We start from the raw sequence: 56599 nt of genomic DNA, 5'->3' as shown, positions 1-56599 counted from the left end.
CCACGACGACGGCCACCACGGCCGCGGTGGTGCCGACCTCCGCCTTGCCGGTCACGGCGTCCCAGACGACGGGCAGCGTGTACACGGCGACGAGACCGCCGCCCAGGAAGCCGATCACCGACAGGATGCCGACGACGAAGCCCTGGCGGTACCCCACCACCGCGAACCACACGGCCGCGACCAGCAACAGGATGTCCAGCACGTTCACGTACGACACCCTGTCATGCGTGCCAGTCGAGCGGGACCTGCTTCCCGCGGTCCCAGGGGCGCTCCCAGCCCGCGTAGTGCAACAGGCGGTCGATCACTCCGGCGGTGAAACCCCACACCAGCGCCGATTCGACCAGGAATGCCGGACCTCTGTGGCCTCTGGGGTGGACGGCGGTGGCGCGGTTGGCGGGGTCCGTGAGATCCGCCACGGGCACCGTGAAGACCCGCGCCGTCTCGTTCGGGTCGACCACGCCGACCGGGCTGGGCTCGCGCCACCAGCCGAGCACGGGCGTGACGACGAAGCTGCTGACCGGGATGTACAGCCTCGGCAGCACGCCGAAGAGCTGCACGCCGGACGGGTCGAGCCCGGTCTCCTCCTCCGCCTCGCGCAGCGCGGCCCGCAACGGCCCCTCGCCCTGCGGATCGCCGTCCCCCGGGTCCAGGGCGCCGCCCGGGAAGGACGGCTGGCCGGCATGCGAGCGCAGCGAGCCCGCGCGCTCCATGAGCAGCAGCTCCGGGCCGCGCTCGCCCGCGCCGAACAGGATCAGCACGGCCGACTGGCGTCCCGAGCCGTTCTCCGGCGGCAGGAAGCTGCTCAGCTGGCGCGGCTGGATCGTCTCGGCGGCGCGCACGACGGGCTCCAGCCAGTCCGGCAGCCCTTCCCTGCTGAGCGTCAACGGACCGTCCTGTGTGTCGCTTGCCCTCGTCATCGCCACCCCCGTCGCTCTGCCCTCTCCAACGCCCGGGGCCCCCGGGATCGTTCCGTCACGCGGCACCCAGGGGCGGGGCGGGTTTGCCGCCCGCGTCGAGGTAGGCCTGCGGGGGCTTGAGCCGCTGCCCGGGGAAGCCGCCCTTCTCGTACTTCAGGAGTTTCCGGGCCTTCTCCGGGTCGGTCTCGCCCTCGCCGTAGGCCGGGCAGAGCGGGGCGATGGGGCAGGCGCCGCAGGCGGGCTTGCGGGCGTGGCAGATGCGGCGGCCGTGCCAGATCACGTGGTGGGACAGGTCGGTCCAGTCGCTCTTCGGGAAGAGCGCGCCGACGGCGGCCTCGATCCTGTCGGGGTCGGTCTCCTCGGTCCACTGCCAGCGCCGGACCAGCCGCTGGAAGTGGGTGTCCACGGTGATCCCGGGCCGCCCGAAGGCGTTGCCGAGGACGACGAAGGCGGTCTTGCGGCCGACGCCGGGCAGTGTGACCAGGTCCTCCAGCTTTCCGGGCACCTCGCCGCCGAAGTTCTCGACGAGCGCCTTGGAGAGCCCTATGACCGACTTGGTCTTGGCCCGGAAGAAGCCGCAGGGGCGCAGGATCTCCTCGACCTCCTCCGGGTTGGCCGCGGCGAGGTCCTCGGGGGTCGGGTACCTGGCGAAGAGCGCCGGGGTGGTCTGGTTGACGCGCAGGTCGGTGGTCTGGGCCGACAGCACGGTGGCGACCACCAGCTGGAAGGCGTTCTCGAAGTCCAGCTCGGGGTGGGCGTACGGGTACACCTCCGCCAGCTCGCGGTTGATGCGGCGGGCGCGGCGGACCAGCGCGGTGGGCGACTCGCCGGACGGCGGCCTGACGGCGATCTTCTTGACGGGCGCGGCGTTCTTGGCGGACGCGGGCTGCTTGGCGGGCGCGGACTGTTTGGCGGGCGCGGTCTTCCTGGCCGGCGCGGCCTTCTTGGCGGGCTTTTCGACGGGCGCGGCCTTCTTCACGACGGCGGGTACCTTTTTGGCCGATTTGCCTTTTTTATTACTTCCTCCGGGGCTCTGTTCGCCCACAGCGGAATCACGACGTGCAACCACCCGCCCAGCCCCCTTGTCCTGTGCTCTCACCGGCGTTTTGGACACCCGGCCAGCCTAAAGCCCGGCACCGACATCCGCCCCGGACCCCGCGCAGCGGCCCCCGATCGGACCCCTGACGCTTACCCCGGGACACCTGTGCGGCATCCTTGTGACAGATCACACTGTTTGGACCGTCCGGCAAAATGGGGAACACGGTCCCCTGGCACACCGGGGGAAAGATCCCCTGAGCAGGTCGACAAGGGAGAGAACTCGTGGACGACGTTCTGCGGCGCAACCCGCTCTTCGCGGCGCTCGACGACGAGCAGGCCGCGGAGCTTCGCGCCTCCATGAGTGAGGTGACCCTCGCGCGCGGTGACTCACTGTTCCACGAGGGCGACCCCGGGGACCGGCTGTACGTCGTCACCGAGGGCAAGGTCAAGCTGCACCGCACCTCCCCCGACGGCCGCGAGAACATGCTCGCCGTCGTCGGCCCCGGCGAGCTGATCGGCGAGCTGTCGCTGTTCGACCCGGGCCCCCGCACGGCCACCGCGACCGCGCTGACCGAGGTGAAGCTGCTCGGCCTCGGCCACGGCGACCTCCAGCCCTGGCTGAACGCCCGCCCCGAGGTGGCCGGCGCCCTGCTGCGGGCCGTCGCCCGCCGCCTGCGCAAGACCAACGACGCCATGTCCGACCTGGTCTTCTCGGACGTCCCCGGCCGCGTGGCACGCGCCCTGCTGGACCTCTCCCGCCGCTTCGGCGTGCAGTCCGAGGAGGGCATCCACGTCGTCCACGACCTCACCCAGGAGGAGCTGGCCCAGCTGGTCGGCGCCTCCCGCGAGACCGTGAACAAGGCGCTGGCGGACTTCGCCCAGCGCGGGTGGCTCCGCCTGGAGGCGCGGGCCGTGATCCTGCTCGACGTGGAACGGCTCGCGAAGCGTTCACGCTGACGCCGGTCCCGCCGTACGACCCGGGGGCCCGCTTCCGGGGAGACCGTTTCCCGGAAGCCGCCCTCCGACGTCAGAGCCGCCGGCCCGCCCGCCCGCTCGCCCCGCGTCGAAAGTCGGCTGCCCCGGGCCGTCGCGGGCGGCACAGTGGGCCCATGACCGCGCTTCCCGCCCTTAGGGGCCTCGACGACCAGGGCCGGCTGGCCCGCGAGGGCTCCCTCGCGCGCGTGCAGCCCGCCTTCCGACCGGTCGTGGCCGCCGTCCGCGACCGGCTGCCGGACGTCTTCGGCGCGCGCCTGCACAGCGCCTACCTCTACGGGTCGATCCCGCGCGGCACCGCGCGCGTGGGGCGCAGCGACCTGGACCTGCTGGTCGCCCTGCGCGAGGAACCGGCCGACGCCGACCGGGCGGCCGTACGGGCCCTCGGTGAGGCGCTCGACCAGGAGTTCCCGCAGATCGACGGCGTCGGCACACTGCTCTACGGCCGGGAGCGGCTGCTGAGCGACCCGGAGCGGTACGACCTGGGCTGGTTCGTCGCCTGCCTGTGCACGCCGCTGCTAGGCGACGACCTGGCCGCCCACCTGCCCCGCTACCGCCCCGACTCCCTGCTGGCCCGCGAGACCAACGGCGACCTCGCGCGGTGGCTGCCGCACTGGCGGGAGCGGATCGCGGGGGCGCAGGACACCGAGGAGGGCCGCCGGCCGCTCGTCCGGTTCATGTCCCGCCACCTCGTCCGCACCGCCTTCACGCTCGTCATGCCCCGCTGGCGGGGCTGGACCAGCGACCTGCGGGAGATGGCCGAGGTGTTCGGCGCCTACTACCCGGAGCGGGCCGCGACGCTGCGCGGGGCGGCCGAGTACGGCTACGAGCCCGTCGGCGACCCGGAGGTGCTGCGGTCGTACGTCGACGAGCTGGGCCCCTGGCTCGCCGCCGAGTACGCGCGCGTGCACGACGTCAAGGCACCCCGCCCGGCCTAGATCAGCCCGTGCTCGCTCAGGTAGTCCATCTGCGCGCGGACCGACAGTTCCGCCGCCGGCCACAGCGAGCGGTCCACGTCGGCGTACACGTGAGCGACGACCTGGGCCGCCGTGCGATAGCCGTTCTCGACCGCGGTCTCCACCTGGGCGAGCCGGTGGGCGCGGTGGGCGAGGTAGAACTCGACGGCGCCCTGCGCGTCGTCCAGGACCGGCCCGTGGCCGGGCAGGACGGTGTGCACGCCGTCGTCCACCGTCAGGGACCTGAGCCGTCGCAGCGTGTCCAGGTAGTCGCCGAGCCGGCCGTCGGGGTGTGCCACGACCGTCGTACCGCGCCCGAGGACGGTGTCGCCGGTCAGCACCGCCCGGTCGGCCGGGAGGTGGAAGGACAGCGAGTCCGCGGTGTGCCCGGGCGTCGGTACGACCCTCAGCTCCAGGCCGCCGACGCTGATCACGTCCCCGGCGGCCAGGCCCTCGTCGCCGAGACGCAGCGCCGGATCGAGGGCACGCACGCGCGTGGCGGTCAGCTCGGCGAACCGGGCGGCGCCCTCGGCGTGGTCGGGGTGGCCGTGGGTGAGCAGGGTCAGGGCTATGCGCTTGCCGGCCTTCTCCGCCGTGTCCACGACGTTGCGCAGATGGCCGTCGTCCAGCGGGCCGGGGTCGATCACCACGGCCAGCTCGGAGTCGGGCTCGGCGACGATCCAGGTGTTGGTGCCGTCCAGGGTCATCGCGGAGGCGTTCGGCGCGAGGACGTTGACCGCGCGCGCGGTGGCCGGGCCCGAGGAGACACCGCCCCGGGGCTGGCCCGGCAGAGCGCTTGCGTCGGTCATACGAGGCCTCCACCGGTGGTCTCAGCGGGCGTCGGGGCGGGCCTGGGGGCTTTCGCAGCGGACGTGCGGGCCTCCGGGGCCTTCGGAGCGGACGCGGGGGCCGGCTCGGAAGGCCCCGGAGCGGGCGTAGAGGCCGGCTGCGAGGCCTCCGGAGCGGGCGTGGGGGCCGGCTCCGGGGCGGTCGGGACGTGCTTGGTGAACTCGTCGTGCCCCGGCCAGGACAGGACGAGCTCGCCGTCCTCGAGGCGGGCCCGGGCCAGCACCGGGGTCATGTCGCGTGCGGGCGCGCCGGCCAGCGCCTCGGCGGCACTGCCGTAGGGCACCAGCTGGCGCAGCGTGGCGATGGTGGGCGGCATCATCAGCAGCTCGCCCTCGTCGTACCCGGCGGCGGCCTCCTCGGGGCGGATCCACACCGCGCGGTCGGCCTCCGTGGAGGCGTTCCGGGTGCGCTGCCCCTCGGGGAGGGCGGCCACGAAGAACCAGGTGTCGTAGCGGCGGGCCTCGAACTCCGGGGTGATCCAGCGGGTCCAGGCGCCCAGCAGGTCCGAGCGCAGGACCAGGCCGCGTCGGTCGAGGAACTCGGCGAAGGACAGCTCGCGCGCGACCAGGTCGGCGCGGTCGGCCTCCCAGTCGTCGCCGGTGGTGTCGCCGACGACCGAGTCCGGGTCGGGCCCGGCGAGCAGGACGCCGGCCTCCTCGTAGGTCTCCCGGACGGCGGCGCAGGCGATCGCCTGGGCGCCCGCCTCGTCGACGCCGAGCCGCTCGGCCCACCACGCGCGCGGGGGGCCGGCCCAGCGGATCCGGCGGTCGTCGTCACGCGGGTCGACACCACCCCCGGGATACGCGTACGCGCCTCCGGCGAAGGCCATGGAGGCGCGTCTGCGCAGCATGTGGACGACCGGTCCGGCCGGGGTGTCCTTCAGCAGCAGCACCGTGGCCGCGCGCCTGGGGGTCACCGGGGTGAGGGTGCCTGCCGCGAGCGCGCGGATGCGGTCGGGCCACTCCGGGGGATACCACTGACCGTTCGCCATGGCCGGAGGCTATCCCCTGTAGGGCGAATGTTCGAGAGGTGCCCGAGGTCAGCGGGTCAGCGGCGGGTCAGTGAGCGAGTTCCACCTGGATCTCGACCTCGACCGGCGCGTCCAGCGGCAGCACCGCGACGCCGACCGCACTGCGGGCGTGCACGCCCTTGTCGCCCAGGACCTCGCCGAGCAGTTCGCTGGCACCGTTGACGACACCCGGCTGCCCGGTGAAGTCGGCGGCCGAGGCGACGAACCCGACGACCTTCACCACGCGCGCGATGCGGTCCAGGTCACCGGCGACGGACTTCACGGCGGCCAGGGCGTTCAGCGCGCAGGTGCGGGCCAGCTCCTTGGCCTCCTCCGGCGTGACCTCGGCGCCCACCTTGCCGGTGACCGGCAGCCGGCCCTCCACCATCGGCAGCTGGCCGGAGGTGTAGACGTACGCGCCGGACCGCACGGCCGGCTGGTACGCGGCCAGCGGCGGTACGACGTCCGGCAGGCTCAGGCCCAGTTCGGCCAGCTTGTTCTCGACCGCGCTCACGCCGCCTTCTCCTGCTTCTCGCGCTTGAGGTAGGCCACGAGCGACTCCGGGTTCGGACCCGGGACGACCTGCACGAGCTCGTAGCCCTGATCGCCCCAGCTGTCCAGGATCTGCTTGGTGGCGTGGATGAGCAGCGGCACGGTCTGGTATTCCCACTTCTTGGTCATGGGGGCGACTGTAGCCGCTGCGGCACGGGGGGCCGGCGGCCCACCACGGACCCCGTTATCCACAGCCTCCCGCGTGAGTGTCGGCAGGACTGGTTAGTCTCGAAGGTGTGAGCAGGCTCCAGGTCGTCAGCGGCAAGGGCGGGACCGGAAAGACGACGGTCGCCGCCGCACTCGCGCTGGCCCTCGCGACCGAGGGGAAGCGGACGCTTCTCGTGGAGGTCGAGGGCCGGCAGGGCATCGCGCAGCTCTTCGAGACGGAAGCGCTTCCCTACGAGGAGCGGAAGATCGCGGTCGCTCCGGGCGGAGGCGAGGTGTACGCCCTCGCGATCGACCCCGAACTGGCCCTTCTGGACTATCTCCAGATGTTCTACAAGCTCGGCGGTGCGGGCAGGGCCCTGAAGAAGCTCGGCGCGATCGACTTCGCCACCACCGTCGCCCCCGGGCTCAGAGACGTCCTGCTGACCGGCAAGGCGTGCGAGGCCGTGCGCCGCAAGGACAGGTCCGGACGGTTCGTATACGACTACGTCGTCATGGACGCCCCGCCGACCGGCCGCATCACCCGCTTCCTGAACGTCAACGACGAGGTGGCGGGCCTCGCGAAGATCGGCCCGATACACAATCAGGCGCAGGCCGTGATGCGGGTGCTGAAGTCGCCGGAGACGGCGGTGCACCTGGTGACGCTGCTGGAGGAGATGCCGGTCCAGGAGACCGCCGACGGCATCGCCGAACTCCGCGCGGCCCGGCTGCCGGTGGGCCGGGTCATCGTGAACATGGTCCGGCCGGAGGTGTTGGACGCGGCGGACCTGGAACTCGTACGGACCGTGGACCGTTCATCGGTTGCACAGGCGCTCTCGGCGGCCGGTCTGGGCGGGGCCCGGCGCGGTGGGAACGCCGAGAAGCTGGTGGACCCGCTGCTGACCCAGGCCGCGGAGTACGCCGAGCGGTACACGCTGGAGCAGGAGCAGCGCGCGGTCCTGGGCGAACTGGGCCTGCCGCTGCACGAACTGCCGCTGCTCGCCGAGGGCATGGACCTCGCGGGCCTGTACGAACTCGCCACCGAGCTGCGGAAGCAGGGGTTGTCATGAGTGCGGACCCGGCCGAGGCATCCGAGACGGCGGCGGGGCCCGAGCAGGGCCGCCGCCTCTCCCCCGCGCGCGTGCTGGACGTGGACCCGCTGCTGGACGACCCGAGGACGCGGATCGTGGTGTGCTGCGGCGCCGGCGGGGTCGGCAAGACGACGACCGCGGCGGCCCTCGGGCTCAGGGCGGCCGAGCGGGGCCGCAAGGTGGTCGTGCTGACCATCGACCCGGCCAGGCGGCTGGCCCAGTCGATGGGCATCGACTCCCTGGACAACGTGCCCCGCCGGGTGAAGGGCACCGAGGGCGACGGCGAGCTGCACGCCATGATGCTCGACATGAAGCGCACCTTCGACGAGGTCGTGGAGGCGCACGCGGACCCCGAGCGGGCCGCCGCGATCCTGGCGAACCCGTTCTACCAGTCGCTCTCGGCCGGCTTCGCGGGCACGCAGGAGTACATGGCGATGGAGAAGCTGGGCCAGCTGCGGGCCAGGGACGAGTGGGACCTGATCGTGGTCGACACCCCGCCCTCCCGCTCCGCGCTGGACTTCCTGGACGCGCCCAAGCGGCTCGGCTCCTTCCTGGACGGCCGGCTCATCCGCCTGCTGACCGCTCCGGCGAAGCTCGGCGGCCGCGCGGGGATGGCGTTCCTCAACGTCGGCATGTCGATGATGACCGGCACACTGGGCAAGCTGCTGGGTGGTCAGCTGCTGAAGGACGTCCAGACGTTCGTGGCAGCGATGGACACCACATTCGGCGGTTTCCGCACACGCGCGGACGCCACCTACAAGCTGCTCCAGGCGCCCGGTACGGCGTTCCTCGTGGTGGCGGCGCCGGAGCGGGACGCGCTGCGCGAGGCGGCGTACTTCGTGCAGCGGCTGGCCGCGGAGGACATGCCGCTGATGGGTCTGGTGCTCAACCGGGTCCACGGCAGCGGCGCCGGCCGGCTGTCGGCCGAGCGGGCGCTCGCCGCCGCGGAAAATCTTGAGGACCCCCGCATTGTCGATCAGGGGGGCGGGAAAGCTGGACTTCGTAACTCTCCCGACACGTACGGCAGTTCACAATCTCCCGCACCCGAGGCCGCAGTCACCGCTTCCGAGGAAGGCTCCCCCGCCGACACGGAACGCTCCGTCGACCAGCTCACCGCGGGTCTGCTCAGGCTGCACGCCGACCGCATGCAGCTGCTCTCACGCGAGCAGCGCACGCGGGACCGTTTCACCGCCCGCCACCCCGAGGTGGCGGTGGTCGAGGTACCCGCACTGCCCGGCGACGTCCACGACCTCGCGGGCCTGCGCGACATCGGGCACCGGCTGGCGGCCGGGGGGCCGGAGGAGCCGTAGACCGCGGGCGGCGGCGAGTGGGACGGTGTGGTGAGCACTGCGGCTGCGAGCGGCCGGTCGCCGGCGCCCCGCGCGGTACACGCGGGCGGCAGGCGACGAGGGCCGGGGGTGCGGCATGTGGCACGTGGTGGAGGTGACTCCGCACACTGTGGCCGACGCAGACGCGTGGCATACGCATACACACACCGCACGCGTACGTGTACGAGGGGGGCGCGGCTTCCGTACGCAGTGGCCGCCGCTTTCGTGGGCAGGTGCCCGAGGAGGGTGTCCTCAGCTCACCGCCGCGTAGTGCTCGTACACCTCGTCGCTGTCGAGGGGCACGATCCCGGCGCCCCGCTCGTACTCCGAGCGGGCGGTTTCCAGCAGTCTGCGCCACGAGGTGACGGTGGGCCGACGGCGCAGCAGCGCGCGGCGCTCCCGCTCCGTCATGCCTCCCCACACGCCGAACTCGACGCGGTTGTCCAGCGCGTCCGCCAGGCACTCGGTGCGTACCGGACATCCGGTGCACACCGCCTTGGCTCTGTTCTGCGCTGCTCCCTGAACGAACAGTTCATCCGGATCGGTAGTGCGGCAGGCAGCCTGCGCACTCCAGTCGGTTACCCAGCCCATACCGGCGCCGTCCTCTCCCGAATCGAGGCTCCCCCACGGCGGCAGCGGCATATTCACCGCCGCCAGTTGAGGACGTTACGGAAGGTGGGGACAGCGCAACACCCCCTGCGGGCCCAATCTTGAATGGCCCGAACGGACTATGGGTAAGCGGCAGATCACCCGCGGGAGTGAGCTGGCGACATGCGTGATCATCCCGGCGAAACGGGACAGTCGTGGTACGTCGCACCGGGGCGTCAGGGCGACACACGCGGCGGAATCGGGCTCTTCCCGGGGGCGGCGGGACGCTCTCGTGCTCCCCGAGGATCTCCGGCTGCGTCCGGAACGATTCGGGGTCGCCGGACGTATGGCTAGTGACCGCACTGCTGTGACAGTTGAGAGCAGCTTAGGCCAAGGCCTGGGCGCGTGTCCGGCGAATGGGAACGCAGACGCCCCGCTTTGCCGTGCCGTGACGCGGTCGCTCCTTAGGAACGCTCAACAGTACGGATTAGGCTGCCCCCATGCCAAAGAAGCGCTCGGGCGGCGGTCTGTCGCCCATGCAGCAGGCCGCCAAGTTCCTCGGTGTCAGTGTGCTCGCCGGAGCCGTGATGGCCGGCATCGCGCTGCCCGCGGCCGGCGCGCTGGGCCTCGCGGCCAAGGGGTCGGTCAAGAGTTTCGACGAGATCCCGGCCAACCTGAAGAGCCCCCAGCTGAGCCAGCGCACCACGATCCTGGACGACCAGGGCAAACAGATCGCGACCGTCTACTCCCGCGACCGTACGGTGGTCGACCTCAAGGACATCTCGCCGTACATGCAGAAGGCGATCGTCGCGATCGAGGACTCGCGCTTCTACAAGCACGGTGCCGTCGACCTCAAGGGCGTCCTGCGCGCCCTGAACAAGAACGCGCGGGAGGGCGGCGTCGCCCAGGGCGCCTCCACGCTCACCCAGCAGCTGGTGAAGAACTACTTCATCGAGGAGGCCGGCGACGACCCGACCAAGGTCGCCGAGGCCACCCAGCAGACCCTGGGCCGCAAGATCCGCGAGCTGAAGTACGCGATCCAGATCGAGGACAAGCTCGGCAAGAAGAAGATCCTCGAGAACTACCTGAACATCACCTTCTTCGGCGAGCAGGCCTACGGTGTCGAGGCCGCCTCCCAGCGGTACTTCTCCAAGCACGCCAAGGACCTGAACCTGCAGGAATCGGCGCTGCTGGCCGGCATCGTCCAGTCCCCGAGCCGGTACGACCCGGTGAACGACGAGGCGGAGGCCACCAAGCGGCGCAACACCGTCCTGCAGCGCATGGCGGAGCTGGGCGACATCTCCCGCAAGGAGGCCGACCAGGCCCAGGAGAAGCCGCTCGGCCTGCACACCAGCCGCCCCAAGAACGGCTGCATCACCGCGGTGAAGGGCGCCGGCTTCTTCTGTGACTACGTCCGCCAGGTCGTCCTCACCGACCCGGTCTTCGGCAAGACCAGGGAGCAGCGGGCCAAGCTCTGGAACCAGGGCGGCCTGACGATCCGTACGACGCTCGACCCGCAGGCCCAGAAGTCCGCGCAGGCGTCCATCAAGGACCACGTCTACAAGAGCGACGCCGTGGCCACCGCCGCGACCATCGTCGAGCCCGGCACCGGCAAGATCCTCGCGATGGGCCAGTCCCGCCCGTACGGCGTCAACATCAAGAACGACGAGACGACGATCAACCTGTCCGTCAACTCGGACATGGGCGGCGGCGCCGGGTACCAGCCCGGTTCCACGTTCAAGCCGATCGTCGCCGCGGCGGCCGTGGAAGGCGGCAAACCCCCGACACAGGAGTACTCGTCGCCGTACGAGATGCCGTACCCGAGCCCGGTGTCCGCGTGCGACGGCAAGATGTGGCGCGACGACCCGAACAAGCCGTCCAAGCTGACCAACGAGAACGAGTCGGAGCACGGCCCGTACGGCATGAAGGAGGCGACCGCGAAGTCGGTCAACACCTACTACGTGCAGCTGATCAGCGACATCGGCATCTGCCCGGTGGTCGGCATGGCCAAGAAGATGGGCGTGCAGCGCGCGGACGGCCACGCGATCCAGCAGGCACCGTCCATCGCGCTCGGCACCCAGGAGGTCTCGCCGCTGACCATGGCGAACGCGTACGCCACCTTCGCCGCGCGCGGGATGTACTGCACGCCGGTCGCCATCGAGTCGATCACCCAGAAGGTCGGCAGCGACCAGAAGTCCCTCCAGGTGCCGAAGTCGACCTGCTCGCGGGCGATGTCGGAGAAGACCGCGGACACGGTCAGCACGCTCCTCAAGGGCGTGGTCGAGGACGGCACGGGCCAGGAGGCCGGCCTCGGCAGCCGCCCGAGCGCGGGCAAAACGGGTACGACGGACGAGCGCTTCGCGGCCTGGTTCGTCGGCTACACCCCGAACATGGCGGGCGCGGTGTGGGTCGGCGACCCGCAGCACAAGCGCAAGATGACCAACATCACCATCGGCGGCGTCCCGCACGACAAGGTCTACGGCGGTGAGGTCCCGGGCCCGATCTGGCGGGACATGATGAGCGGCGCCCTGGAGGGCAAGGCGGTGGAGGACTTCCACCTGGTCGATATCCCCGACGCCACCCACGAGGGTGATGATCAGGGAAAAGGACGAGGGGGGAGGGACGACGGCAACAACGGGGGCACGACGGGACACCTGATCGGCGGACTGATCGGCGGCCCGGCGGACGGGGGCACGCCGGGCACGGCCGCCACGGGTGACACCACCGCCGGCGCCCCCGGCGGCACCTTCCCGACGCCGACGTTCTCCCTCCCCGGGAACGTCATCCAGGGCCAGGGAAACGGCGGGGCCAACGGGAACGCGAACGGTAACGGGGGCGGGGCCGGGAACGGGGGCGGCTGGGGGTAGCGCGTCAGCGGTACGACGGCGGGGCCGCACCCTCTGCTGGGGGTGCGGCCCCGCGGTCGTGGCTGTGGCCGTGGTCGTGCTCGTGGTCGCAGGGGTCGGCTCGGCGGCCGTGGTCGTGGTCGTGGTCCCAGGGGTCGGCTCGGCGGGGAGCCGAACACCCCGGAGGGAGCCCCCCTCAGCCCCTTGTCCCCTCGACCCCTCAGTCCCCTCAGCCCTGAAGGAGCTTCTTCACCGCGGCGGCGACGCGGCCGCCCTCGGCCTGACCGGCCACCTTCGGGTTCACGATCTTCATGACGGCGCCCATGGCCCGCGGTCCCTCGGCGCCGGCCGCCTTGGCCTCCGCCACGGCCTGGGCGACGATCGCGGTCAGCTCCTCGTCGGACATCTGCTTGGGCAGGTACCCGGCGAGTACCTCGCCCTCCGCCTTCTCGCGCTCGGCCTGCTCGGCCCGGCCGCCCTGCGCGAAGGCCTCGGCCGCCTCGCGACGCTTCTTCGCCTCACGGGTGATCACCTTGAGGATCTCGTCGTCGGACAGCTCCCGCTTCTCCTTGCCCGCGACCTCCTCCTTGGTGATCGCGGTGAGCGTCAGCCGGAGCGTCGAGGAGCGGAGCTCGTCGCGCTCCTTGATCGCGGCGTTGAGGTCGTCCTGCAGCTTCGACTTGAGCGTGGTGGTCATGGCCCGATTGTCGCAGGTACACGGCCGCTCACGCCCGCGCATTTAACCGGGTGGCCGGTCCCTGCGTACCCAACGGGTCTGACACGATGGGCACATGCGCGCGCGATACGGAATCCCCCTTGGAATCGTGGCGGCCGGCGCCGCCGGCCTGGTGTATGCGGCGGGCTTCGAGGTCCGTTCGTTCCGGCTCCGACGGGTCACCGTCCCCGTCCTGCCCCCGGGCATGCGCCCGCTGCGTGTGCTGCAGGTCTCCGACATCCACATGGTGAGCGGCCAGCGCAAGAAGCAGCGCTGGCTGCAGTCGCTGGCCGGGCTGCGCCCCGACTTCGTGATCAACACGGGCGACAACCTGTCGGACCCCGAGGGCGTCCCCGAGGTCCTGGACGCGCTCGGCCCGCTGATGGAGTTCCCGGGCGCGTACGTTTTCGGCTCCAACGACTACTACGGCCCCAGGCTGCGCAACCCGGCCCGCTACCTGCTGGAGAAGACGAACGGCCGGCACGGTCTGAACGGCAACCCGCCGGTGGTCGGCGCGATCCACAACCCGTGGGAGGACCTGCGGGACGGCTTCGACGCGGCGGGCTGGCTGAACCTGACGAACACCCGGGGTGTCCTGAAGATCGAGGGCGCCTCGATCGAGCTGACCGGCGTGGACGACCCGCACATCAAGCGCGACCGCTACGCCCGGGTGGCCGGCGGACCGTCCGGCACGTACGACTTCTCGCTCGGCGTGGTCCACGCGCCGTACCTGCGGGTACTGGACGCGTTCACGGCGGACGCCTACCCCCTGGTCCTGGCCGGCCACACCCACGGCGGCCAGCTGTGCATCCCCTTCTACGGCGCCCTGGTCACCAACTGCGACCTGGACACCGACCGCGTGAAGGGCCTCTCCACCCACACGGCGGAGGGCCACACCTCCTACCTCCACGTCTCGGCGGGCTGCGGCACCAGCCGCTACACCCCGATCCGCTTCGCCTGCCCACCGGAGGCGACGCTGCTGACGCTGGTGGGGCGGGAGTAACGGACGCCTGGGGCGAAACTGGGCGGGTTTGCGGGGAGAGCCGGGGTGGCGCCGGGGGACCGGAATCGCCCCGGAGGGATCGGGAAGGGCCCGAACCCGGAGGTACCGGGAAGGGACTGCGCAGGTCACCCACCTGGACGCGTCCGCCTGGCCGCACCCCTCCCCCGCTCCTAGCGTGAGGGCATGACCGCCCCGATACCCAGGGACATCCCGGAGCTGCCCGCGATCCCGGGTCCGCCCCTGCTGCTGCCCGCCCCGGTCCCGGCCACGGCGGTGGTGGCGCCGGTCCGCCGCCCCCTGGCCGCCGGGTTCCGCCTCCTGACCGCCGTGGCGGCGGCGGCCGGCGTCGCCCTGGAACTCCTGCTGGGCCCTCCGCCCCGCGTCCTGAGCTACTTCAGCGTCCAGACCGGCGCCCTGCTTGCGGTGGTCATGTTCCTCTCGGCGAGACGTGCCTCGCAGGCCCGCCGCCCGCTCCCGTCGACGCTGACAGGCGCCACACTCCTGTACGCCCTGACCAGCGCCCTCGTCTACCACCTGCTCCTCGGCCACACGTCGCCCCCGTTCACGATGACGGGCGCGACGACGGCACCGGCACGCTGGCACGCCCAGTGGGCGGCCCTCCAGATCCTCCACACGCTGGTCCCGACGGCGGCCCTGCTGGACTGGCTCCTGCTCACCCCCGCGACCCGCCTGCACCTCCGCCAGACGGCGGCCTGGCTCCTCTACCCCCTGGCGTACCTGATCTTCTCCCTCACCAGGGCCGCCTTCCTCCCACCCACCAGCCCGTCCCGCTACCTCTATCCCTTCCTGGACGTGGCGACCCACGGCTACCGCGCCACCCTGGCCAACGCCCTCCTGCTGGGCCTCGCGATCTACACCCTGGCCGCCCTCCTGGTAGCCCTCGACCACACCCGCCCGACCCCGGTCCGCCGCCGCGCCTGAACCGGATTTCGTCCACGGCCCCCAGTGGGCTAAAGTAAACGACGTCGCCGCGACAAGCAGCGACATCGGGGTGTAGCGCAGCTTGGCAGCGCGCTTCGTTCGGGACGAAGAGGTCGTGGGTTCAAATCCCGCCACCCCGACAGTGAAATACCAGGTCAGGGGCCTGATCCGCATCGCGGGTCGGGCCCCTGAGTGGTTCCGGGGACCGATCTGGGAGCCATTTGGGAGCCGAGTTCGGGATCGGGCTCCCAGGCGGCTCCCACCACCGCCCACGCGGGGGCTATCGCCTGAGGCGCCAGGGGACACCACACTGCGGGCGGCGGAGCCCTTACGCGCGCTTCCCCCCACGCCATGAGCCAACCCGTCGGCCCACACGGCGACCGGGTCGGCGCGCTCGGATCTCCTTTCGGCGACAGCGTCCATTTCGGCCACCTGCGTCCATCAATTCCCTCCCGTCCTCCACGCACGTCCCGGAAATGAAGCAGGGTGGGGGCGGCTCATTTCGTAGAGTCGGACCCTCATTCCCGTCAGCGCACACCTCAGGGAAGGAAAGCTGTGACACACATCGGGACGAGAATCCGTCCGATATCCATGGTGGTCGGCTTATTACTGGCCGTGGTGCAGTTCGCCGTCGCCGTCCCGGCACCCGCCGCCGAGGCGGCTGCGACTGCCAGGGTGTCGTCAGACATCGCGCCCTTGCTTGCGAAGGTGCCCGGCTTGACGGTGAGGCAGCAACGGCCTCTGGACGGCGGCCGTCGGCAGTACCTGATGGACTTCCGGCAGTGGGTCGACCACCGGGACCACAGGAAGGGAACGTTCCAGCAGCGGCTGAACCTCATCCATCGCTCGCTCTCCGCGCCGACCGTCCTCTACTCAACAGGGTACGAACTCGATGAGAGCCAGCCGCTGAGCGAGCCAACCCGGCTACTGGCCGGTAACGAACTCAAGATCGAGCACCGGTTCTTCGGGCCCTCGACACCGCGCTCACGCGACTGGAGCACGCTCACCATCAGGCAGTCGGCGGACGACTACCACGCAGTGGTGTCGGCTCTGAAACGTGTGTACCAGGGCAGTTGGATCAGCACCGGGATGAGCAAGGGTGGCATGGCGTCCGTCTACTACCGCCGTTTCCACCCGAGGGACGTGGCCGGCACCGTCGCGTACGTCGCCCCCAATGACGTGGATGATGCCGACGACAGTGCCTATGACCGCTTCCTGGCCACGGTCGGGAAGCCGACCTGCCGGGCCGGTGTGGAGCGGGTGAGTCGCCAGTTGCTCCAGCACCGCGCCGAACTGGGGGCGCGGCTCGATGCCTGGGCGCACTCCCAGGGGCTCACCTTCTCCCGGACGTTCAGGACGACCGACCGGGCGGTGGAATACCTGGCTATGGAGTCGGTCTTCTCGTTCTGGATGCTCTGGGGGGACCGGCAGTGCGGTTTGGTGCCGGCACCGAGCGCCTCCGTCGACACTCTGTGGGGCTGGCTGAACTTCAGCCTCGACGGCCTCGACGGATACACCGACCAGCGGATCTCCGCGCACGTCGGCTACTACTACCAGGCGGCCACCCAACTCGGCAGCCCGTCACCGGCGTTCTCCTGGCTGGCGGACCTGCGCCGCTACCCCGACGTGTACCGGATCCGGAACTTCCTGCCTCCGGGGCTACGAGATCGGCCCTTTGACAGTGGCGCGATGCGCGATATCCAGAACTGGATCGACCGCCACGGCGAACGGCTGATGTTCGTCTACGGGCAGGAGGATCCCTGGGGCGCCGAGCGGTTCACCGTGGGTACCTGCACCCGGGACGCGGCGGAGTTCACCGTCCCAGGTGCGACGCATGGTACGGCATCCCTTGCCGCGCTGCCCGCGCCCGCATCGTCCAGGGCCAAGGCGATGCTGGATCGTTGGGCCGGTCGCACGGCTTCGCACTAACATGGTGCGGCATCTGCGGCCTATTGTCGAAAGCGGCATATGGCGAGTTTCTCAATTCCCTTTCCAGGCACGTTCTTCCGTTGATCCGGATACGCACGTCGGCTTAGCTTCCGGGTGTCCGGCAGCAGCATCGAACGTCCCTTTTTCTTGGAAAGGAACCGCACCATGTCTGCAACTGCACAGGCCGTCGCCGACCCCTTCGTGCTCGACGTCAAGGTGACCTCGCAGGGCGAGAGCGCGGCGGAACCGTGGCCGACGGCCACCTGCCTCGGCTGCACCACCAAGTGCCCCTCGGTCAAGGCCCACTGCACCCTCCTCAGCTGCGTGACGCAGTGCCCGATCGGCTGCTGAGGCACCTGTGAGGCGTGCCGGCCGCCCCTCCGGGGTGGCCGGCACGCCTGTGCTGACCTCCGGGACCAGGAACACGCACACCAGAGAACGGGTGGCCATGTTGTCGAACCATCTCAATTTCCCAAGTCGCCCTGACCCGTACGCCGCCGCTCACGCCCAGGCCGCCCTGATCGGGGAGCGTCTCTCCCAGGAGAAGCTGGTGGCGAACGCCGTGGAGCGAGCCGCCACACGCGCGAGGAACCCCTTCGAGTGGGGCGGAGCATCGCTCGGCAAGGGACACACAGGGGTGGCTCTGCTCCAACTCGCGCTGGCGAGGCATGCGGAAGCCGCGGAGCGCGTGGCCGACGCCGCCATCGCGACAGGCGGCGTGTCGTCCGAGGAGTGGCTCGCCCGGGCACAGGCCCAGCTGCACAGCGCGGTGGGCAGCACCCACACCCATCCACTCACCAACACCTCGGTCCTGCTGGGCAGTTCAGGACTGGCCTTGGCCGTCGAGGATTTCCAGCAGACCGACGACCGCTACGCGACGAGCGCCAGCCGACTCTGGCAGCAAGTGGCCGAACAAGTACGTGACCGCCCATGGCCGGTCCGCGAGAGCGGCTACGCGGCGACCGACTACGATGTGGTCTACGGGGCGGCCGGCGTGCTGGTGGCGCTGCTCTCCGCCCCGGAGGCCCTCTTTGGGCATCAGGACGCCGTCGACATCCTGGTGAGTTATCTCCTGAAGGTGGTCGGCCCCTCGGACGGGGAAGATCTGGCCTGCCGGATCCCGCCGGAGCTGTTCCCGCTCCCGGAGTACCGTGAACAGTATCCCTTTGGCTACTACAACACCGGGCTGTCGCACGGCATCCCCGGCGTGCTGTCGGCCCTCTCCGCCGCCTACCGCGCCGGGTACGACGGCCCCGGTGTCCGCTCCGCCCTGCGTCGGCTCGCGGACCGGCTGCTGGAATGGTCGACTCCGGACCGGCTCGGGCCCGACTGGCCCGCCGGGGTGCCGCTGACTGAGGCCGGCACGCCGAACCCGGTCGAGTCAGTGCCGACCCGTACCGCCTGGTGCTACGGCACTCCCGGCGTGGTGGTCGCGTTGCTACAGGCGGGTGCGGCGCTTGCTGATGCCGATCTGCGGTCCACCGCGATCACCGCCCACCGCGCGGCTATGGCCCGTGTCCGAGCTGTGCCCGAGTCGGTGTCCTCGCCGACGATCTGCCACGGCGTGGCGGGCCTGCTCTGCGTGGCCGCTTTCGTCGAGGAACAGACCGGCGACGCGGCGGCCCGGGACGACGTCCGGTGGCTGACCGAGCGACTGCTGACACACTGCGATTCGGCGCAGCCGCTGATCGTGCGGGACGAGGAGTCCACGGGGAACTTCGTGGACGATCCGAGCTTCCTGACCGGCGCGGCCGGCGTGGGTCTGAGCCTGCTGTCCGCGCGCGGCGGACGGCAGACGTGGTGGAACGGCCTGATGCTCCATGGCTGAGCAGCGGGGAAGGACAAGGACGGTGAAGCACAGCCTGTACGAGCCGACGGGATTCGCCCTGCTGAGGACACCGATGCAGAGCGTGGAGACCTTCGCGGAGCTGAGCGGCGGCCGGGACCGGATCCTGGAGATCGCGAGGCGCCCCGAGGTGCGGGAGGCCCTGCAGATCGCCAGCCCTGACCTGGTACGGGCACTGGACCGATACACGGCCGACCCGGCCGAACGCGGGCGACGAACAGAGCGGCTGCTGTCCAGCCTGGCTCGCTACATCGGCCGGATGAGCAGCCGGCCGACACCCTTCGGCGCGTTTGCGGGAGTGGCCCTGGTGCCGCTGGCCGACTCGACCACCGCGGTCCTCGCTCCCGCCGAGGCGGCCACCCAGACCCGCTCGGACATGCGATGGCTACTGGACCACCTCAGCGTCCTGGAGTCCGACCAGGAGCTGCTGGCCCGGTCGCGGCTGTTCTGGAACCCGCTGATCGCCGATCTGGACGACCGCTTCGTACTCCCCTACGCGGACGTATACGGCAAGAGCGACAGCCGTGCGATCACCATCGCCTCCACCCCGATGCTGCGCCGGATCGCGCAGCTGTGCGCGCGGCCCGTCCCGTTCGGTGAACTCGTCGAGACGCTGACCACCGAGACGGGCCCGCAGTACCGGGAGGCCGCACGCGGTTTCCTGCTGATGCTGCACGAGTCCCGCTACCTGCTGACCGATCTGCGGCCGCCGCACACCGAGTTCCGGCCCGAGGAACATCTGCACCGGCTGCTGGCCGAGCGCGCCGCACCCGGAAACGTTGACGCGTGGTCGGAACTGCGGGACCTCCTCGATCGCAGCGATCGAGCCATGGCCGGTGCCCGGTCCGCTCTGCTACGGCAGGCGGCGGACCGGCAGCGGGAGATTCACGAGGGTGAGGCGGCTGTTCCGTTCCACGTGGACACCCGACTCGGCGTGCGTGAGCCGGCCGTGCACCGGGCGATCGGGGCGGCTGCCGCCGAGGCGGTCGAGACGCTGATGCGGCTGGGCTGTCACCCCGTCCGGCAGCCGCACCTGGCCGAGTACCACGAGCGGTTCGTCGAGCGGTACGGCACCGACACCGAGGTGCCGTTACTGGAACTGCTCGACGCCCGTACCGGGCTGGGCGCCCCGGCGACGTACACCCGGCCCGCCCCGGAGCGCAGCCCGCGCGTCCCGTCGTACCCGGGCCGGCCCGAGACTCAGCAGCGCCACCTGTCCCGGCTCCTCGCCGACTGTCTGCGCGCGGGCAGCCGCACCCTCACCCTCTCCGACGAAGATCTGGCACGGCTGACGGTCTGGGAGCCGAGCGCCTCGGGCGAACCCCCACTGTCCGCCGTCGACCTGTTCTGCCAAGTGCAGGCAGCCTCCCCGGCGGCGCTGGACGCCGGGGAGTGGAAGCTCGTGGTGGCAGCCGACGGCGTCGCCTTCGGTGGCCGGTCACTGGGCCGTTTCGGCGGCGTCCTCGGCACAGAGGCAGTCGGTGAGCTTCGCCGGTACCTGGCCGACGCACAGGACCGGGACGGCGACGCGATACACGCCGAGGTGAACTACCATCCGGCCTTCGCCGTCGGAGCAAATGTGGCGGCCCACCCGGTCACGCGGGAGTACGAGATCCTCGTCAACGCACAGCCGACGATGGAGCCCGAGCGGCAGATCCCTCTCTCGGACATCGTCGTGGGCGCCACCCCGAAGCGGTTCTACCTGCGTTCGCTGCGCCTCGGCCGGGAGGTGGTCGCGCACCAGACGCACATGCTGGTCGGGACCAGCGCGCCGAACGCGGCCCGGTTCGTTCTTGAGGCATCCTGGGACGGCTTCGCACTACCGTCCGGCTTCCAGTGGCACGACCTGGACACCCTGCCGTTCCTGCCGCAGGTGTGCCGGGGCAGGGTGGTGCTCCGCCCGGCGCAGTGGAACCTCCGACCCGGTGAGCTGGTCGCCGGCCCGGACGACCAGGACAGCGAGCGCTTCGACGCGACCTTGGCGGGGCTGCGCGAGCGCTGGACCATCGACCGGTACGTGTATGTCGTCCAGCTGGACAACCGGCTGCTGGTGGACCTGGACAGCCCGCTGGGCAGGCGGCAACTGCACCGGGAGGCGCTGTCGGCGCTGCGCGACGGCTCGCCCGCCTTCCTGGAGCTGCACGAGATGCTGCCGACGATGGACGGTCTGTGGCTGCGGGACACGGACGGCAGACCCTACGTCAGCGAGTTGGTGGTGCCCGTCGTACTGAGCAAGGAGGCCGGCATTCCACCAGGGGCGCCGCGCACCCCCGAGGCCGCGCACCGGCGACTGGTGCAGTCCGGGGAGCGGGTCGGCCTGCGCAGCCCGCTGCGGCGGTTCCCGCCCGGTGGAGAGTGGACGTACCTGAAGGTCTACTGCGACGACGCGTCCCAGGACGACCTGATCACGGGCCCACTGGCCGAACTGGTCGCCGGGCTGCGGGAGCGGGCACTGATCGACCGCTGGTTCTACGTCCGGTATGTCGACCCCGAGGCCCATCTGCGGGTGCGCTTCCACGCGGCTGACGAGGACGCCCGGGAGGACGTGCTGCTGGAGGCGGTCCGCTCGGGGCACCAGCTGGTCGGCGCGGGAACCGCCCGGCACGTGCAACTCGACACCTATGAGCGGGAGATAGAACGCTACGGAGGCATCGAGGTGATCGCGGACGCCGAACGGCTCTTCACCGCGAACAGCGACCTGGCCATCGGTTTGCTGCGGGCCCGGACGGAGGACGGTCCACCCTCCGTGGAACACCTCATGGTCCACGCCCACCAGGCGCTGTACCAGGACTGGTACGACACACCGCCCGAGCGGTCGCCGCTGATGCCGGAACTGACCGCAGCCATGCGCGACGGCTTTCGGCGCGACCGGCGCTACCTCACCAACCTGCTGGCGCCCTGGGCGGCGCACCCGGACCCGCTCGCTGCGGCCCACCGCGAGGCGCTGGCGCCATTGTTCGACGTGCAGCGGGCGGTGGTGGCCGGGATGCGGCAGGCGGTGCGCCGGCATCACCCCGGGCAACGGGGTGCGGCGGTCGAGCAAGCCGTGCTGGTCAGCCTGACGCACATGCAGAGCAACCGACTGCTCGGCGTGGACCGGGAGAAGGAGGAGTATTGCTACGGGTTGTGGCGCCTCGCCCTGGACGCGATCCGGACCAGGCCCGCAGGCGTACCGGCCGGGATGGAGGCCCGATGAGCGGCACCGGAAGGGCAGCGGCCTCTTGGCCGCGTGTCCGCTCAGGCATGCGGGTGGTCGCGCTGTTCTGGCGCATCAGTCCGCGGACGGTCTGTGTGGTGCTCGGTCTCACGCTGATCACCGGACTGCTGCCGTCGCTGCAGATCAAGGTGACGCAGGCGGCGGTACAGAGCGTCGTCGACGCGATCCGCGTCGGTGGCGATACCACCCGTACAGCGCTGGTCAACGGTGGTCTGCTGGCCCTGCTCGCGGTCCTTGCGCACCTGTTCGGCACCTGGGAGCAGTACGCCCGGATGCTGCTCCAACTGCAGTTCACCTACCGGGTCAACGAACGGCTGATGAGCAAGGCGACCCGGCTGGATTTGGAGCAGTACGAGAACGCCGACACCTATGACGTCCTCCAGCGGGCCAACCGGGAGGGCGCGAGCCGTCCGTTCCAGATCTTCCAGGGGATCATCGAGGTCGGACAGAACACCGTCCAACTGGCGTCGGTGGCGGGCGTGCTGCTGTCCTGGAACACCTGGGTCGGCCTGCTCATTCTGGTGTCGCCCGCGCCGTCGATCGCGGCGTCTTTGATCTACGGGCGGCGCGGCTACACGGTGGAACGCGAGCGCACGTCGAAGCGCCGGATGATGCAGTACCTGCAGTACCTGACCACCACCGACCGGACTTTCAAAGAGGTCCGGCTGTTCAACCTGGGCGACGAACTGGTCGGCCGGTACCGCGCGCTGAGCGAGGAGTTCTACGGGACCGACCGGGTGCTGGCCAGGAAGCAGGCGTTCGCGGCGTTTCCGCTCGGCCTGGTCAGCGTCCTGGTCTCCTCCGGCGCACTGGTGTACGCGCTGGCGACCACAACGACGGCTGCGGCGGTGGGCCGGCTCGCCGCGTACACCCAGGCGATCAACTTGGTCCAGACGTCCGCGCACAGTGTGCTGTTCGGTATCGGTGAGCTGTACCGGAACGTGCTGTTCGTCGGCAACGTCTTCGAGTATCTTGACCTGCCCGAGTCCCGGATCAGCAGTGGCACCCGCAGGTTCCCGGCCAAGCTGGAACACGGGATCGAGTTCCGTGACGTCAGCTTCACCTATCCCGGGACGGGGCGTCCCGTGTTCTCCGGGCTGTCCTGCATGATCCCGGCCGGCCGTTGCACGGCTATCGTCGGGCACAACGGCGCCGGCAAGACCACGCTGGTCAAGCTCCTCGGCCGACTCTATGAGCCGACATCCGGGGAGATTCTGATCGACGGGGTGCCGATCCAGGAGTACGACCTGGCGGACCTGCGAGCCAACATCGGCGTCATTTTCCAGGACTTCGTCCAGTACGAGATGACCGCTGCGGAGAACATCGGCTTCGGGTCGATCACGAACCTGGCGGACAGAGAACGGATACGCCGGGCTGGCCGTGACAGTAGCGCCGACGCCTTCCTCAGCCGCCTGCCGGATGACTACGACTCCGTTCTGGGGAAGATGTTCGAGGGCGGTAGACAGTTGTCCGTCGGGCAGTGGCAAAAGGTGGCACTGGCTCGCGCGTTCATGCGCAGAGCGCCACTGGTGGTGCTCGACGAGCCAACCGCGTCGATCGACGCCGAGGCTGAGGCCGAGATCTTCGGAAAGCTCCAGGAGATCGCCGCCGACGCCACCGCCGTCCTGATCGCTCACCGGTTCTCCACCGTCCGGATGGCCGACGAGATCCTGGTTCTGGAGCAAGGGGCGCTGATCGAGCGGGGTAGCCACCGTGAGCTGATGCGGCTGAACGGGGCGTACGCGCGGCTCTTCACGCTCCAGGCCGCCGGCTACCTGGACGACGATTCGGTGGCCGATAACGAAGGTCGATCACCAACCTAAAAGTAGGATCGCGGCATGACCTTGCGAAATCCTGACCTGCCCGACGGCATCGACAGGGGGAGTGAGTCCACAGATCAACGTGCAGCGCGCCAGTTGCTGGTGCGGGGAGCGGCACTAGCGCTGCTTGGGATCGCGCTGGTGGCAGTCGCGACTCTGGGCTGGCTGCCCTTCGGCGAAAACTCGCTGGTGCGGCACGGGCCGCAGCTCATCGGGATCCTGATGATCAGCCAGGGCGCGTACTGGATGGCCCGGTCGCGCTCGCACGCAGACGACGGCTCCTGATCCGGCGCTGGTCGGTTTCCTGCGGAACAACGACCGCCGGGGGGCCGACCGCGCCATTTTCCTTTCTCAGCCCGGGCGTCCACCGCGCGGATTTCGGACGACTTCCAACCCCTGCCCCTGCTGTGCTCCCGCTATGCGCTGCTAACGCGTGGCGAAAAATCGCCGGTCTCGGGCTTGGCGGAAACTTTACCCCGGATGCCGGTGCTCCGGATCCCTCTGTGATGATCGAAATATCGTTCGATCTGAGACCAAAGGGGGAACGATGAGTTCTTGGGATTCGACGGACGCGCCCCAGTGGATGACCGCCCTTCGGCGCGTGGGACGACTCACCGAACGAGAGCGAGAAGTGTTCGCGCTATTGGCGGAGGGTCCGACCAACATGGACGTCGCCAGGGAAATCTTTGTCACAGAGCGAACGGTCCGTGCGCACATTATGAGCATTCAAGCGAAGCTCGGGTTGCGCACTCGCCTGAAAGTCTGCCTCGCGGCTGCGGCGTACGCCCAAGGACTGTCGCAGACGACAGTGGGCGGAGCGGGAATCGACCAGCAGGATGGATGTCGCCGCCAATGGCCCGAACATGCAGAGGGGGTGATTGCGATGAAGAAGCCTTACCAGGCTCCGAAGCTCACGGCACGCGGTGCGTTCGCCGCCGCCACCGCCGGGTTCGGCAGGTTCAAGGCCGACCAGTTGGTCGGCCGACTCATCCCGTGAGAGGGCGCTTAGCGTGACAAAGGCACTCGGCGGCAGCATCGACCGCTTCGTGATGCTGCCGGACCACGAGGCGGCATCCGCTGTTGCCGGGTGCCTTCCCTTCCGGCCCACCCATCTGGTGTCCCACCCGTCCGGACGCCCCTGGATCCTCGCCGACCTCCCGCACGGCCGGCTCACCGACATACGTGCCGGCGCCGACGCCCTGGTCCTCATCGGCCCGGGCCCGGTCGAGCGCGAGCCGCTACAGGCGGCACTAGGCCGCTGCCGGGACATCGCCGAACTGGACCGCATCCTGGCTTCACTCCCCGGCGTGTTTCACATGATGGCCTGTATCGGCGGCGTGATCCGAGTCCAGGGCACGGCCTCAGGCGTGCGTCGGATCTTCCATACCCGCCAGGGTGCGACCCTGCTGGTCGGCGACCGGGCCGAGACACTGGCCGACTTGGTTGGCTCCCCCGTGGACGAGGCCGCCCTGGCCCTGCGCCTGCTGGAGCCCCTCCCACACCCGCTCGGCGAACGCACCACCTGGCAGGGCATCAATTCCACACCGCCGGGCAGCTACCTGCGGATCGACGGCCGGCAGTACGTCACGACACGTCGGTGGTGGCAGCCGCCTCTCCCGAGCCGTCCGGCGACCGAGGGGGCCACGTCGGTGCGCGAGGCCCTGAATTTCTCCGTCCGTCTCCATCTGGCCGGCCGCGCGACGGTGAGCACCGAACTCTCCGGCGGCTTCGACTCGACCGCGGTCAGCTACCTCGCCCAGCGCGAGCGCACACGGCTGAGCGCCCCGGCAGTACTGGCTATCACGGCCGGTAGTCGGGATCCGCTTGACGACGACCACGACTGGGCGGCCCTCGCGGCGCGGCTGAATCCGGCCCTCGACCACCGGATCCTGCCCGCCGAACGTCTCCCGCTCACATACGACAGCCTCGCGGACGCCGCGGCCGAGCGCATCGACGATCCCTCCATCGCGATCGCGCAGCGGTCGCGGGTGCTCGCCGTTACCGCGCTGGCCCGCGAGACCGGCTCACAGGTCCACCTCACCGGCCACGGTGGAGACCACCTGTTCGTCGGTCTGCCCACCCTCTCCCTCGACCTGCTGCGCACCCGACCGATGGCCGCCGTTCACCGGATCGCCGCCTACCGAAGCATGTTCGGCTGGTCCTGGCCGGACACGGCCCGTCAGCTGGCCCGGCGTGGGTCCTACCGCCGGTGGCTGGCCCGCTCCGCCGTCAGCTGCGGACGGGTTGCGGACTGGCGCACCCCGCTACTTGCCTGGGGCGTGCCGGCAACCCTCCCGGACTGGGTCACGCCGTACGCCGCCGACCTGGTGCGGGGTGAACTCGGCCGGGCCGCGGCCACCGCCCGTCCACTGGCGCCGACACCCGGCCGACACCTTGAACTGGACGGCATCCGTGACGGCGCCCGGCTGGTTCGGGCCCTCACCGACATCACCGGCCATGCCGGCCTGCCGATCTCGGCTCCGTTCCTGGACGACCGGGTGATCGAGGCCGCGCTCTCGACACGGATCGAGGACCGGGTCCAGCCACACGTCTACAAGCCGCTGCTGCGCCGGGCCATGGCCGGCATCCTCCCGGAGCGGCTGCTCGCCCGGACCACCAAAGGCGTCGGAGACCTTGACCTCGCCCTCGGAGTCCGCGAGCACGCCACCGACCTCGCCGGTCTCTGGGCGGACTCGCGCCTTGCCGCTCGCGGGCTGGTGGACGCGGAACGGCTCACCACGCTGTGCGATCAGCCCGAAGCGCCCCAGCTGGACGACGGCGCCCTGCTCACCACGGTGGCCTGCGAACTCTGGCTGCGGGCCATCGACGGCACCACAACCCCTCAGGAGCACACCCATGCCCCTTCACTTACGTGACGACGTGACCTTGGTGGCCACCGACTACGGCGCCGTCCTCCTCGACGAGCGTGCCGGGCGCTACTTCCAGCTGAACCCCACCGGCCGGGTGGCCGCCGAGCGCCTCCTCGCCGGGGACGACACCGACGATGTCGTGGCCGCGATCACTGCCGAGTACGACGTGACAGAGGAGCGTGCGAGAGCAGATCTCACGGTCCTGGTCGGCCAACTGCGTCAAGCCGGACTGGTGGGTTCATGAGCGTCGGCATGACCGTGCCCACGGCACGCCCCAGCGGCCTGCGTCGGGCGGTCACCGTCCGGGCGGCCGTCGTCAGCGGGCTGCTCCTGGCCCGGCTGTCACCCCGTCGGCTGCGCACCGTCCTGGAACGGCTCGCCACCGACGCACGCCCCGTCCCCCACCGGCAGGTGGAGGAGTACTACCGCGAGGTGGTCGGAGCCAGTGCCCGCTGTGCCGGGTGGCAGGGCTGCCTCCCCCGCTCGATCGCGGTTGCCCTGCTCTGCCGCCTTGGCGGCGCCTGGCCACAGTGGTGCGTCGGTGTGCGTGCCACCCCGCCGTTCGCCGCGCACGCGTGGCTGGAGGCCGACGGGCACATCGTGGCCGAGCCCGGTACCCCCGACGACTACCGGGCACTCATGCGAGTCGGGGCGGGCCATGGCTAGCACCGGCCAGGCCACTGCTTCCGGTGCGGACGCCGGTGCCGACGCGGACGCACGAGCCGGTCTGCGCCGTCTCCTCGCACTGATCCGTCCGGAGTCCCGCGGCATCGGCGCGGCCGGCCTGCTCGTCGTCACCGCGTCCGGGCTCGGACTGGCCCAGCCGCTGCTGGCCGGCGCCGTCATCGACCGAGTCCGCACCGGCGGCGGACTGACCGGCCCGGTAGCCGTACTGCTCGGCCTCTTCGCAGCCCAGACCGTCGTCGACACACTCGGCCGCTATCTGCTGGAACGCGCCGGGGAGAACGTCGTCCTGCGCATGCGCCGACAGATGGTGGGCCACCTGCTGCGGCTGCGCATCGCTGTCCTGGAACGGCATCGCGTCGGCGACCTGATCACACGGGCGACCACCGACACCGCCGCGCTGCGAGACGCCGTCAACCGCAGTCTGGTCGAGATTGCCGTCGGCGTCCTCACCGTGGTCGGCGCCACCGTCCTCATGCTCAGGATCGACCCGCTGCTCTTCCTCGCCGTGCTGGGCGTCTTCGTGGTCGCCGGGCTCGGCGTCACCACCGCCCTGGACCGGATCAGGGCGGCGGGCGAGCAGGCGCAGACGGCCGTCGGATCGTTCGCGGCCGACCTCGAGCGGGGGCTGACGGCCGTACGCACCATCCGGGTGAGTGGCGTCGAGGAGTCCGAGTCCGCAGGTATCCTCGCCTCAGCCGAGGCCGCCCGACGGGCCGGCATCCGCGGCGCCCGCCTCGGTGCGGCGGCGGCGCCGGTCACTCAGCTCGCCGCGAGCGGCTCCTTCCTGCTGGTCCTGGTCCTCGGCGGCGCCCGGGTCGCGGACGGCAGCCTCGCGCTCGGCGACCTGATCGCCCTGCTGCTGTACGCCACCTATCTGGTGATGCCGCTCGGCAACCTGCTGGACGGCCTCACCACGCTGAAGCGGGCCACGGGGGCGTTGCAACGCATCGACGACTGCCTCGCCTGGGACGCCGAGCCGGCCGAGCCCGCCACCCGCGCCGAGGTGCGCCCTGCATCCCCGGGGACGTCGGTCCTGGAGTTCCACGACGTGCACTTCGCCTACGACGGACGACCGGCGCTGCGCGGGGTCAGCTTCGCACTCGCGCCGGGCACCCGGACCGCAGTGGTCGGGCCGTCCGGCGCGGGCAAGTCCACCATCCTGTCCCTGATCTGCCGACTGCACGACCCCGACCGCGGCTCGATCCGCTATCTCGGCCATCAAGCCGAGGATCTGACGCTACGACAGTCCCGCTCGTTGCTGGCCCTGGTGGAACAGAACCCTGCCGTGCTGCACGGCACGCTGCGCGACAACCTGGCCCTCAGTGGGGAAACCTCGCCGAAGGCACTGGATCAGGCTTTGCGGCAGGTGAACCTGCACCGGCTGGTCGACCAACTCCCGCAGGGCCTCGACACGCCCGTCGGCGAACACGGCGCACTGTTGTCGGGTGGCGAACGCCAGCGCCTGGCCATAGCACGTGCGCTGCTCAGCAGGCCCGCGCTGCTGCTGCTCGACGAGCCCACCTCCGGCCTCGACACCGAGAACGAGACCGCCGTGTTGACCGGTCTGCGCGGCCTGCACAAGCACACCGCCGTGCTGGTGGTGGCCCACCGGCTCTCCACCGTCCGCGACGCCGACAGGATCCTCGTCGTCGACGACGGCCGGGTCGTGGCGGCCGGCGACCACGACGAGCTCGTCCGCACCAGCCGACGCTACCGCCTGCTGCTCGGCGAGCAGACTCGCGAGCAGCCGCGGGGCCGGATCGGCGGGCCGCTCGTAGGCGAGCCATCCGTCACCAGTTCCCCTGGAGCCACGCAATGAACGACGATCCCGTCGCCCACCAGTTCGCCGAAGCCGTGAGCGGACTGGCCCCCGTTGCCCTGCGATCCGCCGCAACTCTGCGACTGGCGGACCACATCATCGCCGGCCACGACCGTCTGCCGGCCCTCGCTGAACAAGCCGGGGCCGACCCGGACCTCCTCGAACGGCTCATGCGGTTCCTCGTCTGCCGCCAGGTCTTCGACGAACCCCGGCCCGGCGTGTACGGGCTGACGAGTCTCTCCGTCACCCTGCTGGACGGTCACCCTTCGCGCCTGCGATCTTGGCTCGACCAGTCCGGCATCGGCGCCCACCTAGACGCCGCGACCACGAACCTGCTCCAGGCTCTGCACACCGGTCGGCCGCCCTACCCGGAGCTGCACGGCAAGCCGTTCTACGAGCATCTCGCGTCCCACGCCGCAGGCACGCCCTTCGACGGGCTCCGCGGCGACCACGCGGAAAGCTTCGCAGCCGAGTTGGTCAAGTCGTACCCATGGCCCGCCGACGGGCACGTGGTGGACCTCGGGGGCGGTACCGGCGTCCTGGTGGACGTACTCATGAGCACCTATCCACGCCTGCGCGCGACCCTGCTCGACCTGCCGGACGCCGTCCGTCTGGCCACCGAAAGATCGACCGCCGCCGACCATGGCGACCGGTTCACGGCCATGGCCGCGAGCTTCTTTGAGCCGCTGCCGCCAGGGGACGTCTACACGCTGGTGAACGTCCTGCACAACTGGAACGACGACGACGCGGTACGCATCTTGCGCAACTGCGCCCGTGCAGCTGCGCAGGACACTCTCGTCCTGGTGGTCGAGAGGCTGCTGGACGAGGGCGATCCCTATGCGATGACCGCGATGGACCTCGGCATGTTCCTCTTCCTGGGCGGCCGGGAACGCACCCTCGGCCAGTACCAGAAACTGGCCTCTGCCGCCGGTCTGGCGCATGTGGAGACCACGGAGATTCCCACAGGGCTGCGGATCCTGACCTTTTCCCTCGCCCGAGGGCGCTTGTCGGGTGACTGAGAGCAAGGCACCGACCAGGATTCGCGTGGCGCGCTTGTTCGACGAGACCGAGCCGTCGATGTGGCCCATGCGTTCGTCCATGAGCACCACCTCGGTTCCCAGGTCCATCATCGTCCGGCGGGTATGGCGAAGGCCATGGGGTGTGAGTCCTTTGGCTATCGGGAGCCAGCAGGCATCGACCCTTGCGCTGGCACCCCTGCCCCGTGCCGGGACGCCGGGCCAAGGCTCGCCGAGCAAGGGCGCCGGCCGTGGCTCCTGTGGCGCCTGCGTGACCTCGGTGACGCGTTCGGGGTGGTTGAGGACGTTGGACACCGTGCCGGTTGAGACGTCGGCACGACGGGCGACGTCGACGAGCTTCGCGCCTTGGTGGCCGCCTGTGCGCGCCGCGCCTTGCCCTCGGAAGACGTAGGTCTTGCCGCGGCAGGGGCATGGCACGGCTTCGTGCGGGCGCTGTGGATGGCGACCAGCGCGGACAGCCAGTCCATCGAGTCGATGGTGCGGTAGCTGTCGTCCTTCGGCGGGCAGCGCACCAGTTCCCCGGAGGGTCATTGCACACTCCTCACCTCCTGCGGCAGGCAAAGAGGCGCCCGCCCTATGGCAGCTTCCCCTGCGAGCAGATCTCGCTTAGGCGAGGCGTGTCAGCAGACGGACAGCGCCTCAGCGAAATCGAGCGGCCTGCTGTTTGATGAGCCACCCAGATGATCTTGCGCGGCGAGCCAGTCCGCCCAGCACGGGTGTCGATCCGGCGCCGCCTACGGCCCCGAGCAGGCGACCTGGACCTCAGCGGCGTCGGCCCTGGCCCGGCTCTCCAGGCGAGCACGTACGCCGCGCGCTCCGGTGTACGGCCGTACGTGGCACTTGTGTGCCCCATTACTGCCAGGGCGAGATCGAATTGCTCCCTACGGCACGCCGATGGGCGGCAGTTCTGGGTCGGGCGCGCCAGATCAACGCGAAGCGCTACACCCCCGGAGTAGATCGTCCGCGGCAGTTCGCCGAAGCAGGCACCCGCATGCAGCTCCGTCGGCCTTCCCTTGGCCGGACCGTTCGGTGAACCGCGCAGCGATCACGGATCGTAGATCACTCGCGCCGGATGAAGATGATGACGTGCTTCCTGTCCGTCGGGGCGACGATCAGCCGCTGCCCTGTAGATCGACGATCTCGGTTGCACCCTCAGCTCGCGTCCCCCCAAACGGCTTGCAGGTCCTCGCAGCGGACGGTGATCGACGCGTCGGTGAGGGCGATCTCGTGCACGCACCCCCCGTCGTCGCCCGGGAGAATCTCGTCGAGGAGCACGGTGTCGACCAGCATCCAGTCAATGGAGTGCTCATAGTCGATGGAGAAGTGCGTCACGCGCGAGTAGCTGATGCGCAGGCCGGAATCGTGTTTGAACTTGTTGGGTGCGAAGTCCAGGGCCAGCCCGCCGCTCTTGTCGGTGGCCAGGTGAACCCCGGCGAGTTCCAGATCCTTCACACAGCGGATGGCGCCCGCGATGTCGTAGTGCCCGGGGTCGGTGGCGAAAGATCGGGCGCCCGGGGGCAGGTCGGCGCGCAAACGCGGCAGCTCGGCCTGGTAGGCGCGCGCATCCAGACGGAACCCGGACACCTCGGGATCCCAGTCCGCCTTGACGAATTTCATGGACGGCCTTCCTGTGAGAGGGGAGGGCGACACCACTTGTCACCGGAGATGTCCTCGGTTCCCTTGGGTTCGATACGCCCGATTCTGCGCATCGTGTCGATGGCTCGCCCCTTGATGGCATTCTCCACGGCCGGCGGAACGTCGACTTCCTCGGCCTTGAGGCTGTGCTTGTTGAACCAGCCGTCGATGCGGAACGTCCCGACCTCACGGTTGGCCTTGTCGTACACGTGGATCTCGAAGTCCGTTCCGAGGGAGTCGGTGACGACTGCGTCGAACTGAGTGCCTCACTCGGGTTCCGCTTCCTCCGCCAACTGCGCCAAGAACGACGTATTGGCCGCTGACGCGGTCGACTTGTGGCGCGTCTGGGCGACCGGGCGAGGGCTGTTCGGCACGTAGTCCCAGGTTGTCACCCCGCCGTCTGCTGTGGCCTGCTCGGCCAGGCACAGGTCCTCCTAGAAGAAGTCCGTACGGTCGGCCACGGAGCCGTCGCCGACGAGCCGGTGTTGGAGATGCGTCGGCCGAGCGGGCCGTACGCGTACCGCCGCTATATTCTGTCTGGGTTGATCACCTCCATAGGCGGTCCTCGGCGTTCCACCTGTAGGTCCAGGTACGGGTCTGACCGTTCAGAGGCTTGCGGGTCCTGCGCACGAGGCGGCCTTCGCCATCGTGCTCATGGGAGGTGTGGCCGGCCGAGCGGACGAGCGTGCCCTCGAACCGCCGCTCACCGGGTGTCTCGTGGGCTGGCGACGCGGCGCGCGTCAGGTTGCCCGCTGGGGCGTACGCGTAGGTCTCACTCCAGCCGTTAGCGCGCGTACGGGTGACGCGGTCCATGTCATCCAGGTCGAAGCGGCGGGTGCCCGACGTCAGCTCCCGGATTTCGGTGAGGTAGCCGTCTGCTCGATGCGCGTACGTCCGATGCTGGAGGAGGTGGTCAGGGGCCGCGCGGTCAGGGTCTGCGCGGCCAGGACGTTGGACACCGTGCCGGTCGAAACGGCGGCACGACGGGCGACGTCGACGATCTTCGCGCCCTGGTGGCCGCCTGTGCGGACCGCGCCCTGCCCTCGGAAGACGTAGGTCTTGCCGTGGCATGGGCACGGCATGGGCCTCGTGCGTGCGATGTGGTGGGCGACCAGCGCGAACAGCCAGTCCATCGAGTTGATGGTGCGGTAGCTGTCGTCCTTGGATGGGCAGCGCACCAACTCCCCCGTTCGAGTTCGCACAGCTGCCACTCGACCCGGACGGCTCCAGGGCGAATGAACGCGGTCTCCAGGCCGACGATCTCGCCCCAGCGCATGCCGGTGTACCCCTTGAGGACCACGGCGACAAACTCGTCGTCGCCACCAGAGAGCAGGGCCGCGCGCTCGGCGGTCAGCAGGACGCCCAGCGCGTCGGTGACCACCTTCTCCCAACCACGGTCTCGGGAACGGCCCGCACCCTTGCCGTGCCCCCGCCGCCGAGCAGCCGGGTGGACGTGATCAGGCCCTCGTCGATCACGTCCTCGAAGACGCTGGAGGCCGCATAGAGGGCCTTCTCCTTCTTCTCCCACAGGGCGACGTCCGTGCGCAGGGTGCCGGCGAGCGCCTTGTCCTCGAACACGGGGAGCAGGTGCTCCTCGATGTGGCGCTTGTAGTTCTGCATGTTCGAGGCCGCCCGGTCCTGGGCCTCGTACTGCCCTGATGCTCTAAGTGATCGTTTCAGGGTGAGTTGAGTTGCGGGCTCTCCGCTATGGATCTCGGCGGCGTTGCGTCAGCGGACCGTCGTGAAGCTCACGACCGGGCCGTCCTCCGTCTCGCTCGCGACGACCTGGAACGAGCGGTCCGGGAAGGTGTCGCGCAGGCACCTGTGCCAGGAGCGAGCGATCTCCTCGGCCAAGGCATGGGCGGCGGCCTCGGAGTCGGAATCCTCGGGGATGTCGATGTAGAGCGCCAGGCGGAACCGATTCAGCGTGGCCTCGATCGAGGTGGCGTCCCCACCCAGCTGCTCGTACCAGCTGCGGAAGTTGTTGGGCTCGTAGACGCGGTCCCACAGGACGCATCCCTCCACTTCCACGAAGCGGGGTACGAACGCGCGTGAGAATGCCGCCCACTCACCCAGCCCTGCCTGCTGCGACAGGTAGTCGAGGTAATCGGCGTCGTCACCGACCGCCTGTGTCCACTCCCGCACATCCCGGACTCTCAGCGGGTCCATCATTCCGTCCTTCACACTTACTGAGGGAGCTCGTCGGGGCGAGCGGGCCTGGGCATCTTCTTCCACGTGAGGAATGTCTGGCCAGTCTTCGGGTTCACGTTCCTGGTGGTCTCCAACACGTGGGGTGCCGGCACCCCGCCGTGCGGCTTGGAGTCCGGGTCGACGTCGACGCGTTTGATGGGTAGCCCTTGATCGTCGTATACAGCGTAGGCCGTCACGCTCCCGTCTTGCTTCCGCCGTACCAGGACTTCGCCCGGTTCCGCGGAATTGGGGAAGCGACCGCTGTGCGGAGTAGCACTGGACAGGTCGATTCCGCACTTGGGGGCCAAGCCCAGCGGGTCCGTCCAGCAGAGGGCGTTGACCACGTACGCATGGGGATTGCTGGAGGGCGCCAGACCCAGCGGATCCGGGCTGATGTACCGGGCTGTCTCCGGATCGTAGTAACGATGGAGGTTGTAGTGCAGCCCGGTCTCGTGGTCGGCGTACTGGCCCGGAAAGCGCAGCGGGCAGTCGACCGAGGCGGTATCGGGCTCCGGGGTCGAGAATCCGGTGCCCCAGAGAGTGGTGCGGTGCTGCCAGACGAGATCTCCCGCGCCGGAGACCAGTTCCATCGGGGCGCCGACGAGGTCCGTCACCACGGCATACAGCCGGGGCGCGTGTCCGGGATCCGTCTCCTCGGCCAGTCGGGCCAGGGCCGAGGTGTTGCCTGATGCGTCCTGCGGCAGGTGATCGGTCTGGGCCACCGGGCGATGGGTGCCCGGCGCGTAATCCCAGGTGGTGACCCGTCCGTCCGGAACCGTCCGCTCGGCCAGGACGAAGTGGTCCCAGGAGAATTCCGTGCGGTCGGTTTCCGTGCCGTCCATCGACACGCGGCTCTTGGAGATGCGGCGGCCGAGTGGGTCGTAGGCGTAGCACCAGCGGTCACCGTCTGAGCCAACCACCTCCGTCAGCCCGTCCTCGGCGTTCCACCTGTAGGTCCACGTGCGGCTCTGGCCGTTCAGCAGCCTGCGGGTCCTGCGGATCAGACGTCCGTGCCCGTCGTAGGCGTACGAGGTCCGGCCGGCTGAGCGGACCAAGGTGCCCTCGAACTCACGGTCACCCGGGGCGGCGTGGCCGGGGGCGGTGGCGCGTACGACGTTTCCGGCCAGATCGTAGGCGTAGCCCTCGCTCCAGCCAAGCGCTTGGACGCCGGTGACCCGACCGTTGGTGTCGAGGTCGAAGCGACGCGTGCCCGAGGTCAGCTCGCGGATCTCGGTGATGTAGCCGTCGGCCCGATGGGCGTAGGTACGGTGCTGCAGGAGGCGGTGGGCAGGGGCTTCCGCTCCCGCGGTCAGGGTCTGTGCGAGCAGCCGTCCAGTCCCACTCCAGGTCTGCGTCAATGTCACCTCGGCACCCATATGGCGCGTTGTCTCACGACCCGCCGCGTCGTGGACGAAATGCAGCGAGCCACCGGGTGAGTGCAAGGTGAGCGGACTTCCGGCCTCGTCGTACGACCAGGCCGAGGTCAGTCCCGAGGGGGTCGTCCGCCGGATCCGGCGCCCCAGTGCGTCATAACCGTAGTTGGTCGTATGCCCGTTCACCGTCTCGGACACCACGCGGCCGAGGGCGTCCCGTGCCAGGATGACCACGGCGTCGCCGTTGGCGGCTTGCACCAGGCCGCCGTCCGGGCCGTAGGAGAACGTCGTGATGTCCTCCTCGCCGAACCGCTGTTCCACGACCCGGCCCACCGCGTCCCGCGTGAACTGTACTGTTTCCCCAGCGCCGTTGGTGCGGGAGACCAGCCGTCCGGCCTCGTCGTGCCCATACGTCAGCGCATGGCCGTTGAAGTCCGACTCGGCGACCAGACGTCCGGCCTCGTCGTAGGTGTACGTCCAGGTGCGGCCCTGGGGATTGGTAACTCCGGTCAGCCGAAGCTCACTGTCATAGGCGAACTCGTACCGGCTGCCGTCGGGTTCGGTCTGGGTGGCGGGTACGTCGAAGTGGGTTGCCGTGTGGTGTGTCGTGCTGCCCATCGGGTCGCTGTGTGCGAGGAGGTTGCCCTCGGCGTCCCACGCCCACGACTCGCGGGTGCCGTCGGGTTGTTCCCGCCAGGACGGCTTGCCCTCGGTCGTCCAGCCAAAGCGGGTGCTGTGGCCGAGGGGGTCGGTCGCCTCGATGACCCGGCCGAAGGGATCGCGGCGGACCGTTGTCGTGTGGCCCAGTTCATCCGTCAGGGCGATGGGCAAGCCGGCGTCGTCGTAGGCGACCGTGCGGGTGTGTCCGAGGGCGTTCGTGATCGCCGTGGGGCGGCCCACCGCGTCGTTCGTGTACCGCGTCTCGGCGCCGAGCGGGTCCACGGTGCCCAGCAGGTTGCCCCGCTCGTCGTACGTGTGCCGCCAGACCGCCCCGCCGGGCTCGACCACCTCCGTGGGGAGGCCGAGCGCGTTGTACGCGGCCCGGGCGACCGAGCCGTCGGGCAGGGTGAGTTCGGTGACGTTGCCCGCGTCGTCATAGGCGTACCGCGTGGTGTGGCCCAGGGCGTCGGTAACCGTCAGAGGCTTGTCGCCGTACTCGTCCCAGTCCGTGCGGGTGACGTGCCCGAGCGGGTCCGTCTCCTCCACCACCTGGCCCTCGGCGTTGTACCGGTGGACGGAGGTGTGGCCCTGGGAGTCGGTGTACGTCGTGGTGCGGGTGGTGTCGTCGTAGGTGAGAGTGCCGGAGAGGATGCCGTCGACGCCCTCGGTACGGGTCACCCGGCCGCGGTCGTCGTAGACGTACGAGAACCAGGTGCCGTTGCGGTCGGTCCAGCGGGTGACGCGGCCCTCGGTGTCGTAGGTGAAGCGCAGGGGCTGACCGCTGGAGTTGATGACCTCGGTGAGGTTGCCGGCGGTGTCGTAGCCGTAGCGCATCACGACCGTGCCCTCGTCGGGCGCGGTGGACGGGTGGTAGCGGGACGGCGGCTCGTCCAGGAGGCGCAGGGCGGTGATGCGGGGGCCCTGGGTGTCGACGGCGACGTAGTAGCCGCCGGAGTGGCGGACGCCGAAGGGAATGCCGTCGTCGTCGCGCTCGACATCGATGCGGTTGCCGTTGCGGTCGCTCCAGGAGTCGAGCGCGAGGTGGAAGACGCCGAAGGACGGCGAGGGGACGGGGGCGGCGAAGGTTCGCGTCACGCCGGTCGACGGGTCGGTGACCGTCATCGCGGCGTCCGGTTTGCCGTCCCACTCCAGCGGCCAGCGCGGGCCCTTCACCGGCATCGTGGGAACGCCCGGTTCCGGTACCGGGTAGACCAGGCGCATGCCGTCGGCCGCCGCGAAGACGACTCCCTCGCCGTCGATCTGGAGGCACTCGTCGAGGGTGGATATCCAGGTCGGGCCGAAGCAGACACCACCCCGGTAGGAGGAGAGGTGGGTGCGGGTGAACTGAAGCGGCAGACTCCCGGGCAGGGTGAGATCGGTCTGCGTCATCAGCATGGCGCCGGTCGCCACGTCGATCGGCTCGCCCACACACGGGGTGCGCTCGGCGTTGCGGGCGGCCGGGCCCAGCTCCACCAGGTCGGGGCGGAGCGACGGCGGGCGCAGCAGCAGCGGCGTGGTGTCGGCGAGGCCGCCCTCCATGCTCGCCTTCAGCAGGCCGCCGCCCGCCCCCAGCGCGCCGCCGAAGAGCATGCCGTCCTTGGCGGCCTGGTTGACCTCGTCCAGGCTGAAGCCGTGCTGCAGACCGGTCGCCATCTTCAGCGGCTGGGCCACGGCGAGGTCGACCGCGACCGATTCGACCCCGCCGAAGGCGGCGGCGACGAGGGTGCCGGCGGCTATCTCGGCCACCGTCGTGGTGACCGCGACACCCATCGTCGCGCCGAACTCGATGACCGCGTCCGCCGCCGCAACAGCCGCCCCCGAGGCCAGGCCCGCCGTGAAGAAGGCCAGGGCCACCCCGCCCGCGATCACGGCCGCGTCGATGCCGATCCGCGTCCAGAGCTTGTTGATCGCGTCGTCGATGGCGTCGGCGAACTTCTCCAGCGCCTTGGCCATCTCCCGCGAGGACTTCGCGAGGTCGCTCAGCCAGCCGCCATCCTGGTCCTTGGCGTAGCGGCCCCAGAACTTCTCGAACGCCTCGATCGACTCACCGGTGTTGTGGTGGATGATCGAGGACGCGCTGCGGTGCACGGGAGCGCGGACATCGTCCACCGAATCGGCGAAGGCACGCCAGGCCTTCGCCGCGTCCCGCAGCTTGCCCGAGTCCGCCTCCGGCCACCACAGACCAAGCTTGAGAAGTATGTGGCGGGCTTTGTCCTCAACGCTCACCGGCACCGTCGCTCTGCTTGTCGGTCTTCACTTCCGTGAACATGCCGGCGATCAGCTGGTCGTTGTCCACGTGCCCGTCCGACAGGTCCACCAGCGCCTCGTGAATGCTCGTCAGACCGAGCACGAGGATGCCCGCCGCGCTCTCGATCTTCTTCTGCTGCGGCTTGTAGGCGTTGCCGAACTTGTCGCCCTGCTCGTCGTGGCCCCAGGGCTCGCCGAGGCCGTCCAGCGTCTGGATCAGCGTGGTCAGCGCCTTGCTCAGATCGATGGCGCCCTGGTGGAAGGCCGGTGCCGCCGCCTTGATGTCGGCGGTCTTGATGTCCAGGACCTTGCCGGGCACCTTGCCGTCGCCCATCGCTGTCGCCTCCCCCTTCACAGCTGTGGCTCCGACCATAGGACAGACGGGTAAAGGGAGTGCCATGTCGGCACTGCGCGTGATGGTGCCCGTCGACTGTTCGTCTCCGAGTTCTCCTGCTGGTTGGGCGTGACGACGTTCCGAGGAGCGGGTGGGTGAGCACCTCGTCAGCCGAAGAGACGACCAACGGAGCCGCGGTGATGCGGGCCCGCGCCTCCGCCGGAACTCGGGCTCGAACGGGTGGCGGGCAGGCGTGCAGAGCCCTTCGGGGACTCTTCCCCTCCCAGAGCAGCCAGGACCGCCCGTACCTCAGCCTCCGCGTGAGCCGCCGCCGTCTGGCTGAACGGCGACTCCGGCTGAGCCGTGAGCCGGGGCCGCTCGCCATGATCTGACCGACCGCCCCGGGCAACGGCGAACAGTTCTGAAGGCGCGTGAAAGTCCAGGGCAGCGTGCTCGGCGTTTCCTTGGCCTTCGTCATCCAGGCTGCCGGCACTCACCCCTTCCTGCTCGGCACGAGAGGACGGAATGCGGCGAGGGCAGCTTCCCAGTCGGATGCGACCGGATCTTCCGGAGGGAGGGCGGGCCCCAGGTCCTCTGCCGCGCGCAGCACCGCGGAGGCGAGCTCCGGCGCCGTCGTCCGTGCGACGACGCCGTTCCTGTAGGCGACCGACAGGCCGTCTTTGGTCCGTCGCACGACAAGGCCGAAGGAGGTGTCGGCACCGGTGAAGGTCATCACGCGGGCGTCGCCCCGGAGAAAGGCACCCAGGCTGTCCAGCAACTGGACGACCGAAAGGTAGATCATCATGCCCTGATCGGGAACGTGACCGACCGAGTCGGCCGTGCCGAGGTCCCCGGTGACGGCCATGTCGCCCAGGTCGAACCCGCTGGCGTCGCCCTGGTCGGGCCGTACGGTGAACTGCACAGTGATCACGGGGTGTAGCTCTTTCCTACCGGGAAGACTTCTCGAAGCTCTGGATCCGGCGCCCGGGATCCGATACCCGCTGGCCTCGCTCGATCATTGTCCTCACAGCCTTCTCCACCTGCCCGCGGGTGGTCGACGGAGGCATCAGATCGCCGTGGCCGCCTTGGGTGGTTCCCGAGATATGACGCTCGTCGATGTGCTGCCAGCCCCTCCCTTGGGGGTCCCGTTCAGGCGTACGCTCACGTCCTGGTGGTGCGGCCGTTGACGGTCTCGCCCACTATGCGGCAGTGACCCATCGCATCACGAGTGAACGCGACGTCCGCGTCCGCGTTGACCGCCCTGTTCGTGGTGCCGGCTGCGCGTTACGTCGTGTGGGCCGTTCGGATCTGGAGGGACTCCGCGCGCTGTCGATGCCGCGCGGTCGTTCTCGGTGCGAGGGGCGCCGGGGTGGGTGCTCGTGCGGGGTGTCGTGGTCGTCGCGGCCCACTTCGTCTTCCTGGCCGTCATGGTGATCGCGGTGAGTGTGGGACGTACGGTCACGCGGACCGGGGAGCCGGCAGAGCCCTGGATCGGGGTTTCGGCGGTGGCCCTCGGCGGCATGGGGCTCTGCCGGCTGCTGGTGGTTCTGGTCGGGGTCTTCAACAGGCCGCGGTTTCTGGTGGTTCCCGCTCTCCGGGACAAGCGGCGGCTGTGACGCGGGGCCGTCAGGACAGGTCCGGTACGCAGCCGAACCAGTTCACCGTGTGGTCGTCCCTCGTGTAGCCGAGGCACCTCATGGTCTTGTCGTGGAGCGTGGTGGTGCCGTCGAGGGATTCGTCCAGGTAGTCGGTCTTGTGGCGGGGCTGGACGAGGGTGTCGACGTCGATGACGTACCAGCGGTGCTCCTGTTCCGGGACGTCGCAGCCGCGGGCGGTGACGTTGCGGCTGGGGCCCTCGCTCCATATCGGGCGTTCGGCGCGGTCGCAGTGGGCTCGTCCGGACGCTACGGCGGTTCCCGCGCCGGTGCCGAGCAGGGCCGTCGCGCCCGTGGCCAACGCGACGGCGGCGCCGAGCAGACGGGACGAGACGCGAGGCGAGACGCGGGACGATCCGCGAAGCGAGACGCGGGACGGGACGCGAGGCGATATGCGACGCGTCGAGTGGTACGGCGTGCGGTTCGCGGTGCGGTACGGCGTGCTGTTCTGCAAGGGGTCCTCCTGGCGGGTGGGGCCTGATCCGAGCCTCACACGCCTCCCGGCGGCCGTCCTGGCGGGCGGGGGCCCGGTCCCACGTCCCGGTGACGGGCGTGGTGCCAATGCAGCAGCGGCAGTGACGCGGGTCACGTCCGGCGGTGTCACATCCGCGCCGCGCCCGCCGTCAATGAGGTGCAAGCAGTCGCACCCACCGAGGAGCACACCATGAGCGCACGGCTCGACCTTCACACCAACCCCGTCACCGGGAAGCTGTTCAAGCACTTCAACGCCGCCGGGAAGGTGATCGCGGACTCCACGCTGCCCGCCGCGACGCAGGAGCTGGTCAAGCTGCGGGCCAGCCAGATCAACGGGTGCGCGTTCTGCACCGACATGCACACCAAGGAGGCCCTGCACCACGGGGAGACGCAGACCCGGCTGAACCTGGTCGCGGCCTGGCGGGAGGCCACCGTGTTCAGTGACGCCGAGCGGGCCGCGCTGGAGCTGACGGAGCAGGCGACCCGGATCGCCGACGCGGCCGGCGGGGTCCCGGACGAGGTCTGGGCGAACGCCGCCAAGCACTACGACGAGGACCAGCTCGCCGCCCTGATCGCCCTCATCGCGCTGATCAACGCCTACAACCGCGCCAACGTCATCGTCCAGCAGCCCGCGGGCGACTACGTGGCCGGCATGTTCGGCTGAGCCGCGGGCCCCGAGGGGGGCGTCACGGGTGCATCCTCGCGCCCTTCAGCACCTTGTCCACGCCGTTCCGCGGGCCGTACACCGCCAGGCCCACCAGGTCCAGATCGGCCGTCGGGACGGCGCGGACCGCCGCCCGGTTGTCGCGGTCGTGGCCCGTGGCGAACAGGTCCGCCGTGAACACCGCGCACGGCAGCGCGCGGCCCAGTGCCCTGCCGTGGGCCGTCCGCAGGATCTCCTTCGTGCCCTGAAGGACCAGCACAGGCTGGCGGAACATGGGCAGGTACGGCACCCCGTCCGCGTCCTCGTACGGCGCGCCGACCACCTCGGGGACCGTGGTGCCCAGGCCGCTGACCAGGAACGCGGTCACGTTGAGCCGCTGCCAGGGCTCCAGGTCCTCGCGCAGCAGCACGGCGATCTTCGTGTCGAAGCGGAGAGGGGTGGGGGCGGGGGCCGTCTCAGTGGTCGGTTCCGTGTTCATGGAGTGAGACTCGCCGTCCGGGCGCGGCCGCGTCTTGTACGTTCCTTGCATGGCCGCCGGGCAGGAAGTCACCGCGTGGCGCCCCCGGGTCCCGGGCGTCACCGAGGTCTTCCACGCCCGCTTCACCGAGTACGCCTATCCGATGCACGTCCATGACGCCTGGACGCTGCTGATCGTGGACGACGGGGCCGTACGGTACGACCTCGACCGGCACGAGCACGGCACCCCGCACGACACCGTGTCGCTGCTGCCGCCGCACGTGCCGCACAACGGGTCGCCGGCCACGCCGGGGGGCTTCCGCAAGCGGGTGGTGTACCTGGACGGCAGCCGGCTCGGGGAGGAGTTCATCGGGCCGGCCGTGGACTCGCCCGACCTGGCGGACCCCGTACTCCGGCGCCGCGTGGGGCAGTTGCACTCCGCCCTCGCCCGGCCCGGCGACGAACTGGAGGCGGAGAGCAGGCTGGCGCTCGTCGCGGAGCGGCTGCGGGACCATCTGCGCCGGCGGCCCCGGCCGGGACGGCTTCCGGATCCCGTACTCGCCGGTTCCCTACGGGAGTTGCTGGACGCCCGGGTGGTCGAGGGGATCTCGCTGGAGGACGCCGGCCGGCTGCTGCACGCCCATCCCGCCCATCTGGTACGGGTGTTCAGTGGTGCGTACGGCATCGCCCCGCACCAGTACCTGATGTCCCGGCGGGTCGGGCGGGCCCGGCGGCTGCTGCTCGACGGGCTGCCGCCGGGCGAGGTGGCCCCGCTGACCGGGTTCTACGACCAGGCCCATCTCACCCGGTACTTCAAGAAGTTGGTCGGGGTGACACCGGGGCGGTACCGGAGCGGTGGGCGCCGAGCCCCGTAGGGGAGGCCCTGGCGGCTCCCTCGGACGGTTCCCGCCACGGGCAGGGCGTCACCAGCACCGAGCCGTCGAGCGGGGACGGCGGGGACAGCGGGGTGAGCGGGGACGCTTCCGGCGGAGACGTCGCCGGCTCGGGCAGCACCGGCGGGCTCTTCGACGGCGGCACCTCGGACGGCAGCGTCGACGGCGGCAGCTCCGACGGCGGCAGCACGGACGGCGCCACGGCCGGCGGCGGCAGCACGGTCGGCGGCGCGGGCGGCGGCAGCACGGTCGGCGGTGACGACGGTGGCAGCACGGTCGGCGGTGACGACGGTGGCTCTCCCGGTCCGACCGCGCCCCCGTCCTCGGGCGAGCCCTCCCCGCCGGTCGACCTCCAGGAGCTGGACCGGCGCATCACGGAACTCGACAAGAAGGTCGACAAGCTGCCGACCAAGAAGGAACTGGCCGACGCACTGCGGGCGTTCGCCGACCAACTGGACCACGGCGGCAGCACGAAGCCCGAGCCGAACCCCTCCTGAACGACCGCTGGACCCGACCGCTCCACCCGACCGGTCCAACCTGACCGCTAGACCCGACCGGTCCAACCCGACCGCTGGACCCGACCGTTCGACTCGGACTCAGTCCGCCGCCGGCCGGTCGATGAGGTGCATGAACGCCTCCAGGTTCCGCGTGGACTCGCCGCGCGACACCCGCCAGGCGTACTCCTTGCGGATCGAGGAGGCGAAACCCAGTTCCAGAAGGGTGTTGAAGGCGCCGTCGGCCGCTTCCAGGACCTGGCCGAGGAGGCGGTCGATCTCGTCCGGTACGACGGCGGCGAGGGGCAGCCGGGAGGTGACGTAGACGTCGCCGAGGCGGTCGACGGCGTAACTCACGCCGTACAGCCGGAGGTTGCGCTCCAGCAGCCAGCGGTGGACACCGGCCTCGTTCTCGTCGGGGTGGCGGATCACGAAGGCGTTCAGCGACAGGGAGTGGCGGCCGACGAGGAAGGACACCGTGGTGGACAGCTTCCGGCTGCCGGGGAGCTTGACCACGTAGTTCCCGGGTTCGGGGTTCTCCCACTCCAGTTCGGCGTCCTTGAAGACGCTCTCCAGGACCTGCCCGGCCTTCTCCACGTCACCCATGGTGGGAGCGTACGCGACGGCGGTGGGACTGGGTCGCGGCCGTGTAGACGTCGGCGGTGGCAGCGGCGGCCGTGTCCCAGCCGAAGGACTGGGCGTGCCGGGCGGCGGCCTCGCCCATGCGCGGCGTGAGGTCCGGCCGGTCGGCGAAACGGCGGAGCACGCGCGCGTAGTCGGCCGGGTCGTGGCCCTCGACCAGGAAGCCGGTCTCGCCGTCGCGCACGGCGACCGGCAGGCCGCCGACGGAGGCCGCGAGGACGGGGGTGCCGGCCGCCTGCGCCTCTACGGCGACCAGGCCGAAGGACTCGCTGTACGACGGCATGACCAGCACGGACGCGGCCCGGAACCAGTCCGCCAGCTGGTCCTGGCCGACCGGCGGGCGGAACCGTACGACGTCCGCGATGCCCAGCCGGGCCGCGAGCTTCTGCAGGCCCTCCGGCTTTTCGAGTCCGCTGCCGCTGGGGCCGCCGACGACCGGGACGAGGATGCGGGAACGGAGCTCGGGGCGCTCCTCCAGCAGGACGGCCACGGCGCGCAGGAGGACGTCCGGCGCCTTCAGGGGCTGTATGCGCCCCGCGAAGAGCGGGATCAGCGCGTCCTGCGGGAGGCCGAGGCGGGCGCGGGCGGCGGCCCGGCCGTCGGCGGTGCGGAAGCGATCGAGATTGACGCCGGGGTGGACCACGGCGACCTTGGCGGGGTCGGCCGCGTAGTGCCGTACCAGCTCGTCGGCCTCCTCGGCGGTGTTGGCGATGAGCCGGTCGGCGGCGGACACGATCTGGGTCTCGCCGATGACCCGGGCGGCGGGCTCGGGGGTGTCGCCGTCGGCCAGGTTGGCGTTCTTGACCTTGGCCATGGTGTGCATGGCGTGCACCAGCGGCACGCCCCAGCGCTGGGCGGCGAGCCAGCCGACGTGGCCGGAGAGCCAGTAGTGCGAGTGGACGAGGTCGTAGTGGCCGGGGCGGTGGCCGGCCCAGGCCTGCATGACGCCGTGCGTGAAGGCGCACAGCTGGGCCGGGAGGTCCTCCTTGGCCAGGCCCTCGTAGGGGCCCGCGTCGACGTGCCGGACGAGGACGCCGGGGGCCAGCTCGACCGAGGGGGGCAGGCCGCCGGCCGTGGCCCGGGTGAAGATCTCGACCTCGATGTTGATCGCGGCCAGCCGCTGGGCCAGCTCCACGATGTAGACGTTCATGCCGCCGGCGTCGCCGGTGCCCGGCTGGTGGAGCGGGGAGGTGTGCACGGAGAGCATGGCCACCCGGCGGGGCCTGCGGTACAGCCGGAGCCGCCCGCCGGCCGACGGGGAGCGTCGCCCGAGCCTGCTGACGTACTGGCTCACGTGGCGTTCCTCCTCGCTGCGGGCATGCCTGCCGGGGGCTCCACCGCGCCCTCCACGGGGGTGCAACAGCGAGCGGGTGCCCGGTCATTTCCCGTACAAGCGGTTTTGCCGAATCATTACCGATGATCGATCAACGGTTCGAATAGGGATGGCGTCCGGTGGGAGCACGGGAGGGGGGCGCGCTGCGGGCACGTCGGTGGGGCGGCGCCGGGCCCGCTTACCCTCGTACGCATGGCCACCCGCGCAGCGTCCCTCCCCCACCCCCGGCTCCGGCCGGGCAAGGGGGTGCCCGTCGTGGGAACGGTGACGCGCGGGACGACCAACCCCAACCGGCTGCGCCGCATGGACCGCTGGATCGCGGCCGTGCACGGCGCCGCGCTGCGCCGCGCGAGCGATCCGGTGGCCGTCGACCTCGGCTACGGCGCCGCGCCCTGGACCGCCGTGGAACTGCTGACCCGGCTGCGTGCGGCAGCGCCCCGCGCGCGCGTGGTCGGCGTCGAGATCGAACCCGCGCGGGTCGCCGCCGCCCGGCCCTACGAGCGCGAGGGCCTGGTCTTCCGGCACGGCGGCTTCGAGGTGCCGATCCCCGAGCGGCCGCTGCTCATCCGCGCGGCGAACGTCCTGCGCCAGTACGACGAGGACCAGGTCGCCGGGGTGTGGCGGCAGCTGTGCGCGCGGCTTGCGCCGGGCGGGCTGCTGGTGGAGGGGACGTGCGACGAGATCGGGCGGCGGCACGTGTGGGTGGCGCTCGGCCCCGAGGGTCCGCGCACGGTCACCTTCGCCACCCGGCTCGGCTCCCTGGACCGCCCCTCCGACCTCGCCGAACGCCTGCCGAAGGCGCTGATCCACCGCAACGTACCGGGCGAGCCGGTGCACGCCTTCCTGCGCGACTTCGACCGCGCCTGGGCGGCCGCCGCGCCGTACGCCGCCTACGGCGCCCGGCAGCGCTGGCTGCGCGCGGTACGGGACCTGACGGCCGACTGGCCGGTGACGGACTCCCCGGCCCGTCGGCGGCAGGGCGAAGTGACGGTGGCGTGGGGCGCGTTGGCCCCCCGGGGCGGCCCGGGTCCGAGCTGACCCCGGCCGGTTTCCTTTCCCCCCCGCGGATATCACTCGTTCGGGGTGCGGGAGGCGGAACGATCGCCGCGCGTCGTTCGTCACACCGGCGAGGAGATCGTCGCAACCGGCGGTGAGCGGGGGGAATCCCGTTTCCGACGGCCTCTGTCGCTTTGCGCGCGGCCGTGGCACGATCCCTCGGGGGACCGTAAGTTACTGACGGTAAATCAGTTTGGGGGAAGTGGTATGCGTTCGGGCAAGCGCGGTCTGCTCACGGCCGCCCTGACCGTGCTCTGCGCGGTGACCGTCCTCTCGGCGCCCGGCACGGCGTTCGCGTCCGTCGCGCCCGCCCCCGCGCAGAAGGCGGCCCCCGACCCGACGACGCCCCCGGCGGGGACCCCCACGCCGGCCGCCACGCCGACTCCCGCGCCCGACAAGGACCTTGAGGCGGTCCGCGAGAAGCTCGACCGGCTCTACCACGACGCGGCCGTGGCCACCGACGCCTACAACGCGGCCGAGGAGAAGGCGAAGAAGCAGTCCGCCGAGATCGTGGCGCTGGCGAAGAAGATCGTCGAGGGGCAGCAGAAGCTGGAGAAGCTCAAGGACCAGGCGGGCGCCGCGGCCCGCGACCAGTACCGCACCGGCGGCCTGTCCTCCAGCCTCCGGTTCCTGCTGAGCGACGACCCGGGCCAGTTCCTCGACGGCGCCGGCCGGGTCCTCCAGGGCCAGCACGCGGCGAGGTCGCTGATGGAGGAAAAGGCCCGCACCCAGAAGGACTTGCAGCAGTACGCCGACGACGCCTCCGACCGGTGGCGGCAACTGGAGGCCAACCGCAAGACCAAGGCCGCCGCCAAGAAGAAGATCGAGAAGCAGATCGACGCGGCCGAGGAGCTCCAGTCCCGGCTGGAGAAGAAGGAGAAGGAGCGGCTCGCCCAGCTGGAACAGCAGGCCGCGGACAAGGCGCAGACCGCCTGGCTGGACACCGGTGTCCTCAAGGACGTCCACGGCAAGGCCTCCGCGCAGGGCGAGAAGGCCGTGCGGTACGCCACCGAGCAGCTCGGCAAGCCGTACGTGTGGGGGGCCGAGGGGCCGGACTCCTTCGACTGCTCGGGCCTGACCTCCCAGGCCTGGGCGGCGGCCGGGCACCCGGTGCCGCGCACCTCGCAGGAGCAGTGGAAGCAGCTCGAACACGTCGACGTGAAGGACATGCGCCCCGGCGACCTCATCATCTACTTCTCCGACGCCAGCCATGTCGCGATGTACGTAGGCGACGGCGCGATCATCCACGCCCCGCGCCCCGGGCGCACGGTGACGATCGCGGGCGCCGGCTCGATGCCGATCCTGGGCGTCGTCCGGCCGGACGCGTGAGCGCGGTCGGGCGGTCGTACGGCCCACTCGGGAGCGCGGCCAGGCGGTCGTACGGCCCGATGCCGTGAGCCGGGAGGGGGCCGGGCCGGCCATGTGACCCACCACACGGTCAACCCCCGCCCAAACGACCGCGGGACGTGAGCTTCGTCATCCCGTCCGGGCGATCACCGTGTCCAACTGCGATACGAAACGCGGCATATGGCGGCGCCGGAGCCCGGAGCGACGCGGCTCACACCATTCCATCGGGGTGGCAGCACCCGCTATGGTCCCGGTCGGTGGGTCGAGACCCCTCGACGCCGCCGTGCCCTCGGGGGGAGGGAAGGAACCCAGGACAATGCCCGTACCCGTACCGCGGCAGAGAGCGATCCCGGCCGTGGAGAGTGGTCAGGCGCAGGCCGCCCGCACAGTCGGCGGCCCCCTCAAGGAAGAGGCCCACCGCGACGCCACGCCCGTGAACGGCACCGGCGCCACTCTCACCCTGCTGCTGATCGAGGACGATCCGGCCGGTTCGCCGATCGTGCCCGACCTGCTGGACTCGGCCGGCAAGCCGATCCGCGTCCGTACCGCCCGCAACCTCACCGAGGCCGGGCGGCTGCTCACCGACGACGTCCACTGCATCCTGCTGGACCTGGCGCTCCCGGCGCCGGGCGGCAGCGACGCCGACGACGAGCTGGCCGTGCTCAAGCACGTCCTCCAGCTCGCGCCCCGGCACGCCGTGCTCGCGCTGACCGCCTCCGGCGACGCCGAGCGCGGCGCCGAGGCCGTGCGCGTGGGCGCCCAGGACTACCTCTTCCGGGACGAGCTGGACGGCCGGCTGCTCAGCCGTGCCATCCGGTACGCCGTGGAGCGCAAGCGGTCCGACACGGCCGAGCGCCGGCTCGCCGAGGGCAAGCTGCGCGCGCAGGAGAACCGCCGCCTGGAGCGCGGCCTGCTGCCGACTCCGCTGCTGGAGGGCTCCGCGCTGCGCTTCGCCGCCCGCTACCGCCCCGGCCGCTCCCGTGCGCTGCTCGGCGGTGACTTCTACGACGCCGTACGCACCCCCGACGGCACCGTGCACGCCATGATCGGCGACGTCTGCGGGCACGGCCCGGACGAGGCCGCGCTCGGCGTGGAGCTGCGCATCGCCTGGCGGGCGCTGACCCTGGCCGGGCTGTGCGGGGACGAGCTGCTGAACACGTTGCAGCAGGTGCTGGAGCACGAGCGCGCCGACGAGGAGATCTTCGCGACGCTGTGCACGGTGGACATCGCCCCCGACGGCCGCCGGGCGGGCCTGTGCCTGGCCGGCCACCCCGCCCCGCTGATCGCCCGCCCGGGCCGCCCGGCGCGGCTGCTGCCGTACGAGAACAACGGCCCCGCGCTCGGCCTGCTGCCCGGCGCACGCTGGCCGCGGATGCAGGTGGAGCTGGGCGCCGAGTGGAGCCTGATGCTGTACACCGACGGCCTGATCGAGGGCCGCGTCGGTGCGGGCGGCGAGCGGCTCGGTCAGGACGGCATGCTGCAGATGATCCGCCGGCAGCTCTCCGAGGGGCTGCGGGGCGAGGACCTGCTGCGGGCCGCGGTGAGCGAGGTCCGCGACCTCAACGGCGGCGAGCTGACCGACGACGTCGCGGTGGTACTGCTGGACCGGACGGCGTGAGCGGACCGACGACGACGCGGTAGTGCCGCCGGGCCGGACGGCGTGAGCGGACCGAGGACGCGGTAGTGCCGCCGGGGCCGGACGGCGTGAGCGTGGTCTCGCCGCGGGATCTACGCGAACGAGCCCCCCGGCACGCACCAGCACGCACCGGCACGCACCCCATGCCACCCACCGGCCGGCGCCCCCGGCGGGATCCCGCTAGCGACCCCCGTTGTACGGGCCGTACGGGCCGTCGCTGCTGCTGCCCCGACGGCGGCCCCAGCCGCGGCCGCCGCGCAGCTGCTGGAGGGCGGGGCGGACGTCGACGATGTAGACGATGCTCGCGACCGCACCGGCGATGGGGAGGATCGACAGGAGCGAGAACAGGTAGCTGACCACGAGCGCGATGCCGAGGATGATCAGCCAGAAGACCTTGTTCTGCTTGTCGGCCGCGCGGAAGGCGTCCTCACGCCGGAACGCGGCGTCGAACAGCCCGAACGCGGCCAGGGCCATCAGAACGATCTTCAGGATGCCCAAGAATCCCGCGAAGCCCAACATCAGCATGCTGCCACCGCCCGTTGATTGCCGGTCCTGCTACGCCGCCACCGTACCCATAGAACGGGCCGGACACCCCAAAGGTGCCCGGCCCGTACTCGTATCGTCGGCCATGGTCACTGGGCCGGCGGGACGATCTTCTTCGCGGGGGTGGTCTTGCGCGGGGCCGGCGCCTTCTTCGCCGCGGGCTTCCTGTCCGCGGCGGGCCCGGCGTCGGCCTCGGCCGGCTTCGGCTCGTCGTCCTTGACCTGGACGGGCTCGGGCTTGCCCTCGACGGCGATCGCGAGTTCCTCGATCTCCTCGGCGGCCTCGCCGCGCCAGGTCTTCACGGCCTGCTCGCCGTTCTCGGCGACCCGCTCGTAGGTCTCGCGCGCCTTCACGGCGTACTCGGCGGCGACGCCGACACCGCGCAGGGCGAGGTCCTGGGCGGTCTCGCCGAGCTTCTTCAGGTCGACGTCGAGGGTGCCGATGAACCCGGTGACCTTGGCCTGGAGGGTCTCCTGCGCCTCCTTGGCGCGGGCGGTGGCCCTCTCCTGCACGGCCTTGGGGTCGGTGTTGCGCACCGCCTCGATACGGGCCGGCGCCTCGGCGCGCAGCTGCTCGACCAGGCCCGGCACCTTCTTGGCCTGCTGAAGCGCCAGGTTGGCGGTACCGGCGGCGAAGTAGAGCGGAGTCGGGTCGCTGAGGGTCTTGCGCAGGTCGTCGGTGATGGCCATGGTGAGGGTCCTTCCCGGATCGGATTCGCGTTCGGCTGGGTTGTGTGGTCCGCGGCGGGCGTCCGGAGCCCTGGTCCGGCTTATCCGGCCGTCCGCCGCGGACCGGCGTCCGTGTCACTTCCTGCGGCATCGCCCGCGCCGGCCGCGAAACCGCCGTCGCCGGGCCCCTGGTCCGCGGTCCCGTCCCCGTCCTCGGCGCCGCCCCGGAATCCGTTCTCCTTGCGGAAGGAGTCGTAGATCTGGAGCAGCACCTGCTTCTGCCGCTCGTTCAGGGACGGGTCGGCGAGGATGACCGCCCGGGTCTCCACGTCGTCCCGGTCCCGCTCGGCGTCGAGGATGCCGGCGCGGACGTACAGCGTCTCGGCGGAGATGCGCAGGGCCTTGGCGACCTGCTGGAGCACCTCCGCGCTGGGCTTGCGCAGCCCGCGCTCGATCTGGCTGAGGTACGGGTTGGACACCCCGGCGGCGTCGGCGAGCTGCCGCAGCGACAGCTGGGCGTTCCGCCGCTGTTCGCGCAGGTACTCACCGAGATTGCCGACGTTCAGCGATGCCATGCCTCCACCATGCCCCACCCTCGCTAACAATTGCAAGCATCTCGCTTGCAAGTGTGTCGGGGGTGTCGGTCTCAGGTATCTGACGCATCCGGATGGTGGGGGCGGTGCGGTGTGCCGTTTCCTCACCCTGGCGGGAAACCGTCGGACGCCTCCTGGGCGTGGGGAATCATGAGGCATGCGATCGGGCGGCTGGTACCTCACCGAAGACGTCGACGAGTTCCTCGTCCGAGCCGGGGACTTCCTGCGGTCCCGGCCCGGTCCGCATGTCATGCAGCTGACGTGGGCCGAGAGGGTACGGGTGCGGGGGGCCGAGGCGTTCGGCGCCGGCGCCGCCGTCTTCGGCTGGCTGGAGCGAGCGGGTGAGGTGCGCGGCACCTTCTTCCGCCTCCCGGCGCGCGGTATCGGCCTCTCCCCGCTCACCCCCGCGCAGGCCGACTCCCTCGCCGCCCGCCTGGCCGCCCTCGGGCACCCGCTCCCCCGGGTCAGCGCGGACCACGCCACCGCCACCGCGTTCTCCGCGGCCTGGCAGCGGCACACCGGGGCGACGGCCGAACTCGGCGGCACCCGGCTCCGCCTGTACCGCCTGGGCACGCTCACCCCGCCGGAGCCGATGCCGCCGGGCCGGAGCCGCGTGCTGGGCGAGCAGGATCTGGAGCAAGCCGTGTTCTGGTGCGGCGAGTTCGCCAGGGCCGTCGGGGAGGACGTCGCCATCGACGCCGGCACGTGGGCCGGCACCCGCTACGCCGACAAGCGCTACACGCTCTGGGAGACCCCGGACGGAGCCGCCGTCTCCATCGCGGGCATGAACCCGCTGATCGGCGGCCAGATCCAGGTGGACATCGTCTACACCCCGGCCCATCTGCGCGGTCGCGGCTACGCGGGCGCCGTGACGGCGGAGGTGAGCCGGGCCGCGCTGGCCGCGGGCGCGCGGGACGTCGTCCTGTTCGCGGACCTGTCCAACCCCGCCAGCAACGCCCTCTACCAGCGCCTCGGCTATCGCACACTCGCCGACTGGGCTGTGTACGACTTCTCGTACGGCCTGCCGGAAGCCGGTTGAGGACCGCGCGGTCTGCCTCGTCGTCCCTCGTCCCCCTGCGTTGCCCTCTCCCCTCGCCCCGGATGTCAGCCCGTCGGGTCCACAACCCCACGGCCTCGCCGCGCGTGCCGGGGCGTGGGGGAGCCGTCAGGAATGGAGAAGCGGGCGCGTCGAGGGCGCCGTTACCGTGGCTCGCATGGACGACGCCATCGCACAGCACGCCGCCGACCGTCACGATCTGATCCGGGTGCACGGGGCCCGCGAGAACAATCTCAGGGACGTCAGCGTCGAGATCCCCAAGCGCCGGCTGACGGTGTTCACCGGGGTCTCCGGCTCGGGCAAGAGCTCGCTGGTGTTCGACACGATCGCCGCCGAGTCGCAGCGGCTGATCAACGAGACGTACAGCGCGTTCGTCCAGGGCTTCATGCCGAACCTGTCGCGGCCGGAGGTCGACGTCCTCGACGGTCTGACCACCGTGATCAGCGTCGACCAGCAGCGGATGGGCGCCGACCCGCGCTCCACGGTCGGGACCGCCACCGACGCCAACGCGATGCTGCGGATCCTGTTCAGCCGGCTCGGCAGGCCCTACGTCGGGCCGCCCGGGGCGTTCGCCTTCAACGTGCCCTCGGTCTCGGCGTCCGGTGCGATCAAGGTGGAGCGTGGCACCAAGAAGGCGGAGAAGGTCACCTTCAACAGGGTCGGCGGCATGTGCCCGCGCTGCGAGGGCCGCGGTTCGGTCTCCGACCTCGACCTCGCCCAGCTCTACGACGACAGCAAGTCGATCAACGAGGGCGCCTTCACCATCCCCGGCTACACCGGCGGCGGCTGGAACTCCCGGCTGTACGCGGAGTCCGGCTTCTTCGACCCGGACAAGCCGATCCGCTCGTTCACGAAGAGGGAACTGCACGACCTCCTGCACCGCGAGCCGACCCGGATGAAGATCGCGGGCATCAACATGACCTACGAGGGTCTGGTCCCGCGCATCCAGAAGTCGATGCTGTCCAAGGACAAGGAGGCGATGCAGCCCCACGTCCGGGCGTTCGTGGAGCGTGCGGTCACCTTCGCCGTCTGCCCCGACTGCGACGGCACCCGGCTCGCCGAGCACGCCCGCACCTCGAAGATCGGGGACCTCTCCATCGCGGACGCCTGCCGGATGGAGATCAGGGACCTGGCCGACTGGGTACGCGCCCTCGACGAGCCGTCGGTGGCGCCGCTGCTCACCGCGCTGCGGCAGAGCCTCGACTCGTTCGTGGAGATCGGCCTCGGCTACCTCTCGCTGGACCGGCCCGCGGGCACGCTGTCGGGCGGTGAGGCGCAGCGCGTCAAGATGATCCGCCACCTCGGTTCCTCGCTCACCGACGTCACGTACGTCTTCGACGAGCCGACCGCCGGCCTGCACCCGCACGACATCCAGCGGATGAACGGCCTGCTGCTGCGGCTGCGGGACAAGGGCAACACGGTGCTGGTCGTGGAGCACAAGCCGGAGGTCATCGCGATCGCCGACCACGTGGTGGACCTCGGCCCGGGCGCCGGTACGGCGGGCGGCACCGTCTGCTTCGAGGGCACCGTGGAGGGGCTGCGGGCGGGGGGCACGCTCACCGGGCGGCACCTGGACGACCGGGCGGTGCTGAAGGAGACGGTCCGCAAGCCCACCGGCGCGCTGGAGATCCGGGACGCGCGGGCGCACAACCTCCAGGGCGTCGACGTCGACATCCCGCTCGGTGTGCTGGTGGTCGTCACCGGGGTCGCCGGCTCCGGCAAGAGTTCGCTGGTGCACGGGTCGATCCCGGCCGGCGAGGGTGTGGTCTCGGTCGACCAGGCGCCGATCCGCGGCTCGCGGCGCAGCAACCCGGCGACGTACACCGGGCTGCTCGACCCGATCCGCAAGGCGTTCGCCAAGGCCAACGGCGTGAAGCCGGCGCTGTTCAGCGCCAACTCCGAGGGCGCCTGCCCGACCTGCAACGGCGCCGGGGTCGTCTACACCGACCTGGCGATGATGGCCGGGGTCGCCACGACCTGCGAGGAGTGCGAGGGCAGGCGGTTCGACTCCTCGGTGCTGGAGTACCGGCTCGGCGGGCGGGACATCAGCGAGGTGCTGGCGATGCCGGTGGCGCAGGCCGAGGAGTTCTTCGGCGACGGGGAGGCCCGTACGCCGGCCGCCCACCGGATCCTGCGGAACATGGCCGACGTGGGGCTCGGGTACCTCACCCTGGGCCAGCCGCTCACCACGCTGTCCGGCGGCGAACGGCAGCGGCTGAAGCTGGCCACGCACATGGCCGACAAGGGCGGGGTCTACGTCCTGGACGAGCCGACCAACGGTCTCCACCTCGCCGACGTCGAGCAGTTGCTGGGCCTGCTGGACCGGCTGGTCGACGCCGGCAAGTCGGTGATCGTGGTCGAGCACCACCAGGCGGTCATGGCGCACGCCGACTGGATCATCGACCTCGGTCCGGGCGCCGGCCACGACGGCGGCCGCGTGGTCTTCGAGGGAACGCCCGCCGAACTGGCCGCGGCCCGGTCGACGATCACGGGCGAACACCTCGCGGAGTACGTCGGCGGGTGACGCTTCCGGCGGGGGGGCAAGGTCGGTTCGGCGGGGTCGGTACCGGTGCCCCGTGGTCGCACGCCCCTCCAGCACGTCAGAACGGCAACGGGCGGGTGTGGACCACGTCCAGGCGGGACACCGCGCGGGTCAGCACGACGTACAGGCGGTGGGCGCCGCGGGGTTCCGCTTCGGCCACGGCCGCCGGTTCGACGGTGATGACGTGGTCGTATTCCAGGCCCTTGGCCAGGCTCGCGGGGACGAGGGTCAGGCGGGGGCCGGACGGGGGGAGGCCGGCGGCGGTGAGGACCGCCCGGACCCGGTCGGTGTCCGCGTCGGCCGTGATCACGCCGACGGAGCCCTCCCGGGCGAGGGCGTCGCGGACGGCGGTGACGGTGGTGCCGAGCAGGTCGTCGGTGGGCCGGAGGGTCAGCTCGCCGTCGGTGCGCAGGGAGGTGGCGGCGGGTACGGCGACGTCGAGGCGGGCGAGGAGCCGGTTGGCGAGCCGCAGGACGGCCGCCGGCACCCGGAACCCGGTGGTCAGCGGCACCACGGCCGCGTCCGGCCGGCCGAGGTGGCGCAACTGCACGGACCAGTCGCGGGCGGCCCACGGCGTGGTGCCCTGGGCCAGGTCGCCGAGGACGGTCAGCGAGCCGAACTCGGCCCGGCGGGCGATGGCCCTGCACTCCATCGGCGAGAGGTCCTGCGCCTCGTCCACGACGAGGTGGCCGTAGCCCGCGGGGTGTTCGACCAGTCCGGCGAGTTCGTCCAGCAGGACCAGGTCGGCGGGTGACCAGCGGGCCGACTTGTACGAGCGCGGCGGGCGCGGCCACCGCAGCGCCGCCTGCTCGCCGGGGTCCAGCAGGCCGTCGGCCGAGCGGGCCAACGCCTCCGTGTCGGTGAGGAGTTCGGCGAGCACCTCCTCGGGCCGTACCCTCGGCCACACCGCGTCGAGCTGCTCGGTCAGCGGGCGGCAGCGCTCGACGCGGCGCACCCAGGACGCGGGCAGTACCCCGGAGCGCCGCTCGGCGAGGTCCCGCAGCCGCCGTACCACCCGGGTGCGCACCCGCTCCCGGCCGACGGCGTACGGCGGCTCCTCGGCGCGTACCTCCGCGACGATCCCGGCGAGTTCGCGGGCCGGCACCCGCCAGCGGTAGGAGCCGTCGGGTACGGCGAGGTCGGTCACGCCGTCGGTGCGCACGCGCGCGTACAGCGCCCGGCGCAGCACCTCCGCCATGCGCGGGTCGTGTTTGACCACGGCGGTGCCCACCGGGTCGGTGCCGGTGGCCGGGTGGCGGGCGATCTCGTCCAGCAGCGTGGTCTGGCGGACGCCCGTCTCGCCGAGGGAGGGCAGCACCTCGGCGATGTAGGAGAGGAAGGTGCGGTTCGGGCCGAGGATCAGCAGGCCGGAGCGCTGGAGCCGTTTGGGGTGGGTGTAGAGCAGGTAGGCGGCCCGGTGCAGGCCGACGGCGGTCTTGCCGGTGCCGGGGGCGCCCTGCACGCACACGGAGTCGGTGAGGGCGGCACGTACGAGGTCGTCCTGCTCGGGCTGGATGGTGGCGGCGATGTCCCGCATGGGGCCGACGCGGGGCCGCTCGATCTCGCGGGCCACGATGTCGCTGGTCCGGGACTCGCCCCGGGTCAGGTACTCGTCCTCCAGGCCGGTGAGGCCGGCGGAGTCGCCCCGGCCGCCGGGCGCCCAGCCGAACCGGCGCCGGACCGCCACGCCCTGCGGGTCGCGGGCGCTCGCCTGGTAGAAGGCGCGGGAGACGGGGGCCCGCCAGTCCACGACGAGCGGTGGGGCGGCGGGGTCGTCGGTGATCCGTACGCGGCCGACGTGGTAGCTCTGGCCGCCGTGTCCGGGGGCACCGGCGGTGAAGTCGAGCCGGCCGAAGAACAGCGGGCCGGGCGGGAGTTCGCGCAGGGCCTTGGCGTGGCTGCGCAGCCGGT

51 protein-coding genes, 1 tRNA gene and 2 pseudogenes (2 of these 54 cut by a window edge) are annotated in these 56599 nt (G+C 71.0%); 29 read left to right on the top strand and 25 right to left on the bottom strand.

What is annotated here, in order from left to right; translation table 11 throughout:
* The 3 genes in view from ACZ3ZD_RS26875 to nth are tightly spaced (at most 55 nt apart) and all read right to left on the bottom strand, a layout consistent with a single transcriptional unit that may run on beyond the window.
* On the bottom strand, positions 1-208 hold the start of the coding sequence (locus ACZ3ZD_RS26875; RefSeq protein ID WP_467402271.1) for a MarP family serine protease. The gene continues 992 nt to the left of window position 1, outside the view; the window shows 208 of its 1200 coding nt (coding positions 1-208); the start codon lies at positions 206-208; the stop codon falls past the left edge of the window.
* 13 nt (positions 209-221) lie between these two features.
* On the bottom strand, positions 222-917 hold the full coding sequence (locus tag ACZ3ZD_RS26870) for an NUDIX hydrolase (RefSeq protein ID WP_467402267.1): 696 nt from the start codon (positions 915-917) through the stop codon (positions 222-224).
* Between the two features lie 55 nt (positions 918-972).
* Positions 973-1962, bottom strand: coding sequence for an endonuclease III (nth, locus tag ACZ3ZD_RS26865; RefSeq protein WP_467402265.1), 990 nt, complete (start codon positions 1960-1962; stop codon positions 973-975).
* A 275-nt stretch (positions 1963-2237) separates the two neighbouring features.
* On the opposite strand from nth, the gene ACZ3ZD_RS26860 reads away from it, so the two are divergent.
* On the top strand, positions 2238-2912 hold the full coding sequence (locus ACZ3ZD_RS26860) for a Crp/Fnr family transcriptional regulator (RefSeq protein ID WP_014674022.1): 675 nt from the start codon (positions 2238-2240) through the stop codon (positions 2910-2912).
* Between the two features lie 152 nt (positions 2913-3064).
* Positions 3065-3886, top strand: a complete 822-nt coding sequence (locus tag ACZ3ZD_RS26855; RefSeq protein WP_467402260.1) for a nucleotidyltransferase domain-containing protein — start codon at positions 3065-3067, stop codon at positions 3884-3886.
* On the opposite strand, the gene ACZ3ZD_RS26850 is transcribed toward ACZ3ZD_RS26855, so the two are convergent.
* The 4 genes from ACZ3ZD_RS26850 to ACZ3ZD_RS26835 form a co-directional block, all read right to left on the bottom strand.
* On the bottom strand, positions 3883-4713 hold the full coding sequence (locus ACZ3ZD_RS26850; protein WP_467402257.1) for an MBL fold metallo-hydrolase: 831 nt from the start codon (positions 4711-4713) through the stop codon (positions 3883-3885). The genes ACZ3ZD_RS26855 and ACZ3ZD_RS26850 overlap by 4 nt on opposite strands.
* Positions 4710-5744 carry an NUDIX hydrolase gene (locus ACZ3ZD_RS26845; protein WP_467402252.1) on the bottom strand — a complete coding sequence of 345 codons (1035 nt, stop codon included), beginning with the start codon at positions 5742-5744 and terminating at the stop codon, positions 4710-4712. Before ACZ3ZD_RS26845 ends, ACZ3ZD_RS26850 begins: the two co-directional genes overlap by 4 nt.
* Before the next feature lie 67 nt (positions 5745-5811).
* The gene (locus ACZ3ZD_RS26840; protein WP_467402250.1) at positions 5812-6276 is read right to left on the bottom strand and encodes a RidA family protein; all 465 of its coding nucleotides are present in this window, start codon (positions 6274-6276) and stop codon (positions 5812-5814) included.
* Entirely contained in the window at positions 6273-6443 is a 171-nt protein-coding gene (locus ACZ3ZD_RS26835) for a DUF4177 domain-containing protein (RefSeq protein WP_467402246.1), read from the bottom strand. The genes ACZ3ZD_RS26840 and ACZ3ZD_RS26835 overlap by 4 nt, the downstream gene beginning before the upstream one ends.
* Before the next feature lie 107 nt (positions 6444-6550).
* On the opposite strand from ACZ3ZD_RS26835, the gene bagA reads away from it, so the two are divergent.
* Both bagA and bagB read left to right on the top strand, forming a co-directional pair.
* Positions 6551-7528: an ATPase BagA gene (gene bagA / locus ACZ3ZD_RS26830; protein WP_467402242.1), complete on the top strand. Its 978-nt coding sequence runs from the start codon at positions 6551-6553 to the stop codon at positions 7526-7528.
* On the top strand, positions 7525-8859 hold the full coding sequence (bagB, locus tag ACZ3ZD_RS26825; protein ID WP_467402240.1) for an ATPase BagB: 1335 nt from the start codon (positions 7525-7527) through the stop codon (positions 8857-8859). The genes bagA and bagB overlap by 4 nt, the downstream gene beginning before the upstream one ends.
* A 270-nt stretch (positions 8860-9129) precedes the next feature.
* Here bagB and wblA read toward each other — a convergent pair whose 3' ends face one another.
* Positions 9130-9468 (bottom strand): transcriptional regulator WblA, encoded by a 339-nt coding sequence (gene wblA / locus ACZ3ZD_RS26820; RefSeq protein ID WP_362111877.1) that lies wholly within the window; start codon positions 9466-9468, stop codon positions 9130-9132.
* Positions 9469-9965: 497 nt separating this feature from the next.
* Here wblA and ACZ3ZD_RS26815 point away from each other — a divergent pair, with 497 nt between their 5' ends.
* Entirely contained in the window at positions 9966-12332 is a 2367-nt protein-coding gene (locus ACZ3ZD_RS26815; RefSeq protein WP_467402234.1) for a transglycosylase domain-containing protein, read from the top strand.
* A gap of 208 nt (positions 12333-12540) precedes the next feature.
* Here ACZ3ZD_RS26815 and ACZ3ZD_RS26810 read toward each other — a convergent pair whose 3' ends face one another.
* Entirely contained in the window at positions 12541-13008 is a 468-nt protein-coding gene (locus ACZ3ZD_RS26810) for a GatB/YqeY domain-containing protein (RefSeq protein WP_467402231.1), read from the bottom strand.
* 94 nt (positions 13009-13102) lie between these two features.
* Between ACZ3ZD_RS26810 and ACZ3ZD_RS26805 the strand changes: the two genes are divergently transcribed.
* From ACZ3ZD_RS26805 to ACZ3ZD_RS26735, 15 genes are all read left to right on the top strand, one after another.
* Entirely contained in the window at positions 13103-14029 is a 927-nt protein-coding gene (locus ACZ3ZD_RS26805; protein WP_467402228.1) for a metallophosphoesterase, read from the top strand.
* 183 nt (positions 14030-14212) lie between these two features.
* Positions 14213-14971, top strand: coding sequence for a Pr6Pr family membrane protein (locus tag ACZ3ZD_RS26800; protein ID WP_467402226.1), 759 nt, complete (start codon positions 14213-14215; stop codon positions 14969-14971).
* Between the two features lie 66 nt (positions 14972-15037).
* Positions 15038-15111, top strand: a tRNA-Pro gene (locus ACZ3ZD_RS26795).
* Positions 15112-15526: 415 nt separating this feature from the next.
* Positions 15527-16900, top strand: coding sequence for a S28 family serine protease (locus ACZ3ZD_RS26790; RefSeq protein WP_467402223.1), 1374 nt, complete (start codon positions 15527-15529; stop codon positions 16898-16900).
* Between the two features lie 165 nt (positions 16901-17065).
* Positions 17066-17251, top strand: coding sequence for a hypothetical protein (locus ACZ3ZD_RS26785; protein ID WP_392072104.1), 186 nt, complete (start codon positions 17066-17068; stop codon positions 17249-17251).
* Positions 17252-17450: 199 nt separating this feature from the next.
* A complete protein-coding gene (locus ACZ3ZD_RS26780) occupies positions 17451-18728 on the top strand; it encodes a lanthionine synthetase C family protein (protein WP_467402220.1) in 1278 nt (425 codons plus the stop codon).
* 22 nt (positions 18729-18750) lie between these two features.
* A complete protein-coding gene (locus ACZ3ZD_RS26775; RefSeq protein WP_467402217.1) occupies positions 18751-21942 on the top strand; it encodes a lantibiotic dehydratase in 3192 nt (1063 codons plus the stop codon).
* Positions 21939-23786: an ABC transporter ATP-binding protein gene (locus tag ACZ3ZD_RS26770; RefSeq protein WP_467402215.1), complete on the top strand. Its 1848-nt coding sequence runs from the start codon at positions 21939-21941 to the stop codon at positions 23784-23786. Before ACZ3ZD_RS26775 ends, ACZ3ZD_RS26770 begins: the two co-directional genes overlap by 4 nt.
* A 15-nt stretch (positions 23787-23801) precedes the next feature.
* A complete protein-coding gene (locus tag ACZ3ZD_RS26765; RefSeq protein ID WP_467402213.1) occupies positions 23802-24068 on the top strand; it encodes a hypothetical protein in 267 nt (88 codons plus the stop codon).
* A gap of 316 nt (positions 24069-24384) precedes the next feature.
* On the top strand, positions 24385-24780 hold the full coding sequence (locus ACZ3ZD_RS26760) for a LuxR C-terminal-related transcriptional regulator (RefSeq protein WP_467402211.1): 396 nt from the start codon (positions 24385-24387) through the stop codon (positions 24778-24780).
* Between the two features lie 13 nt (positions 24781-24793).
* A complete protein-coding gene (locus ACZ3ZD_RS26755) occupies positions 24794-26659 on the top strand; it encodes an asparagine synthase-related protein (RefSeq protein ID WP_467402208.1) in 1866 nt (621 codons plus the stop codon).
* A complete protein-coding gene (locus ACZ3ZD_RS26750) occupies positions 26640-26897 on the top strand; it encodes a lasso peptide biosynthesis PqqD family chaperone (RefSeq protein WP_467402205.1) in 258 nt (85 codons plus the stop codon). Before ACZ3ZD_RS26755 ends, ACZ3ZD_RS26750 begins: the two co-directional genes overlap by 20 nt.
* Positions 26894-27319 carry a lasso peptide biosynthesis B2 protein gene (locus tag ACZ3ZD_RS26745; RefSeq protein WP_467402201.1) on the top strand — a complete coding sequence of 142 codons (426 nt, stop codon included), beginning with the start codon at positions 26894-26896 and terminating at the stop codon, positions 27317-27319. Before ACZ3ZD_RS26750 ends, ACZ3ZD_RS26745 begins: the two co-directional genes overlap by 4 nt.
* The gene (locus ACZ3ZD_RS26740; protein WP_467402198.1) at positions 27312-29159 is read left to right on the top strand and encodes an ABC transporter ATP-binding protein; all 1848 of its coding nucleotides are present in this window, start codon (positions 27312-27314) and stop codon (positions 29157-29159) included. The genes ACZ3ZD_RS26745 and ACZ3ZD_RS26740 overlap by 8 nt, the downstream gene beginning before the upstream one ends.
* The gene (locus tag ACZ3ZD_RS26735; RefSeq protein ID WP_467402195.1) at positions 29156-30178 is read left to right on the top strand and encodes a methyltransferase; all 1023 of its coding nucleotides are present in this window, start codon (positions 29156-29158) and stop codon (positions 30176-30178) included. Before ACZ3ZD_RS26740 ends, ACZ3ZD_RS26735 begins: the two co-directional genes overlap by 4 nt.
* A 39-nt stretch (positions 30179-30217) precedes the next feature.
* On the opposite strand, the pseudogene ACZ3ZD_RS26730 reads toward ACZ3ZD_RS26735, so the two are convergent.
* The 8 genes and pseudogenes from ACZ3ZD_RS26730 to ACZ3ZD_RS26695 form a co-directional block, all read right to left on the bottom strand.
* Positions 30218-30720: pseudogene (locus tag ACZ3ZD_RS26730) on the bottom strand (LacI family DNA-binding transcriptional regulator); the annotation flags it as partial.
* Positions 30721-31348: 628 nt separating this feature from the next.
* Complete coding sequence (locus ACZ3ZD_RS26725; protein ID WP_467402193.1) at positions 31349-31813, bottom strand: hypothetical protein; 465 nt, start codon at positions 31811-31813, stop codon at positions 31349-31351.
* Positions 31810-32040, bottom strand: a complete 231-nt coding sequence (locus ACZ3ZD_RS26720) for a hypothetical protein (RefSeq protein ID WP_467402190.1) — start codon at positions 32038-32040, stop codon at positions 31810-31812. Before ACZ3ZD_RS26720 ends, ACZ3ZD_RS26725 begins: the two co-directional genes overlap by 4 nt.
* A gap of 735 nt (positions 32041-32775) precedes the next feature.
* Positions 32776-33493, bottom strand: a pseudogene (locus ACZ3ZD_RS26715) (LacI family transcriptional regulator); the annotation flags it as partial.
* A 66-nt stretch (positions 33494-33559) separates the two neighbouring features.
* Positions 33560-34003 carry a hypothetical protein gene (locus ACZ3ZD_RS26710; RefSeq protein WP_467402188.1) on the bottom strand — a complete coding sequence of 148 codons (444 nt, stop codon included), beginning with the start codon at positions 34001-34003 and terminating at the stop codon, positions 33560-33562.
* A gap of 14 nt (positions 34004-34017) precedes the next feature.
* On the bottom strand, positions 34018-38280 hold the full coding sequence (locus ACZ3ZD_RS26705) for a DUF6531 domain-containing protein (RefSeq protein ID WP_467402185.1): 4263 nt from the start codon (positions 38278-38280) through the stop codon (positions 34018-34020).
* Entirely contained in the window at positions 38270-38635 is a 366-nt protein-coding gene (locus tag ACZ3ZD_RS26700) for a hypothetical protein (RefSeq protein WP_467402182.1), read from the bottom strand. The genes ACZ3ZD_RS26705 and ACZ3ZD_RS26700 overlap by 11 nt, the downstream gene beginning before the upstream one ends.
* A 493-nt stretch (positions 38636-39128) precedes the next feature.
* Positions 39129-39566, bottom strand: a complete 438-nt coding sequence (locus tag ACZ3ZD_RS26695; protein WP_467402179.1) for a hypothetical protein — start codon at positions 39564-39566, stop codon at positions 39129-39131.
* A gap of 448 nt (positions 39567-40014) precedes the next feature.
* Between ACZ3ZD_RS26695 and ACZ3ZD_RS26690 the strand changes: the two genes are divergently transcribed.
* Entirely contained in the window at positions 40015-40251 is a 237-nt protein-coding gene (locus tag ACZ3ZD_RS26690) for a hypothetical protein (protein ID WP_467402177.1), read from the top strand.
* 10 nt (positions 40252-40261) lie between these two features.
* On the opposite strand, the gene ACZ3ZD_RS26685 is transcribed toward ACZ3ZD_RS26690, so the two are convergent.
* On the bottom strand, positions 40262-40744 hold the full coding sequence (locus ACZ3ZD_RS26685) for a hypothetical protein (protein ID WP_467402173.1): 483 nt from the start codon (positions 40742-40744) through the stop codon (positions 40262-40264).
* Between the two features lie 210 nt (positions 40745-40954).
* Here ACZ3ZD_RS26685 and ACZ3ZD_RS26680 point away from each other — a divergent pair, with 210 nt between their 5' ends.
* Positions 40955-41428 carry a carboxymuconolactone decarboxylase family protein gene (locus ACZ3ZD_RS26680; protein WP_467402171.1) on the top strand — a complete coding sequence of 158 codons (474 nt, stop codon included), beginning with the start codon at positions 40955-40957 and terminating at the stop codon, positions 41426-41428.
* Positions 41429-41450: 22 nt separating this feature from the next.
* Here the strand turns inward: ACZ3ZD_RS26680 and ACZ3ZD_RS26675 are convergent, their stop codons facing one another.
* Positions 41451-41957, bottom strand: coding sequence for a DUF2000 family protein (locus ACZ3ZD_RS26675; RefSeq protein WP_467402167.1), 507 nt, complete (start codon positions 41955-41957; stop codon positions 41451-41453).
* Between ACZ3ZD_RS26675 and ACZ3ZD_RS26670 the strand changes: the two genes are divergently transcribed.
* Both ACZ3ZD_RS26670 and ACZ3ZD_RS26665 read left to right on the top strand, forming a co-directional pair.
* Entirely contained in the window at positions 41956-42759 is an 804-nt protein-coding gene (locus ACZ3ZD_RS26670) for a helix-turn-helix domain-containing protein (protein ID WP_467402164.1), read from the top strand. The genes ACZ3ZD_RS26675 and ACZ3ZD_RS26670 overlap by 2 nt on opposite strands.
* A gap of 92 nt (positions 42760-42851) precedes the next feature.
* Complete coding sequence (locus ACZ3ZD_RS26665) at positions 42852-43274, top strand: hypothetical protein (RefSeq protein WP_467402162.1); 423 nt, start codon at positions 42852-42854, stop codon at positions 43272-43274.
* 99 nt (positions 43275-43373) lie between these two features.
* Here ACZ3ZD_RS26665 and ACZ3ZD_RS26660 read toward each other — a convergent pair whose 3' ends face one another.
* Both ACZ3ZD_RS26660 and mshA read right to left on the bottom strand, forming a co-directional pair.
* Positions 43374-43877, bottom strand: a complete 504-nt coding sequence (locus ACZ3ZD_RS26660) for a type III secretion system chaperone family protein (RefSeq protein ID WP_467402160.1) — start codon at positions 43875-43877, stop codon at positions 43374-43376.
* A complete protein-coding gene (mshA, locus tag ACZ3ZD_RS26655; protein WP_467402157.1) occupies positions 43870-45207 on the bottom strand; it encodes a D-inositol-3-phosphate glycosyltransferase in 1338 nt (445 codons plus the stop codon). Before mshA ends, ACZ3ZD_RS26660 begins: the two co-directional genes overlap by 8 nt.
* Positions 45208-45501: 294 nt before the next feature.
* On the opposite strand from mshA, the gene ACZ3ZD_RS26650 reads away from it, so the two are divergent.
* The 3 genes from ACZ3ZD_RS26650 to ACZ3ZD_RS26640 all read left to right on the top strand — a co-directional run bounded on the left by ACZ3ZD_RS26650 (position 45502) and on the right by ACZ3ZD_RS26640 (position 49267).
* Complete coding sequence (locus ACZ3ZD_RS26650; RefSeq protein WP_467402562.1) at positions 45502-46284, top strand: class I SAM-dependent methyltransferase; 783 nt, start codon at positions 45502-45504, stop codon at positions 46282-46284.
* A gap of 225 nt (positions 46285-46509) precedes the next feature.
* Complete coding sequence (locus ACZ3ZD_RS26645) at positions 46510-47631, top strand: C40 family peptidase (protein WP_467402155.1); 1122 nt, start codon at positions 46510-46512, stop codon at positions 47629-47631.
* 334 nt (positions 47632-47965) lie between these two features.
* Positions 47966-49267: a PP2C family protein-serine/threonine phosphatase gene (locus ACZ3ZD_RS26640; protein WP_467402152.1), complete on the top strand. Its 1302-nt coding sequence runs from the start codon at positions 47966-47968 to the stop codon at positions 49265-49267.
* Positions 49268-49465: 198 nt separating this feature from the next.
* Here ACZ3ZD_RS26640 and ACZ3ZD_RS26635 read toward each other — a convergent pair whose 3' ends face one another.
* The 3 genes from ACZ3ZD_RS26635 to ACZ3ZD_RS26625 all read right to left on the bottom strand — a co-directional run bounded on the left by ACZ3ZD_RS26635 (position 49466) and on the right by ACZ3ZD_RS26625 (position 51071).
* Positions 49466-49810 carry a DUF2516 family protein gene (locus ACZ3ZD_RS26635; protein WP_467402150.1) on the bottom strand — a complete coding sequence of 115 codons (345 nt, stop codon included), beginning with the start codon at positions 49808-49810 and terminating at the stop codon, positions 49466-49468.
* A 107-nt stretch (positions 49811-49917) separates the two neighbouring features.
* Positions 49918-50517 carry a hypothetical protein gene (locus ACZ3ZD_RS26630; protein ID WP_467402147.1) on the bottom strand — a complete coding sequence of 200 codons (600 nt, stop codon included), beginning with the start codon at positions 50515-50517 and terminating at the stop codon, positions 49918-49920.
* 80 nt (positions 50518-50597) lie between these two features.
* Positions 50598-51071 (bottom strand): helix-turn-helix domain-containing protein, encoded by a 474-nt coding sequence (locus tag ACZ3ZD_RS26625; RefSeq protein ID WP_467402144.1) that lies wholly within the window; start codon positions 51069-51071, stop codon positions 50598-50600.
* Positions 51072-51246: 175 nt separating this feature from the next.
* On the opposite strand from ACZ3ZD_RS26625, the gene ACZ3ZD_RS26620 reads away from it, so the two are divergent.
* Both ACZ3ZD_RS26620 and ACZ3ZD_RS26615 read left to right on the top strand, forming a co-directional pair.
* Positions 51247-52128, top strand: a complete 882-nt coding sequence (locus tag ACZ3ZD_RS26620; protein ID WP_467402141.1) for a GNAT family N-acetyltransferase — start codon at positions 51247-51249, stop codon at positions 52126-52128.
* Between the two features lie 175 nt (positions 52129-52303).
* On the top strand, positions 52304-54670 hold the full coding sequence (locus ACZ3ZD_RS26615; protein WP_467402137.1) for an ATP-binding cassette domain-containing protein: 2367 nt from the start codon (positions 52304-52306) through the stop codon (positions 54668-54670).
* Positions 54671-54746: 76 nt separating this feature from the next.
* Here the strand turns inward: ACZ3ZD_RS26615 and ACZ3ZD_RS26610 are convergent, their stop codons facing one another.
* On the bottom strand, positions 54747-56599 hold the 3' portion of the coding sequence (locus ACZ3ZD_RS26610) for a HelD family protein (RefSeq protein ID WP_467402132.1). Its footprint extends 163 nt past the window's final position; only the last 1853 of its 2016 coding nucleotides appear in the window; its start codon lies off the right edge, out of view; it ends in the stop codon at positions 54747-54749.

It is taken from the genome of Streptomyces sp. NPDC023481 (genome assembly GCF_055560195.1).
Note: the sequence above shows the minus strand (reverse complement) of the source record. Positions and strands in the feature narration are given on the sequence as shown.

What these genes read in the sequence shown, in the direction of transcription:
- ACZ3ZD_RS26805 (WP_467402228.1), top strand. Translation starts at nt 13,103, where the DNA reads ATGCGCGCGCGATACGGAATCCCCCTTGGAATCGTGGCGGCCGGCGCC.
- ACZ3ZD_RS26670 (WP_467402164.1), top strand. Translation starts at nt 41,956, where the DNA reads ATGGCCGCCGGGCAGGAAGTCACCGCGTGGCGCCCCCGGGTCCCGGGC.
- ACZ3ZD_RS26700 (WP_467402182.1), bottom strand. Translation starts at nt 38,635, where the DNA reads ATGGGCGACGGCAAGGTGCCCGGCAAGGTCCTGGACATCAAGACCGCC.
- ACZ3ZD_RS26735 (WP_467402195.1), top strand. Translation starts at nt 29,156, where the DNA reads ATGAACGACGATCCCGTCGCCCACCAGTTCGCCGAAGCCGTGAGCGGA.
- ACZ3ZD_RS26675 (WP_467402167.1), bottom strand. Translation starts at nt 41,957, where the DNA reads ATGCAAGGAACGTACAAGACGCGGCCGCGCCCGGACGGCGAGTCTCAC.
- ACZ3ZD_RS26785 (WP_392072104.1), top strand. Translation starts at nt 17,066, where the DNA reads ATGTCTGCAACTGCACAGGCCGTCGCCGACCCCTTCGTGCTCGACGTC.
- ACZ3ZD_RS26765 (WP_467402213.1), top strand. Translation starts at nt 23,802, where the DNA reads ATGACCTTGCGAAATCCTGACCTGCCCGACGGCATCGACAGGGGGAGT.
- ACZ3ZD_RS26800 (WP_467402226.1), top strand. Translation starts at nt 14,213, where the DNA reads ATGACCGCCCCGATACCCAGGGACATCCCGGAGCTGCCCGCGATCCCG.
- ACZ3ZD_RS26835 (WP_467402246.1), bottom strand. Translation starts at nt 6,443, where the DNA reads ATGACCAAGAAGTGGGAATACCAGACCGTGCCGCTGCTCATCCACGCC.
- ACZ3ZD_RS26850 (WP_467402257.1), bottom strand. Translation starts at nt 4,713, where the DNA reads ATGACCGACGCAAGCGCTCTGCCGGGCCAGCCCCGGGGCGGTGTCTCC.
- ACZ3ZD_RS26640 (WP_467402152.1), top strand. Translation starts at nt 47,966, where the DNA reads ATGCCCGTACCCGTACCGCGGCAGAGAGCGATCCCGGCCGTGGAGAGT.
- ACZ3ZD_RS26615 (WP_467402137.1), top strand. Translation starts at nt 52,304, where the DNA reads ATGGACGACGCCATCGCACAGCACGCCGCCGACCGTCACGATCTGATC.
- bagB (WP_467402240.1), top strand. Translation starts at nt 7,525, where the DNA reads ATGAGTGCGGACCCGGCCGAGGCATCCGAGACGGCGGCGGGGCCCGAG.
- ACZ3ZD_RS26770 (WP_467402215.1), top strand. Translation starts at nt 21,939, where the DNA reads ATGAGCGGCACCGGAAGGGCAGCGGCCTCTTGGCCGCGTGTCCGCTCA.
- ACZ3ZD_RS26645 (WP_467402155.1), top strand. Translation starts at nt 46,510, where the DNA reads ATGCGTTCGGGCAAGCGCGGTCTGCTCACGGCCGCCCTGACCGTGCTC.
- ACZ3ZD_RS26815 (WP_467402234.1), top strand. Translation starts at nt 9,966, where the DNA reads ATGCCAAAGAAGCGCTCGGGCGGCGGTCTGTCGCCCATGCAGCAGGCC.
- ACZ3ZD_RS26745 (WP_467402201.1), top strand. Translation starts at nt 26,894, where the DNA reads ATGAGCGTCGGCATGACCGTGCCCACGGCACGCCCCAGCGGCCTGCGT.
- ACZ3ZD_RS26625 (WP_467402144.1), bottom strand. Translation starts at nt 51,071, where the DNA reads ATGGCATCGCTGAACGTCGGCAATCTCGGTGAGTACCTGCGCGAACAG.
- ACZ3ZD_RS26740 (WP_467402198.1), top strand. Translation starts at nt 27,312, where the DNA reads ATGGCTAGCACCGGCCAGGCCACTGCTTCCGGTGCGGACGCCGGTGCC.
- ACZ3ZD_RS26635 (WP_467402150.1), bottom strand. Translation starts at nt 49,810, where the DNA reads ATGCTGATGTTGGGCTTCGCGGGATTCTTGGGCATCCTGAAGATCGTT.
- ACZ3ZD_RS26750 (WP_467402205.1), top strand. Translation starts at nt 26,640, where the DNA reads ATGCCCCTTCACTTACGTGACGACGTGACCTTGGTGGCCACCGACTAC.
- ACZ3ZD_RS26710 (WP_467402188.1), bottom strand. Translation starts at nt 34,003, where the DNA reads ATGATGGACCCGCTGAGAGTCCGGGATGTGCGGGAGTGGACACAGGCG.
- ACZ3ZD_RS26660 (WP_467402160.1), bottom strand. Translation starts at nt 43,877, where the DNA reads ATGGGTGACGTGGAGAAGGCCGGGCAGGTCCTGGAGAGCGTCTTCAAG.
- ACZ3ZD_RS26870 (WP_467402267.1), bottom strand. Translation starts at nt 917, where the DNA reads ATGACGAGGGCAAGCGACACACAGGACGGTCCGTTGACGCTCAGCAGG.
- ACZ3ZD_RS26630 (WP_467402147.1), bottom strand. Translation starts at nt 50,517, where the DNA reads ATGGCCATCACCGACGACCTGCGCAAGACCCTCAGCGACCCGACTCCG.
- ACZ3ZD_RS26845 (WP_467402252.1), bottom strand. Translation starts at nt 5,744, where the DNA reads ATGGCGAACGGTCAGTGGTATCCCCCGGAGTGGCCCGACCGCATCCGC.
- ACZ3ZD_RS26810 (WP_467402231.1), bottom strand. Translation starts at nt 13,008, where the DNA reads ATGACCACCACGCTCAAGTCGAAGCTGCAGGACGACCTCAACGCCGCG.
- ACZ3ZD_RS26680 (WP_467402171.1), top strand. Translation starts at nt 40,955, where the DNA reads ATGAGCGCACGGCTCGACCTTCACACCAACCCCGTCACCGGGAAGCTG.
- ACZ3ZD_RS26725 (WP_467402193.1), bottom strand. Translation starts at nt 31,813, where the DNA reads ATGAAATTCGTCAAGGCGGACTGGGATCCCGAGGTGTCCGGGTTCCGT.
- wblA (WP_362111877.1), bottom strand. Translation starts at nt 9,468, where the DNA reads ATGGGCTGGGTAACCGACTGGAGTGCGCAGGCTGCCTGCCGCACTACC.
- ACZ3ZD_RS26855 (WP_467402260.1), top strand. Translation starts at nt 3,065, where the DNA reads ATGACCGCGCTTCCCGCCCTTAGGGGCCTCGACGACCAGGGCCGGCTG.
- ACZ3ZD_RS26620 (WP_467402141.1), top strand. Translation starts at nt 51,247, where the DNA reads ATGCGATCGGGCGGCTGGTACCTCACCGAAGACGTCGACGAGTTCCTC.